Source organism: Pseudonocardia humida (assembly GCF_023898865.1).
Classification (GTDB): domain Bacteria; phylum Actinomycetota; class Actinomycetes; order Mycobacteriales; family Pseudonocardiaceae; genus Pseudonocardia; species Pseudonocardia humida.
Genome location: NZ_JAGSOV010000039.1, coordinates 115,344 through 171,079 on the forward strand (window position 1 = coordinate 115,344; position 55,736 = coordinate 171,079).

The window sequence follows — 55,736 nt, forward strand, 5'->3', positions numbered from 1 at the left end:
CATCCTGACCTGCCGCGCCGCCCCCACCGGGCCGGGGCTCAGAGCTTGAGGGCCTGCTTCAGCGGCGGGACGATCCCCTCCACGGCGTAGGGGGTCGCCAGCGGCGACGGGAACGCCAGGGCGACACCCACGTTGAAGTCCAGCGGGAAGTAGGCGCCCGAGGAGACCGCGCTCAGCCGCTGGAACAGCGGGTTCGCCTCCAGCGCCGCCTGGTCGGCTGGGGTGGCGTAGCTGACCATGACCACGTCGGCGTCCAGGGTCGAGATCTGCTCCTCGCTCACCTGGGCGCGGCCCTTGGTGGTCGACTCGGGCAGCGCGGCGACGGCGGGGGCCAGCTCCATCCCCAGCTGGGTCAGCACGGTCGCGGCCGCGTCGGAGCCCAGGACAGTGTAGACGGTGCCCGAGTAGACGACGCTGAAGCTGAACGTCCTGCCGGCCAGGCCGGGGTTGGCCGCGGCGGCGTCGCGGACCGCGGCCTCGGCATCGGCGATCACCCCGGCGGCCTTGTCCTCGACGCCGAGCGCCGTGGCGATCCGCTGGGTGCTCTCCTGCCAGGTGTCGGTGTTCTGCGCCTCGGCGTAGGAGACCGTGGGGGCGATCTGGGAGAGCTGCTCGAAGTGCTCGGCGAGGGCGTAGTCGTCCACGGCCAGGATCACGTCGGGGTCCAGCGCGGCGATCGACTCCAGCGGCGGCTGGCCGCTGGTCATGTCGACGAGCTCGGGCTGCTCGCCGGCCAGCACCGGCTCCACCCAGGGCGCGACGCCGCTGGGGAACGAGGCGGCCTTGGCCATCCCGACCGGGGTCACGCCGAGGGCGAGGGCGATGTCGGTGTCGCGTTGCAGCCCGACGGTGACGACCCGCTCGGGCTGGGCCGGGATGGTCGCGGTGCCCTCCTTGCCCGCCACGGTGACCGGGAAGGCGCTGGCCGCGGAGGGGGCGGCCGCGGTCTCCGCGGGGGCGGGCGCGCCCTGCCCGCTGTCCTGGCCGCCGCCCTGCCCGCAGCCGGCGAGCAGGGCGGCGGCGGCCGTCACCGCCACCGCCACCGCGACGAGTCCTCGCCGCCGGGGATGCGCGGTCGGAACTGTCGCCGTCGGAACTGCCATGGTCGTCTCCGATGTGAGGTGTCGCGGGAGCGGGTGCCGGTCCGCGGTGGGAGGTACGGGGGTCGGAGGGGGTGCGGCTACCGGGCCGGGGCGGCGGTCGCCGACCACGCGCCCCAGAGCTCGGCGTAGGGGCCGCCCCGGGTGAGCAGGTCGAGGTGCGCGCCGGCCTCGAGCACGCGCCCGCCGTCGAGGACGACGACGTGGTCGGCCGCAGCGGCCTGGTCCAGCCGGTGGGCGATCACCAGTGCGGTGCGGCCGGCGAGCGCGGCGGCCGTCGCCGCGCGCAGGACGCCGGCGGCCGCGCTGCCGGCCTCGGCGGTCGCCTCGTCGAGCACGGCCGCCGGCGGGGCGGCCAGCAGCAGCCGGGCCAGGGCCAGCTGCTGGGCCTGGGCCGCGGTGAGCGCGTGCCCGCCCTCGCCGACGACGGTGGCCGCGGCGTCGGGCAGGGCCGCCACCCACCCGGCGGCGCCCACGGCCTCGATCGCGGCCTCGATCTCGGCGTCGGTGGCCGCCGGCCGGGCCAGCCGCAGGTCGTCGGCCAGCGGGCCGGCGAAGACGTGCACCTCCTGGGTGAGCAGCGCGACGGACTCCCCGGTCCGGGGCGCGTCCGTGCCGACCAGGACGCGCCCGGCGGTGGGGGGCTGCACCCCGGCCACGAGCCGGCCGAGGGTCGTCTTGCCTGCCCCGCTGGCGCCGACGACCGCGACCCTGCCGCCCGGTGGGACGTCCAGGTCGACGTCGACGAGCACGGGGTGGCCGGGCCGGTAGGCGTGGCCGAGCCCGGTCGCGGTGATGCGCGGCGGCCCGTCCGGGCGGTCCCCGCGCGGGTCGGCGGGCCTCGCGGTGGTGTCGTCCCCCGCGTCGGCCTCGGCGTCCCCGCTGCCGACGACGCCGGCGAGCCGGGCGAGGCCGGCCGCCGCGGTCTGGGCCTCGTCGAGCAGCCCCAGCGCCACGTTGACCGGCGCGAACAGCGCGTGGAAGTACAGTGCCGCCGCCGTCGCCGAGCCGATGGTCGCTGTTCCGTCGCGGACGAGCAGGTAGCCCGTCGCCAGCACCGCGGCCAGGCCGACGAACTCCGCGGTGTTCAGCCGCCCGAACAGCCCGTTGACCAGCACGATCCCGCGCACGGTCAGCTCGACCGCGCGCCCGGACCGCCGGTCGACCAGGTCGGTGTGGTGGTCCTGCAGGCCGTGCGCCACGACGGTGCGCGCCCCGCCCACGGTGTCCAGGAGCTGCTGCTGCAGCTCGCCGGTCGCGACCCGTTGGCGCGCGTAGAGCGGCACCGCGCGCCGGACGAACGACCGCGCGGCCAGCAGCTGGATCGGCACCGCCAGCAGCGCGGCCAGGGCGAAGCGCCAGTCCAGCACCAGCAGACCGACGAGGGTCAGCACGATCGTGAGCACCGCGCGCAGGAACGCCGGCAGCGAGCGCCGCACCACCTCCTGGACCATGGCGATGTCGTGCGCGGCGCGCGCCGTGAGGTCGCCGCTGCCGGCGGTCTCCACGCGGGCCAGGGGCAGCCGCAGCGCGGTGGCCACGAACGCCTCCCGCAGCCGGGCCAGCGCGGCCTCGCCGGCCGCGACCAGCTGGGCCTGCCCGAGCGCCGTCGCGGCCCCGTGCAGCAGCGCGACCCCGCCGATCGCCAGCGCGAGCAGGACGACGCCCTCCCGCGGGCCGCCCGCGACGACCGCGTCGACGATCGCGCCCAGCAGGGGGGCGGTCAGCAGGCCCACCGCGGTCGCCGCGACCAGCACCGCGGCTGCCGCGCCGGCGCGCAACCGGTCGCCGCGCAGCACGCGGCGCACCGTCCGCCGCGTCGCGGGCCCGTCGGCGGTGGGCAGCACGCCGGTCACCGGGACACCACCGCGCGGTAGGCGGCGTGCCGCTCCAGCAGCTCGGCGTGCCGTCCGTGCGCGGTCGTGCCGTCGGCCAGGACCAGCACGACGCGGTCGGTGGCCGCGAGCAGCGTCGGGCTCGACGTGACCAGCAGGGTGGTGCGGTCGGCCCGCAGGCCCCGCACGCCTCCCGCGATCCGGGCCTCGGTGACCGAGTCGACGGCCGTGGTCGGCTCGTGCAGCACGAGGACGGGGGCGTCGGCGGCCAGCGCCCGGGCCAGCGCGACGCGCTGGCGCTGCCCGCCGGACAGGGCCTGCCCGCGCTCGCCGACGTCGGAGTCGGCCCCGTCGGGCAGCGCGTCGACCACCTCGTCGGCCGCGGCGGCGGCCATGGCCGGGGCCGTGGGGCGGGCCCGACCGGCGGCGACGTTCTCGCGCACCGGACCCCGGAACAGCACGCCGTCGTGCCGCTCGACGAGGACCTCCCGGCGGAAGTCCGTCACCGGCAGCCGGCCCGCCGGCACGCCGTCGAGCCGCAGTTCGCCGTGCCGGGGGTCCAGCTCGCGGCCCAGGACCGCGACCAGGTCCTGCGCGGCCGACGGCTCGGCGACCAGCCCGACGATCTCGCCCGGCCCGACCGCGAGGTCCAGGGCGGGCAGGTGAGCGGTGGCGACGGCCCGCAGCTCCAGCCGGCGGCCCCGGTGCGCGTCGGGCAGCGGCCCGTCCCCCTCGGGCGTGTCGACCTCGGCGGGCCGGGCGAGCACCGCGGCGATCCGCTCGGCGGAGGCGCGGGCCTGGGCGATGCCGGCGTTGACGAAGGCGACCATCGTCAGCGGGCCGAGCAGGAACTGCGCCAGCCCGACCGCGGCGATCAACCCGCCGATCGACACCGACCCGGACAGCGCCAGCCAGCCGCCGACCCCGGCGACCAGCGCGATGAACAGCCCGGTCGCGGCCTGCACCCCGCCGTCGAGCAGGGCCCCGGCGCGTCCGGCCCGCACCGCCGCGCCGAGCGAGCGGCGGCTGGCCACCGCGTAGCGGGCCACGGCGGCGTCCTCGGCCCCGATCCCGCGCAGCACCCGCAGACCGCGGACCAGGTCGGTGGCCACCGCGGAGGCCAGGGCCGCGTCCTGCTGCTCGGCGGCGCTGCCCGCCTCCAGCGGCCGGGCCATCCGCCGGGTCGCCCACAGCAGCGGGGGAGTGCCCAGCAGCACGAGCGCGCCCAGCACGACCGACGACCACAGCAGCGCGACGGCGCTGACCGCGATCGCGGCGACCGCGGCGACCGCGAGCGGCAGCATCATGTGCAGGGCGCCGACCCGCCTGGCGTCCTGCACGGCGATCGACGACACCTCGCCGGACAGCAGCCCGTTCCGCGCCCCACCACCCGGGTCGAGCACCTTCCGCACGAGCGCACCGCGCAGGTCGTGCGCGACGAGCTCGGCCGTGCGCTGGCCCAGCCGCGAGCCCCACCGGAAGCTGCCCGAGAGCAGGACGAAGTCCGCGGCCAGGACCGCGAGCCAACCGGCCAGCTCGGCAGGGGAGCCGCCGTCGACCGCGCGGTCGACCACGACCCCGATGAGCACCGGCACGAGCGCCTCACCGGTCTGGTGCAGGCAGGCCAGGACCGAGCTGCCGGCGAGCGCCGCGCGGCGTGACCGCAGCGCCGCGCGCAGCACGCCGCGGCCGTCGGCGGTGGGCCGGACGGGGGTGGCGATCTCGCCCACCGCCACCTCCTGTCCGTCGGGGTCGGGCATCGGGGGTCGGGATTAGGTAAGGCTAAGGAGGCTAAGGGATATCACACGGGCGAGTCGGCGAGCGAGCCTCGGGACGGGTGGTTCGCGCCCCGGCCGGATCCCCGCTCGGGACACCGGGCGGCACCCGCACGACCAGGATCGACCGAGCCGCCCCGGCGCCCAGCGCCAGCACCCCGGCCGCCGACGTCGTGCGCACCTCGTGCTCGTCCGCCGCGAGCGCGGCGACCTCGACCGCGCCCCCGGGCACGACCCCGGCGCCCCGCAACCGGACCAGCTGGCGGGGGTCGTCCTGCAGCCGGGTGAACAGCCGGCAGACGACCACCCGCCCGCCCCCGCCGCGGGCGACGTCCTCCAGGCGGGCGAACGGCGCCTCGACCACCGGCCCGCCGGGTCCGGGAGCGCCCAGCGCCGGGTCGAGCTCGTCCAGGCCCGGGACGGGATCGCCGAACGGCGAGATCCGCGGATCGGCCAGCAGCCCCAGCAGCTTGCGCTCCACCCGGTCGCCGAGCACGTGCTGCCACCGGGAGGCCTCCCGGTGGGCCAGCTCCCACTCCAGGCCGACGACGTCGACCAGCAGCCGCTCGGCCAGCCTGTGCTTGCGCACGACGACGGTCGCCGCCGCACGGCCGGCGGGCGTGAGGCGCACGTGGCCGCGCGGGGTCGTGGACACCAGCCCGTCGTGCGCCATCCGGGCGAGGTGCTGGCTCACCGAGCTGCGGCTGAGCCCGAGCCGTCGGGTCAGCGCGCTCTGCCGGGGGGCGAGCCCGGCCTCCTCCTCCAGCTCGTAGATCTCGCGCAGGTACATCTGGGTGGCGTCGAGGAACCCGCCGGAGCGGGCGCGGTGCAGGGGGTCGTGCGCTGTCATCGCTGGTGCGGCCACAAAGGCGTTCCGTTCGCGGGCGAGGCGGCGGTCGGACGATCTTCTAAGGGCAGGCTAACCTTCCATAGCCACTGCCTGGATCCCTAGGATTGGGGGGTGGACACCGCGCGGGCCCCGGACGCCACCGGCCCGCCCGGCCCACCGCTGCCGGTCCTGCTGGTCGACGACCACCGCGTCTTCACCGACGCCCTGCGCATCAGCCTCGATCTGCAGCCGGGCCTGCGCTGCGCGGCCGTGGCCCACTCCGCCCGCGACGGGCTGGCCCGGGCCGGCGCCGTCGACGTCGCCGCCGCCGTGGTCGACCTGGTCCTGCCCGACGCCGACGGCCTCGACGTCGTCGCGGCACTGCGGGCCCGGCGCCCCGCGGTGCGGGTCATCGTGCTGACCGCGCACCCGCGCCCCGAGCTGGCCCAGCGCGCGCTGGCCGCGGGGGCGGTCGGGTTCCTGGGCAAGGACGCCCCGCTCGAGCGCATCCTCGCCGCCCTGCGCGCCGCCGACGCCGAGCACCCCGTGGTGGACGTTCCACCCGCGGCGGAGGCGGCCGTGCGGCTGACCCACCGCGAGCACGAGGTGCTGCGCGGGCTGGGCGCGGGACTGGACGCGACCCGGATCGCCGGGGAGCTCGGTCTGTCCGTGCACACGACGCGCGGCCACATCAAGGCCGTACTGGCGAAGTTGGGCGCGCAGAACCAGCTGGGCGCGGTGGTGACCGCCCAGCGCCTCGGCCTGGTCACCGTCGGCCCGCGCCGCTGAGCGGTGGCGCCGCGACCGGACGGGGGCGGGACGCGCGCGGCGCTGGCCCGGCACCTGGCCCTCACCGTGTTGGTGGTCGCGGTGGTCTGCGGGCTGGTCGCGCTCGGCGTGGTCCGCGCCGCCCGGCAGGAGGCGTACCGGTCGGCCGAACGGGTCGCCCGCCAGGTCGCCGCCGCCGTCGTCGTGCCCCTGTCGCGCTTCGACTTCGGCCGGCCGGTCGACCCGGTGCGCCCGGAGCTGACCCGGGAGCTGGCGCCGTTGCTCGGCAGCGGGATGGTCCGGCGGGTCGAGGTCTGGACGGAGCGCGCCGGCCAGGCGGTGGTGCTGGCGGCGCCCGCCGACGCCGAGCACCGGTTCGAGGCCCCGCCGGCCGCGGCGCTGCTGGAGGTCTGCCTCGGCTTCCGCGACGCCGGCGGGAACCCGGCCCGCCTCGAGGTCCACGTCCCCGTCGACGAGGCCGGGACGGTCTGGCGGACGGCGGCCGAGGTCCTGGTGCCGCTGCTGGGCGGGCTCGTGCTGCTGGCGGTGGGGACGCTGCCGCTGACGGTGCGGCTGGCGCGCCGGGCGCAGCGCGAGCGGGCCGAGCAGCAGGCGGTGCGGCGCTACGGCCTGGCCGCGGCCGAGCACAGCCGCCACGAGCTGGCCCGCCACCTGCACGACGGGGTCATCCCGCAGCTCGCCGGCGCGAGCCTGCTGATCGAGGCCGCGCGGGGGTCCGGGCTCCCGGCCGGGGCACCGTCGTCGGTGGCGCTGCTCGACCACGTCCGCGACGTCCTGGCCGGCGAGCTGCGCCGGCTACGGGCCCTGCTCGACGGTCTGCTCCCGCCGACCCCGCTGGACGGCGACCTGGCGACCGCGCTGACCGGGCTGGCCGCGGAACTGCGGGCGCAGGTGGCGGGGGAGGCCCCGGGGATCACCGTTGACGTATGCCTCGACCACGAGCTGGGCGACGACCTCGCGGTCCTGCTGCACCGGGTCGCGGGCGAGCTGGTGCGCAACGCGCTGCGGCACGCCGCCGCCGAGCAGGTGCGCGTCCGCGTCACCTCGTCCGCCGACGGGACGGCCGAGCTCGTGGTCGCCGACGACGGTCGGGGCATCCCCGCGGACCGGCCCGCCGGCGACGGCCACATCGGCCTGGTGCTCGTCCGCCGGGTCGTCCGGGACCATGGCGGGCGTCTGCACATCCGCAGCGCCCCCGGCGTGGGGACGACGGTCTCGGTGTCGGTCCCCGGCGACGACCGCCCGTGGCAGCGATCCGGGGAACGGACCTGACCCGCTCACCCTGGCCGTGCTTCTGCTCACTCGTCGCTTCCGGGCCCGCGGGTCGGCCGTGCGCCCGCCGCCCGCCCGGCTCGCCGCGTCCGCGCGTCGGCGGTCCCCGCGACAGCGCGCGGAGGCATGATCGGTGGTCTCCGCTGTGGGCGTGCACGACCTCGGTCCGCTGGAGTTGTCGGTCGACGGGTCCCGCTCGCGGATCCGCGGCCGTCAGATGGCGGTGGTCCTGGCGTCGCTGGCCATGAACGCGAACCGCGTGGGGCCGGTCGATGCGCTCATCGACGCGCTGTGGGGCGAGGAGGCCTCGACCGGGGCGTGGAGCACGCTCGACTCGCACGTCTTCCGCCTCCGCGAGCAGCTCGAGCCGGACCGGCCCGCAGGCACGGCCCCGTCGGTGCTGCTCAAGCAGAGCAACGGCCACCAGCTCGTGGACGGCACGCAGCAACGCTGACAAGGACCGTCCTCGGGGCGGAAGCGCACGTCGCCGGCCGTGGGCGCGACGGCTGCGAGGTGTCGGGCGACGCCTCCGGCCTGTAGGACCGCGATGGTGGGCGGTCGCGGTGGACCAGGGGGGTCCAGCGCGATGTTGATGATCAGCTACGACGATGCCCGGCTCGGGGCCCGGTCCGCTGTCCCGTTGATCGCTCTGGTGGCGGGTCAAGGGTTCGCTGAGTCTTCGGCAAGCCGATCGGCATGATCATTCCCGTGTCCACATTGGATGATCTGTGGCACACCTGTGGCACATGAGGACGAAGACGGCGGTTGACCGTGGACGACGCTGGAAGACGTCTCCGCAGTTCAACCGCCGTTTCCGGCGCTGACGGGCAGGTCAGCGAACGCCCAGAATCAGACGTCGAGGACGGCTGCGGCGACCCGCTCGTCGCCGAAGTGCTGCGCGTGGGCGCGGATGATCCCGCCCCCGAGACTGCTGCCGAGGACGGCCGCCTTCGCGCCGTCCGGCACGACGGCGCGCAGCACGGCTTCCAGGTCTTCTGCCTGTGCGGTCATCGAGTGGTCGCCGGACCTCGGGACACGATCAGCGGCCCGCCGGCGCCTCGTCTTCCCCTGCTGCGCCGGCTGGGGGACCATCGGTTCGTGCTGGCGGTCGAGTCCCGGTTCACCGGTGCGTCCGGGCTGGACGCGATGGGCGCCGCGGTCGCCGACGCGCTGGTGCCCCAGCGCCTGCAGACCCCCGATCCGCACCGCTTCACCGCCTCGGTCACCTCGGTCGACCTCGGGTCCGTCCAGCTGGTCCGGGCCTCCGCGCCGCCCATGCGCTCGGTGCGGCCGGTGGGATCGCCCGCCCGTCCGGACGGCGCGGCCTTCCTGCTGCTCGGCCGCGGCGCGCGGGGCGAGATCGCCGGGGGCGGGGTGAGCGCGCCGGTCGACCCCGACCACCTCGTGCTCATCCCCGGTGACGCCGCCTTCGAGGTCACCTACCCCGAGCGGGTGGAGGTCGTGTTCGTGGCGCTGGACGCGCCGGGTGCGCTGCGGCTCGGGCTGGCCGTCTCCGGCCCGCTGCGCGGCCTGGCCCTGCCCGCGGCGGGCCGGGCGCTGCTCGCACCCGCCCTGGACGCGGTGCAGGCCGCCGCGGCGGCGGCCACCCCGGCCGACGTCGCCGACCTCGCCGAGGTCGTGGAGGGGGCGCTGGGGGTGGCCGTCCGGGCGGCGGCCGAGCCCGTGGCGGATCCGCGGGCCGCGGTGCGGGCGGCCGCCCTGCGCCTGGTCGACCGGCACCTGCGCGACCCCGACCTCGGCCCGGGATGGCTGGCCGCGTGCCTGCACCTCTCGCCCAGCACCCTGCACCGGGCGTTCCGCGCCGGCGAGGAGACGGTCGCCGCGATGGTGCGCAGGCGCCGGGTCGAGGCCGTCGCCCGCGACCTGACCGGTCCCGCTCCGGGGCCCGGGGTCTCCGAGCTGGCCGCGCGGTACGGGTTCGCCGGCGGCTCGCACCTGGCCACGGCGTTCCGCGCGCGGTACGCCTTGTCGCCCGCGGAGTACCGGGCCCGCCACGGATCTGCTCACCACCTGCGTCGGAGCTGATCGTCGCTGGCCTGCCGCGGCCCTAGCGTCACCCCGTCGAACGCGGAGGAGACGGTCATGAGGTTCGTCCTGGTGCACGGTTCGTGGCACGACGGCAGCTGCTGGGACGGCGTCGCGGCCCATCTGCGCGATGCCGGGCACGAGGTGCACGCCCCGACGCTGCCGGGCAATGGAGCGGACGCGAAGCGCGACGTGACGCTGGACGAGACGTGCGCCGCGGTCACGGACCTGCTGGTGGCGGCCGACCTGCGCGACGTCGTGCTGGTCGGCCACAGCTTCGGGGGCCTGGTCGTGCAGAAGGTCGCGCTCGCCGTGCCCGACCGGTTGCGCCGGCTCGTCTTCCACAACGCCTACGTCGTCGAGCACGGGCGCTCGCTGTTCGACCACGTGCCGCCGAGCGCCGCCGCCGCCTTCGGCGAGCTCGCCGCGCCCGACGGCACCCTGTCGCTGCCGTTCGCGTTCTTCCGCGACGCGCTGACCAACGACGCCGACCTGGCCACGGCGCTGGCGGCGTTCGCCCGGATGACGCCCGAGCCGCTGGCGCGCGCGGCCGAACCCGTCGACCTCATTGGGTTCGCCGAGCTCGCGGTGCCGCGGTCCTACCTGCACGCCGTCGACGACAACGTGTTCCCCGCGACCGAGTTCAGCTGGCACCCCGGGCAGTCGCAGCGGCTGGGCGCCTTCCGCCTGGTGCAGATGCCCGGGGGGCACGAGGTGCTGTTCACCGACCCGGCGGGGTTGGCGACCAAGCTGGTCGAGGCCGGTCGTGACTGACCCCGCGTCCGGCTCCGCGACCGGCTCGGTCGCCGACGCGCTGCTCGACGGCCCGGTCCCCGCGATCGCGGCGGCGGTCCGGGCGGGTGCGGTCGCGGCGGAGGCGCTGGTGGACGCGGCCCTGCGGCGCATCGCGGAGCGCGATCCGCAGCTCAACGCGGTGGTCCTGCTCGACGCCGACGGCGCGCGGGCCGCGGTCGGGGCGGGGCTGCCCGACGGCCCGCTGCGCGGAGTGCCGTTCCTGGTCAAGGACCTGCACACGGAGGTCGCGGGGTTGGCGCTGGCGCGCGGGAGCCGGCTGTTCGCCGGCTGCCCCTCGCCGGGCACGTCGACGGTGGTGGCGCGCCTGCTGGCGGCCGGGGCGGTGCTGCTGGGCCGCACCAACAGCCCCGAGCTCGGCCTCAACGCCACCACCGAACCGCGGCTGTGGGGCCCGACGCGCAACCCGCACGACCCGACGCGCTCGGCCGGCGGGTCCAGCGGGGGATCGGCGGCCGCGGTCGCCGCGGGGCTCGTGCCGTTCGCGCACGCCACCGACAGCGGGGGCTCGATCCGCATCCCGGCGGCCTGGTGCGGGGTCGTGGGGTTCAAGCCGACGCGCCAGCTGAACCCGACCGGCCCGTTCCGCCACGACGGCTGGGACGGGCTGGGTCACGAGCACGTGATCACCCGGTCGGTGGGGGACTCGGCGGTGCTGCTCGGGGTGACCTCCGGTGCCGCGACCGGCGACGCCCACCCGCGGCCGCCGGTGCGGCTGGACTCGCTGCCGCCGCCCCCGCCGATGCGGATCGGGCTGGTCGACGCGCCGGCCGACGGATCCGCGGTGCACCCGGCCTGCCGGGACGCCGCCCTCGCCGCCGCCGACACCCTGCGCGGGTTGGGGCACCGGGTCGAACCGACCCGGCTGCCCGCCGTCGCGGCCACCCTCGGCCCGGTGATCGGCGCCGTGGTGGCCGGGCACGTGGCCGCGCTGGTCGAGGACCGCGAGCGCGCCCGGGGGCGGCGCGCCGAACCCGGCGAGCTGGAGCCGGCCGTCGCCGACCTGGTCGACCGGGGCCGCGGCACGTCGGCGGCCGACCACGTGCGGGCGGTGGCGGCGCTGCACCGGCTGGGCCGGGACCTCTCGACGGCGCTGGCCGGCTTCGACGTGCTGCTCACCCCGACCACCGCGCACCCCGCGCCGCCGCTGGGGGCGCTGCACACGGACCGTCCCGCGGCCGAGCTGTTCGCCGAGATCTTCCGGTTCGCGCCGTTCACCGGCCTGTTCAACGTCACCGGTGGGCCGGCGATAAGCCTGCCGTGGGGGACCCACGACGGGGTCCCGGTCGGGGTGCAGCTGGCCGCGGCCCAGGGCGCCGACGCGACAGTGCTGCGCCTCGCCCACGCGCTGGAACGGCCCCGACCCGACGCGTCGGACCGCTAGATGTACTGACCGGAGACGTTGGTCGAGGTCGTGTGACGACACGAACTGATTGATCTTGATAGGCGAGGACCTCCCGATGTGGTGTGGAGCTGTCTGACGTCGAGGTAGTGGTCGGCGAAGCGGCGGTGCGCCGCGAGCGTGGCGCGCGCCAGCTCTCCGGCGCGCCACCCGGCCACGGACGAGGCCTCCTGGCCCGCGCCGCTCAGGAATTCGCGCAGGCTGATGTGGTAGATGCCGAACCGATTGGTTCCGTCCGAGCCGGTCGTCTCGGCCAGGACCACGGCCCCCTCCCGGAGACCGTCGACGAGACCATGGCACTCGTCCGTCGCTGCGACCCGTTGCCCTTCTCGTCCCGCTCCCGCGCGCCGGCCCTCACCGCCCGCGCGATGGCGCCCGGTGTGTTCGACGGGCTGCATGCCCGGCTCGACGCCGGCGGGCCTGACGACGACCGCCACATCGGCCTGTTCCTGGCTGTGGCCGCCGCGACCTCGACCGGGCCGCTGTGGCGTTGGTCGATCCGCTGTTGCAGCCCCGGGCGCTGGCGGCGGCGGTCCGGCTGCCGGCGACCGGTGCCGCGCCTGCTACCCGGCACGCTGCGGGCGCTTGCCGCCGTGGACTGGCCCGGCAACGTCCGCGAACTCGAGCGGCTCGGCATCGTGCGCTCCACCCTCTACCGGAAGATGCGTGCCCTCGGACTCGACGAGAACTACCTGCCGACGGCGGCCGCGCCGAGATGGCGGCGGTGTCCGAATGTGGGACACCCCGGGGCGTCGGCCCCGGCCGCATGATGGGTGACGGGACACGAAGAGGTGGACCGTGGGCGACGTCGCCGATCAGCGCTTCCGGCTCGGAGCGGCGCAGCGCCTCCAACGGGGTCCATCCGGACATGTCGCCACGTCGTGGCTGTGTCGACGGGGCGACCGGACGAGGAGAGCCCATGACCGGCGGAAGACAGGAACAGCGGAGCGCACCTGCGAGGTCGGGCGGCGAGTTCGACGCGGTCGTCGTCGGCGCCGGCTTCTCCGGGCTGTACATGCTGCACCGGCTGCGCGACACGCTGGGCCTCTCGGCGCGGGTGTTCGAGGCGGCCGACGACGTCGGCGGCACGTGGTTCTGGAACCGGTACCCGGGGGCCCGGTGCGACTCGGAGAGCTACTTCTACAGCTTCTCCGACCGGCTGTCGGAGGACCTGCTCCAGGAGTGGACGTGGAGCGAGCGCTTCGCCGCCCAGCCGGAGATCCTCAACTACCTGCGCCACGTCGCCGACCGGTACGACCTGCGCAAGGACATCCAGTTCAGCACCAAGGTCGTCGCAGCGGAGTACGACGACGCGACCGGCCGGTGGACGGTCCGCACCGATGACGGCGGGCAGGTCACCGCGACGTACCTGATCACCGCGGTCGGGTGCCTGTCGACGACCAACCTGCCCGACTTCCCGGGCCGGGACAGCTTCCGCGGCGAGTCGTACCACACCGGCGTCTGGCCGCACGAGGGTGTGGACTTCACCGGCAAGCGGGTCATCGTCATCGGCACCGGGGCGACGGCCGTGCAGGCCATCCCCGAGATCGCCGAGCAGGCAGCGCACGTCTACGTGCTGCAGCGCACCGCGAACTACGACATCGCCGGCGGGAACCGGCCGATGGACGCCGAGGACGGTCGCAAGATCAAGGACAACTACCGGGAGATCTGGAAGACCACGCGGGAGACGGGCTTCGGGTTCCCGTACCACACCGCGAACCGCACCGCGTTGTCGGTCTCGGACCAGGAGCGGCAGCGGATCTTCGAAGAGGCCTGGGAGCGCGGCGGGTTCCGGCTCGGGACGACGTTCAACGACCTGCTCCTCGACGAGGAGGCGAACGAGACGGCCGCGGAGTTCCTCCGGGCCCGCATCCGGGAGCGGGTGACCGACCCGGAGATCGCCGAGCTGCTCTCGCCGCGCGACCACCCGTTCTTCACCAAGCGCCCGCCGCTGGAGAACGGTTACTACGAGACGTTCAACCGGTCCAACGTGACCCTGGTGGACCTGAAGAAGGCGCCGATCCAGGAGATCACCCCCGCCGGGGTCCGCACGGCGGACGCGGAGTACGAGGCGGACATCATCGTCTACGCCACCGGCTTCGACGCGATGACCGGAACGCTGTTCAAGCTCGGCATCCGCGGTCGCAACGGGCTCGGCCTGCAGGAGAAGTGGGAGCACGGGCCGCACAGCTACCTGGGCATCGCCACCCACGGGTTCCCGAACCTGTTCATGATCACCGGCCCGCAGAGCCCCTCGGTGCTGAGCAACATGCCGGTGTCCATCGAGCAGCACGTGGACTGGATCACCGACTGCCTGCGCCACCTGCGGGAGAGGGGCTTCGACACGATCGAGCCGATGCCCGAGGCGGAGGACGACTGGGTGGCCCACCACAACGAGGTCACCCAGATGACGCTGCTGCCGAGGGCCGACTCCTGGTGGGTCGGCGCGAACATCCCGGGCAAGCCGCGCAACCTCTACCCGTACGTCGGCGGCGTCGGCACCTACCGGCAGATCTGCGACGAGGTCGCCGCGCGCGACTACGACGGGTTCGCGATGGGCTCGGGCGGCGAGGCCACCGCCGGCGGGTTCACCGGGGTCGCGCGAGCGAAGTTCCTCGACGTCGTCTCGGCGGCGGCGTCCTGACCGGTTGACCGCTGCGCCCCGGCACGGCCGATGCCCGGCTCCTCTCACGATCGGAGAAGACGATGCCCCTCCACCCCGAAGCACAGCAGTTGCTCGCCGCGCTCGATGCGGCCGGGCTGCCGCCGTTCGAGCACATGACCGTCCCGCAGGCGCGGGAAGCCGCCAAGGGTTTCATCGACCTGCAGGGCGAGCCCGAGGAGATCGCCACCGAGGACCGGACGATCCCCGGTCCCGCCGGGGACCTCCCGGTCCGCGTCTACACGCCCGCGGGCGACGGGCCGAAGCCGGTCATCGTGTACTTCCACGGCGGCGGCTGGGTGATCGGCGACCTCGACGTCTGCGACAACCCGGTCCGCCGGATCGCCAACCGGACCGGTGCGGTCGTCGTCTCGGTCGACTACCGGCTCGCGCCCGAGCACGTCTACCCCGCCGCCTTCGACGACAGCTTCGCCGCGACTGCCTGGGTCGCCGAGCACGCCGCCGAGCTGGGCGGCGACCCCGAGCGCGTCGCGACCTGCGGTGACAGCGCCGGTGCGAACCTGGCCGCGGCCGTGGCGATCGCCGCCCGCGACCGCCAGGGTCCCCGCCTCGCCGCGCAGCTGCTGATGTACCCGGTCACCGACTTCAACTTCACGACCGGGTCCTACGAGCAGAACGGCGAGGGGTACCTGCTCACCAAGGGGTCCATGCAGTGGTTCTGGGCGCACTACCTGGGCGCCCAGGAACTCGGCAAGGACGCGTTCGCCTGCCCGGCCCGCGCCGACAACCTCGTCGGCCTGCCCCCGGCCTTCGTGGCCACCGCCGAGTTCGACCCGCTGCGCGACGAGGGCGAGGCCTACGCCGCGAACCTGCGCACCGCGAGCGTCGACGTCACCGCGAAGCGCTACGACGGCATGCTGCACGGATTCGCGTGGACCCTCGGCGCCACGCCCAGCGGCGCCGTCATGATCGACGACCTCGCCGCCGCCTTCCGCCGCGCGCTGGACGGTGGGTGACGGTCCGGGGGCGCGGACCGCCCGAACCCGGCCGTCACCAGTTCTGGCACGTGACCTTCTCGGCGGCGACCGTCCCGGCGTAGCGGTCCTCGTCGGCGAGGCACACCTCTGTGCAGAGCCGGGTTGGCAGATCACGGTCCACGCCGGTGTCGAACAGCTCCTGCGACTGCCTGGTGCGGTGCCGCTTGCCGAACACGATGACGAACATGTAGTCCTTGCCCGCCGCGTGCGGGGAGAAGAACCCGACCACCTCGTCGTCGAACGCCGCCGAGCCCGCCGCTCCCAGCCCCAGAGCGTGCGTGCCGAGATGCAGCTTGCTGGCGGGCAGGGCCGTCGAGCTGCGCGAGGCGGTAGCCGCGGTTGTCGTACCGTTCCAGGATCGACGGCAGGTGCGCGAGGTGGTAGAGGTTCACGTGCGCATCGCCCGCGTACTGCTGGGCCGTTGCGATGCGGGTGGCCTCCGCGCGGAACGTGCCCGCGCGGATGAGCTCGACCGCACCCCGCTCCGGATGATGCAGCATCGGCCAGTCCTCGCTCTGCGGGTCGGGCTCGCCCGACTCCGGTGGCTCGTTGCCCGGGCGGTAGCGAAGGTCCAGCGGCCGCCGGTAGGAACTCGGAGAGCGCGTGGGCGTCTGTGGCGTCGAACCTCTCCGAACCGGAGGGGCAACCCCGACTGTGGGCACCTCAGCCTTCGCTGACCTCGCGATCAGGTGGATCCGGCCGAAGTGCGGTGCCGCGTCACCGCCAGAGCGACCAGCAGCCACACCACCGCTACCAGGTAGCCCAGGGCAGCGGCGTGGCCGACCGCCAACAGGGCCTTCTCCGTCTCGGCGGCGAACTCGGTCCCGGGCGAGAACAGCTCGACCACCGGCACGTACAGGCCGTTGGGAGCCTCGTCGATGACCGGGCGCAGTTGCTTGCGGTAGACGGTCTCGGTGACCGCGGAGCCGCCGGCGTGGCCGATGAGGCGGGCGATCTGCTCGACCGCAGCCGCGCCGGCGGAGGGAGCGGCGCGTCGGTGTGCGGGCTGCCGGTGAGGGTCGATGTGGCTCCAGGTCAGGGCGCGGAGTGCTTCGGTGCGGGCGCCGGTGAGCAGCGACAGCAGGACGTAAGCGCCCATGGACGATGACGTGATTCGTCGCCGGGGCTCCGGCGGGACTCGGCGCATCGACCACGACATGGTCACGCGCGGAGCCACGTGACGGCCACGTGGCTTCACCGTGGGTAGGACGTTGTCCGCAGCCCGGCGGGCCAGGGACGCCGCGGGTGACAAGGACGTCATGGTGCTGGGTGCGCACGTCGCCGGGGAGCTGATCCCGGTCGGGACACCCGTCGCCGGGACGGTGACCCACCTCCGTTACCGCGTCCCGAAGCCCTGAGGTCGCAGCCGTCGCTTGCCGGCCGCACGGAGCGTGAACAGGCCACCGAGAGGTTCGCGTGCTCGCATCGGTCCGACGCGGAGAACGGGAGCCGGCGTTCCCACAGGGCGGAAACCGCCGACTCCCGGTGGTCGCCCGGAGAGGGCACCCACAACATGGACGAACTCGACAGTGCCACCGGCCCGACGCCGAGGAGCAGCTGTTCGATCCGGCGAGGTCGGCGGATCTCGGCGAGGAGGGCTCATGGCGACCGGGAGCTTCGAGGGTGACACCGCACGTGACGGACAGCTGATCGACGCAGGGCGGCAGGGCGCTCCGGTGGCGCCGTACCGCGCGCTGTGGGCGGTGCTGCTGCTGGGGTGGGTGGTCAGCTACGCCGACCGCACCCTGACCGGCCCGGTGATCGCCTGGATGATCCAGAACAAGGCCGGCTTCATCGGCGACGCGGCCAACCCGGCGGCGCTGGGCGGGCTGGTCGGGTCGATGTTCTTCCTGGGCTACATGCTCACCCAGTACCCGGGCGGCCGGCTGGGCGACCGGTTCGGGCACCGGGAGATGATCATCGTCTCGCTGCTGTGGGCCGCGGTGATGACCGCGGTGTCGGGCATCGTGGCCGGGCTGGTGGTGTTCGTCGCCGCCCGCGTGCTGACCGGCCTGGGCGAGGGCGTCTTCTACTCCAACGACCGCACACTGATCATGAACCACACCCCGGTGGCCAAGCGCACCCTCGGACTCGGGGTCGTCATCGCCGGGCTCTCGATCGGTCTGACCGTCGGCATCATCCTGACCCCGATCCTGATCAACTGGGGCACCTCGCTCGGGATGGGCGGCGAGGCGTGGCGGCTGCCGTTCTTCGCCTTCGCCGCGTTCACCCTCGTCGTGGTCGCGCTCGCCTTCACGTTCTTCCGGGCCAAGCTCGGCGGGGCGATGCGGCTGGTGCCGCCGTTCCTGCGGCTGGTCGCGTTCTCCGCGCCCACGTTCGTGGTGATCGTGGCGCTGTTCCTGCTCGCCGAGACGCTGCGCTGGCCGGAGTGGCAGACCGCGATCGTGGCCGGGGTGATCGCGCTGGTCTACATCGCGATCATCGTGCGTAGCGTGCAGCGGACCGGCCGCGGCGGAGTGCTGCTCAACCGCAACATCTGGCTGGTCTACATCGCCTACATCGCGATCCTGTGGAACCTGTGGTTCTTCAGCTTCTGGTCGGTGCAGATCGTCAGGGAGGCGGCGGACAGCAGCCTGGTCGCCGCCGCGCTGACCGCGGCGTTCAATGCCGGAGCCGGCATCCTCGGCTTTCCGGCCGGTGGTTGGCTCGCCGACTGGGCGGTCCGCACCGGACGCAGCCGCAAGGCACTGGCGCTGATCTGCACGGCCGTCTACTCGGTGCTGGTGCTGATCTTCGGCTGGAGCATCTCCGGTGGCGAGACGCCGTCGCTGGGCCTGCTCGGGCTGCTGCTGTTCAGCTCGGGGCTGTTCTTCAACGCCCTGCAGCCGATCGTGCAGGGCATGACCGGCGACATGGTCCCGGCGAGCGAGCGGGGGTCGGCCTTCGGGATGCTCAACCTGGTCTCCGAGATCGGCGCGGTGGCCAGCCCGGTGGTCAGCGGCGTGCTGCGCGACGCCACCGGCAGCTGGGCACCCGGGGTCTACGTCGCCGCCGGAATCATGATCCTTTCCTTCTTCCTCTACCTCATGGTCCGGGAGGCCCCGGCCCAGCACGAGGACCCGGTACCGGGCTGACCCCGCGACGCTCGACCGCAGGACGCACGACGAGGAGACCCGCATGACGCGACCCGAGCAGTCCACCGCGCACGCCTCGTTCCGGCACTTCCCGCTGAACGCCTGGTATGCCGCGGCGTGGGACCACGAGGTGGGCCGCAACCTGGTGTCCAAGACCGTCGCCAACCGGCCGATCGTCTTCTACCGCACCACCGCCGGGCGCGCGGTCGCACTGGCCGATGCCTGCTGGCACCGGCTGGCGCCGCTGTCGATGGGCAAGCTGCGCGGCGACGACGAGATCATGTGCGGCTACCACGGCATCTGCTACGACGCCGACGGCCGGGCCACCTTCATGCCGGCCCAGGACACCATCAACCCCAGCGCGACCGTGCACTCCTACCCGGTGGTCGAGCGCCATCGCTACGTGTGGGTGTGGCCGGGCGACCCCGCGCTCGCCGATCCGGGCCTGGTGCCCGACCTGTACTGGAACGATCACCCGGACTGGGCGGGGGACGGCAGGACCATCCACGTCAACTGCGGCTACCAGCTGATCGTGGACAACCTGATGGACCTGACCCACGAGCAGTTCGTGCACGGGTCGAGCATCGGGCACGATTCGCTGTCGGAGTCCGACTTCGAGGTCACCCACTCCGACCGGACGGTGACCGTCACCAAGTGGATGATCGGCATCGACCCGCCGCCGTTCTGGAAGCGCAACCTGCAGGACCGCTTCCCCGACTACGAGGGCCCGGTCGACCGCTGGCAGATCATCCGCTACACGGCCCCGGCCACGATCGCCATCGACGTGGGCGTGGCCAAGGCCGGCACCGGCGCCCCGGACGGTGACCGCAGGCAGGGCGTCACCGGCACCGTGATCAACACGATGACCCCGGAGACCGACCGCACCTGCTTCTACCTGTGGGCGTTCGCCCGGGACTGGTGCCTGGACAAGCAGGTGATCACCACCCGGCTGCGCGAGGGCGTGTCGGGGGTGTTCTTCGAGGACGAGGTGATGCTGGAGGCCCAGCAGCGCGGCATCGAGGCCAACCCCGGCTACGACTTCTACAACCTCAACATCGACGCCGGCAGCATGTGGACCCGGCGCATCGTGCAACGGATGATCTCCGCTGAGACCGGGGCGGACGCGTCGGCCCCCACCCACGCGGCCGCCGACGCCGCGGTCGCCATGGGCGCGGTGACCAACGCGGCCAACGAGCCCCGCTCGGACAACGGCGGCGGTCAGGGGGCCGAGGTGGCCGGCGGGGTCGCCCGGCACCGCGCGGAACCGGCCGCCGGCCTCATGGGCCGCGGGCTCTGAACAGCGGGGACCGGGGATGGGAGCGACGAGCCACAAGCGCTGGGGCAAGGCCCGGGTGCTGGACGTCTGCGAGGTCGCCCGGCACGTCCGGCAGGTCGTGCTCGAGCCCGAGCAGCTGGAGGCGCCCGCGCCGCCGGGCAGCCACATCGACATCGGTGTCTACGTCAACGGCCGGGCCGACGTGCGGTCCTACTCCGTCGTCGGCATGGGGGCCTACGGCAGCGAGCTGATCCTGGGCGTGCAGCTGGCCAGGCAGAGCCGCGGCGGCTCGGCGTACATGCACGCGCTGCGCCGGGGCCAGGAGGTGTCGATCACCCAGCCGCTGCAGAACTTCCCGCTCACCTACGGCCGGCCCGGCTACGTGCTGGCCGCCGGCGGCATCGGGATCACCGCGCTGGTCGCGATGGGCAAGGCGCTCAAGGCCAGGAAGGCGGACTACCGGTTCGTCTACGGCGCCCGCTCGCGGGACCTGATGGCGTTCGTCGACGAGCTGGCCGTCGAGCACGGCGACCGGATGGAGCTGCGCATCGACGACGAGGGCAGCTCGCTGGACGTCGCCGAGCTGGTGGAGGCGGTGCCCGCCGGTGGCGAGCTCTACGTCTGCGGCCCCACCCCGATGCTCGACGCGGTCAAGGCGGGCTGGGCCAAGGCCGGTCGGCGCCCCGCCGAGCTGCGGTTCGAGACCTTCGGCAGCAGCGGCCGGTTCGCCCCGGAGGCGTTCCGGGTGCGGATCCCCCGGCTGGGCCTGGAGACCACGGTGCCGCACGACGTGTCCATGCTGGAGGCCCTACAAGCGTGCGGCGCGGACATGATGTACGACTGCCGTCGCGGCGAGTGCGGGCTGTGCCAGGTGAAGGTCGTCGAGGTGCAGGGCGTGATCGACCACCGCGACGTGTTCCTCAGCGACGCCCAGCACGAGGCCGGCGACCGGCTGCAGAGCTGCGTGTCGAGGGTGGTGAGCCCGCGCACCGGCGGGCTGCCGGGCGCGGACGGTCAGCAGGCCGCGGTGAGCATCGACGTGCCCTGACCGGGACGGGCCGCCCTGCAGGCGTTCTGGAAGCGACACCCGACTGTCCCCCCAACAATCGACAGGAGCCGTCGCTGACCTGCGGCCATGGACGGGGAACCGGCGACATGACCAGGCCCGTTCCCACCCACCGGGCAGGCCTGCTGGAGCTGTTGCTCGAGATGGTCCGGATGGAGTTCCGGGTCGAGGTGTTCCGCCCGGATCCCGACGACCCGGTGTTCACCGCGGGTCGGTGTCGGGTGTCGGTTCGCCGCCGCCGACTGGACTATGGCCGCGTCGGGCTCTGTCCGATCCATCAGATGGCATGGAAGGGGGCGGGCAAGCCCGATCTGGAGCAGTGGATGCCCTCGCAGGGACACGGGACAACGCAACACCGTTGGCTTCCCGCCCTGCCTGGTCGAGGGTTGCAACCGGGCTTGTGGTCTCGTCGGGCTCTGCGCCCGCCACCGCGGCTTCTGGGCCAAGGCGGGCCGACCGGACGCTGCCGGGTGGGCGGCCGGGGTGACCTACGTTCCGTCCCAGCGCGGGGAGGCTCCCTGCGGTTTTTCGTCGGCTGCGAACGCAACGCCGACGTCAAGGCAGGCTTCTGCTCGGGTCACCACGCCCGCTGGAAGCAGGCGGGCATGCCCGAGGACTGGTTCTCCGGCACGGTCGTCGGGCTGTCGACACCGGGTGCGCAGCGCACGTTGGACCCGGCCGATGCCTTCATCGCGGCGATCGAGCGGCTCGCGCCCGCTGGCTGAGCGAACCTCCCGGAACGGGGACGGCCCGCTGACGCGCACGGTGCCGGTTCACCGCGGGGCCAGCACCCGCTTCGGGTTCTCGATCAGCATCCGGTCGATCTGCTGCTGGGTGACCCCGCGCTCGCGTAGCGCCGGCAGCACGTCGTCGTGCAGGTGGGTGTAGACCCATCGGGGCAGCAGCTCGCGCTTCTTGGCGACGTCGAAGTTGTGGGTGAAGCAGGACGCGTCGTGGGAGAGCACCATCCGCTCGGCGTAGCCCTCGGCGCACAGCGCGGCCACCGTGGCCACCCGGTCCTCGAACGGCAGCATCAGGTCCAGCCCGAACCGGTCCATCCCGATGTAGGACCCGGCCTCCATCAGCTCGCGCAGGTAGGCCAGGTCGGTGCTGTCGCCGCAGTGCCCGATCACCACCCGCTCCAGGTCGACGCCCTCCTCCCGGAACACGGCCCGCTGCTCGAGCCCGCGCCGGGTGCCCGCGTCGGTGTGGGTGCTGATCGGGGCCCCGGTCTCGCGGTGGGCGTGCGCGACCGCGCGCAGCACCCGCTCCACGCCGGGGGTCATCCCGGACCGGTCGGTGGCGCACTTGAGGATCGCCGCGCGCACCCCGGTGTCGGCGATGCCCTCGGTGAGGTCGCGGACAAAGAACTCGGTCAGCAGCTCGGGCCCGTCGATGAGCTTGCCGGGACCTCGGAACCTGAAGAACATCGGCACGTCGTCGTAGGTGTAGAGGCCGGTGGCCACCAGGATCTGTACGTCCACCCGCTTGGCCACCTCCAGCACCCGCGGCACGTAGCGGCCCAGCCCGAGCACGGTCAGATCGACGATCGTGCGCACCCCGCGGGCGGCCACGTCCTCGAGTTTGGTCACCGCGTCCTCGATGCGTTCCTGCTCGTCCCAGCGGCCGGGGTAGTTCGTCTCGACCTCGTGGTCGAGTACGAAGACGTGCTCGTGCATGAGGGTGACGCCGAGCTCGTCGGCCCGCACCGGTCCGCGGATGGTCTGCACCTGCGCCGCGCTCACGCGAACTGCCCGATCATGCGATCGCCGAAGTCCGCGAGGTCGGCGGCGAGCCGGTCGTCGTCCTGTCGATCGTCGCCGGGTCGATCGTCGGACCGGTCGAACGCGGCGGCCGGGACCATGACCCGATCGACGCCGATCTCGGCCAGCTCGTGCAGGGCGGCGGTGTCGGTCAGCCCGGCGGGGTCCTTGGTCCAGCGGGCGGTGATCTCCAGCGCGTCCGGGTCGCGTCCGGCGCCGGCCGCCTCCTGCCGAGCCCTGGTGATCAGTGCGTGCAGCCGCGCGCGGTCGCCGTAGCCGCCGGGGAAGAACCCGTCGCCGTGCCGGCCGGCCCGCACGGCCGCCGGCACGCTGTAGCCGCCGACGTGGATCGGGACCGTGCCGCGGATCGGCGCCGGGCTGCACACGACGTCGGCGAACGCGGTGGTCGTGCCCTGGTAGCCGGCGGCCCGGCCGGTCCACAGCGCGCGCATGGCCTGGATGGACTCGGTGAGCCGGGTGCCGCGGCCGGCGTAGTCGGCGCCGAGGGCGGCGAACTCCTCGCGCAGCCACCCGGCGCCGACGCCGAGCAGCACCCGGCCACCGGTCAGCACGTCCAACGTGGCCACCTCCTTGGCGGTGACCAGCGGATTGCGCTGGGGGAGCACGAGCACGGCGGTGCCCAGCAGGATGCGTTCGGTGACCGCGCCGGCGTGGGTCATCCAGATCAGCGGGTCCGCGATCTCCCGGGTGACCTCGAACGGGAACCGGCCGTCCGGGGTCTCCGGGTAGTTCGGCTCGTAGACGGTCGGCAGGACGACGTGCTCGACAGTCCAGAGCGACTCGAAGCCGGCCGCCTCGGCAGCGCGGGCCAGCCCGGCTGCGGCGGCCGGCCGGACGAACCGTCCGGTGTTGGCGTGGGTGAGGCCGAACTTCACGGTGCTGACTCCTCGGCGAGACATCCGGGAAACTATTGACACTGGCGCCAGGTTCAGGCTGTCATGTGCGGCGTGCCACAGCAAGGGCCCGCGACAACGGCCGGCGGGGCACTGCACATCCGAACCGAGCCAGGGGAGACCGGCGTGACCGAATCGGCGACGCGGACGGCGGGCACCGCTCTGGAGGCGCTGTTCCGCCCGCGCGCCGTGGCGATCCTGGGCGCGTCGGGCCGACCCGGTAATCCGTTCGCCCGGCCCCTGCAGTACTTGCAGGAGCTGGGTTTCACCGGCGGCATCCATCCGGTCAACCCGAACTACGTAACCCTGCGCGGCATCCCGTGCCACCCCGGCCTCGACGTCCTTCCCGAGCCGGTCGACCTGGTCCTGATGCTGGTCGCCGCGGGCGAGGTGGCCCGTCAGCTGCCGGCGGTCGCCGCGGCCGGGGCGAAGGCGGCGGTGGTGTTCGCCTCCGGGTTCGCCGAGGTCGGCCCGGACGGGCTGGCCCTGCAGCGGCAGATGGTGGCCACGGCCCGCGATCACGGCGTGCGCCTGCTCGGCCCGAACTGCCAGGGCGTCCTGTCGGTGCACGACCGGATGGCGGCCACCTTCACCGCCGCGCTGGAGACCGGCCTGCCGCGCCCGGGCGATGTCGCCTACATCGGGCAGAGCGGCGCGGTCGGCGGGTCGGTGCTGAGCCTGGCCCGGGAGCGCGGGCTGGGCATCGGGGCCTGGACCAGCACCGGCAACCAGGCCGACCTGTCGGCCCTGGAGATCGGCACCTACCTGGTGGAGGACCCGCGCATCGAGGTGCTCACGCTCTACCTGGAGAGCCCGGTGGACGGCGTCGAGTACGCCCGACTGGTCGGGCGGGCCCGCGAGCTCGGCAAGGCGGTGCTGGTGCTGCGCTCGGCCCGGTCCGGGGCGGGGGCCAGGGCTGCCGCCTCGCACACCGGGGCGATCATCGGGCCGGACGCGGCGTTCCGGGCGATGTCCGCCGAGTACGGCGTGATCGAGGCCGACGACGTCGAGGACTTCGTGGCCACCGCCCAGGCCCTGAGCTCGCTGCCCCGCGCGGCCGGTCGCAGGCTGGCCGTGGTCACCACCTCCGGCGGCGCCGGCAGCCTGGCCGCCGACCAGGCCGAGGACGTCGGGCTGGTGGTCGAGCCGCTGACGGCCGACACCCAGCAGCGGCTGGTCGAGGTGGTGCCGGCGTTCGGTGCGGTGACCAATCCGGTCGACGTCACCGCGCAGATGTTCCGCAACGACGAGGTCACCGAGTTCGTCCAGGTCTGCCGGACCGTGCTGGCCGACCCCGGGGTGGACGCCGTGCTGGTCGCGCTGACCATGGTCACCGGCCAGCTCGCCACCCGGATGGCGGCCGGGCTGGCCGAGGTCTGGGACGGCGCGGACAAGCCGATGGAAGTGGTCTGGCTGGCCGGCCGTGAGCAGACCGCCGAGGCCAGGGCGATGCTGCGCGACCAGGGCCGGCCGGTGCTGGACTCGCCGCGGCTGGCCACCAGGGTGCTGCGCGCGCTGGTGCGCGCCGACCCGCCCCGGTCCGCCCACCCGCTCCCGGTACCGGCGGCGGCGCCCGCTGCGCTGCCGGCCGCCGGCGGGGTGCTGACCGAGGCCACCGGCGCGGTGCTGCTGGACGCGCTCGGCGTCGCACGCCCCGCCGGACGGCTGGTGCGCACCGGCGCGCAGGCCGCCGAGGTCGCCGCCGAGCTGGGTGGGCCGCTGGTGCTGAAGATCCAGTCGCCCGGGATCCTGCACAAGACCGAACGCGGCGGCGTGCGGGTCGGGGTCGCGGTGGACGCCGCGGCCACCGCCGTCGACGAGCTCCTCGCCGCGTTCGCCGGCGAGGACGTGGACGGCGTGCTGGTGCAGGCCATGGCCGGCTCCGGCCCGGAGCTGGTGGTCGGTCTGACCAACGACGAGCCGGGGTTCCCGCCGCTGCTCACCGTGGGCATCGGGGGCACCGCCACCGAGCTCTACCGCGACACCGTCAGCCGGCTCGCCCCGGTCGACCCGGCGCAGGCCGAGGCGATGGTCCGGGCGCTGCGGGCGGCCCCGTTGCTCACCGGCCACCGCGGCGCGCCCGGCCACGACCTGGCCGCGGCCGCCCGGGCGATCGCCCTGCTCAGCTCGCTGGCCGTGGAGCTGGGTGACCGGCTGGCCGAGTTGGAGATCAACCCGCTGCGGCTGGGCGACGGCGGCGCCACCGCGGTCGCCCTGGACTTCCTGATGCGGCTGCACCCGACCCCCGAACCCGGAGGACCCCGCCTGTGACTGCCCCCTCGAGCGCCTCGGTCTCGCTGGACCGCGATGGTGCCGTCGCCGTGCTGACGATCAGCAACCCCGGGGTGCACAACGCGCTCACCATGACCATGGCCGAGCAGCTGGGTGACGCCTGCGCGGAGATCGAGCGCGACGACACGGTCGGCGGGGTGGTCGTGCGCGGTGCGGACGGCACGTTCTGCTCCGGCGCGGACACCCGGGCCTGGGCCGAGCTGTACGCCGACCCGCTGGCCGACGAGGCCTACCGCGACACCGACGCGATGTACGCCACGTTCATGCGGGTCGGCGCCCTGCCGGTACCGACGGTGGCCGCGGTCCGCGGTGTCGCAGTCGGCGCCGGGCTCAACCTGGCGCTGGCCACCGACCTGCGGATCGTGGCCCGCGACGCCCGGATCAAGGCCGGGTTCCTGCAGGCCGGCATCCACCCCGGGGGCGGGTTCTTCACCATCGCCGCGCGGGTCGCCGGCCGGGAGGCCGCCGCGGCCACCGGGCTGTTCAGCCGGGAGCTGTCCGGGGTGCGGGCGGTCGAGGTCGGGCTGGCCTGGGAGGCGGTGCCCGACGAGCAGGTGGAGGCGGTCGCGATCGAGACCGTCGGCACCGTGGCCGCCGACCCGTTGCTGGCCCGCCGGGTGGTGCACTCGTTCCGGCTGGAGACCGCCGCGTCCTCGATGTCCTGGGCGGCGGCGCTGGAGGTCGAGCGCGGCGTGCAGATCTGGACCCAGGCCCGCAGGCTGCGCAAGCTGACCGACGAGCGCAACGGGTCGCAGACGTGAGCACCCGGTTCCGGCCCACCACGCTCACCGGGCACGAGCTGGAGCTGCGCGAGCAGGTCCGCCGGTTCGTCGCCGAGGAGTTCCCGGCCGGGGAGTACCTGCCGGGGCTGGGCATCAACGCCGAGGCGTCCCCGGAGTTCAGCCGCAAGCTGGCCCGGCAGGGCTGGCTCGGGATGGTGGTGCCGGCGGAGTACGGAGGGCCCGGCCGCACGGCGGTCGAGCGGTTCGTCGTCGTGGAGGAACTGCTGGTGGCCGGAGCGCCGATCAGCGCGCACTGGGTCGGTGACCGGCAGACGGCCCCGGCGCTGCTGAAGTTCGGCAGCGAGGAGCAGAAGCGCCGGTTCCTGCCGGCGATCATCGGCGGCGAGGCGTGGTTCTGCCTGGGGATGAGCGAGCCGGGCAGCGGCTCGGACCTGGCCTCGGTGCGGACCTCGGCGGTGCGCACCGACGGCGGGTGGGTGCTCAACGGGCAGAAGATCTGGACCTCCGGCGCGCACTACGCCGACTTCGTTGTCACCCTGTGCCGCACCGCCCCGCTGGACGGGGTGAAGCACGCCGGGCTGAGCCAGCTGATCGTCGACCTGCGCTCGCCGGGCATCGAGGTCCGGCCGATCATGATGTTGAACGGCTTCCACCACTTCAACGAGGTGTTCTTCACCGACGTCTTCGTGCCCGACGAGATGGTGCTCGGCGCGGTCGGCGACGGCTGGCACCAGGTGACCTCCGAGCTGGCCTACGAGCGCTCCGGCCCGGACCGGTTCCTCACCAGCTTCCCGCTGCTGCGGATCTTCCTGGCGCTGCGCGCCCGGCGCGCGGTCGGCGCCGAGGCCGAGCACCGGATCGGCCGGCTGGTCGCCCGGTACTGGGTGCTGCGCCAGATGTCGCTGTCGGTGGCCCGCTCGCTGGACGCCGGCGAGGTGCCGGCCGTGGAGGCGGCGCTGGTCAAGGACATGGGTACGACGTTCGAGCAGCAGGTCGTGGACGTCGTGCGGGAGCTGGCCGACGCCGAGCAGCGCCCCGGTGGCGACCTGTTCGACCGGCTGCTCGCCGAGGCCACCATCACCACGCCCACCTTCACCCTGCGCGGCGGCACCAACGAGGTGCTCCGCCAGGTGGCGGCGAAGAGCCTGCTGCGCGGCGCCGGGAGGGCGGCATGAGCGAGGAGATCGAGCTGCTCGAACAGACCCTGGACGCGCTGTTCGCCCGGCACTGCGGGCCGGCCGAGCGCACGGCCGCGGCGCAGGGCCTGCTGCCCGAGCGGTTGTGGGCGCGACTGGTCGAGACCGGGCTGACCGACCTCGGCGCCCCGGACAGCGGTGCCGGCCTGCCCGAGCTGGTCGCGGTGGCCATGGCGGTCGGCCGGGCCGCCGCCCCGGTCCCGCTGGCCGAGGCGTCCGGGCTGGCCAGCTGGCTGCTCGGCGCGACCGGGCTGGACCCGGCCGACGGCCTGCTCGGCTGCGCGACCACGCACCCCGACGACGACCTGCGGCTGGTCGGCGGGGAGCCGGCGGCACCGGTGGTGCGCGGCGTGCTGACCCGGGTGCCATGGGGCGCCGCTGCCGGACACGTGGTGGCGCTCGCCCGTTCCGACCGCGGGCCGGTGGTCGTGCTGCTGCCCGCGGCCACTCAGGTCGAACGCGGCGCGAACCTCGCCGACGAGCCGCGCGACACCCTGCGCTACGCCGACGTCACGGCGGTCGCCGCCGCCCCGGCTCCGGTGGACGCGGCCGCGGTGCTGCGCCGCGGCGCGCTGCTGCGGGCCGCGGCCACGGCCGGCGCGGCGGGCCGGGTGCTCGAGCTGGCGCTGGCCTACGCCGGCGCCCGCGAGCAGTTCGGCCGGCCCATCGCGACGTTCCAGGCCGTGCAGCACCACCTGGTGGTGATGGCCGAGGAGGTGGCCGCGGTCGACCTCGCGGTGCGGGTGGCCGCGCTGGCCGGGCCGGACACCGAGGCGCTGGCGGTGGCCGCGGCCAAGGTCGCGGCCGGCACCGCGGCCGCCGAGGTGACCCGGCGCGGGCACCAGGTCTTCGGGGCCATCGGGGCCACCATCGAGCACCCGCTGCACCACTACTCCAAGCGGCTGTGGTCCTGGCAGGACGAGTTCGGCACCGACCGGCAGTGGTCGGGCGTGATCGGCCGGGCGGCGGTCGGCGCCGGCGCGGACGCGCTGTGGCCGACGGTCAGCGCGCCCCTGGACCCGGCACCCGAGGCGGCGCTGCGATGACCCGGCCGACCGAGCACCCCACCGACCAGTTGCGCTGCGAGCTCGACGGCGGCATCGCCACGGTCACCCTGGACCGGCCCGACCGGCTCAACGCGCTGAGCGCCGAGCTGATGCGCGGGCTGGTCGAGACCTTCGCCGCGCTGGACCGCGACCCGCAGGTGCGGGTGGTGCTGCTGGCCGCAGCCGGCGCCCGGGCGTTCAGCGCCGGCGTCGACCTCACCGAGCAGGCCACCGACCCGGTGGTGCCGATGACCGGCCCGCTGCGCAACGTCTACGAGACGGTGCTGGAGTGCCGCAAGCCGACGATCGCGCTGCTGCACGGCTGGGTGGTGGGCGGCGGCATGGAGCTGGCGATGGCCTGCGACCTGCGGATCGCCGCGCACGGCACCCGACTGATGCTGCCCGAGTCCAAGGTCGGCATGGGCGCCAACTTCGGCAGCCAGATGCTGCCCCGGCTGGTCCCGGCCGGGGTCGCCTACCAGGTGCTCTACCTCGGCGAGCCGATGGACGCCGTCGACGCGCACCGGTTCGGCCTGGTGAACTGGCTGGTCCCGGCGGACGAGCTGGTCGCGACGGCGACCGAGGTGGCCACCACCATCGCCAGCCGGGCCCCGCTCACGCTGAGCCGCTACAAGCCGATGGTTCAGCTCGGCGCCAGCCTGCCGATCGCGGCCGCGCTGCGGATGGACCCGTGGCCGAGCCCGTACCACAGCGAGGACCGCCACGAAGGCGCGGCAGCCTTCCGCGAACGCAGACCCCCGCGCTGGCAGGGCCGCTGACCGACGGCCGGACCAGCGCGGCGCAGACCCCGATCGATCCCCCGACACCCCACATCCCGGCACTCACCGGCGAGAAGCGAGGCACTGATGGCGGCACGAGGACTCGGCGCAGGCGTGAGCCTGAACCGGCGACGGTTCCTGATGGGGGCGGGCGCGGTGGCGGCCGGCGGCCTGCTCAGCGCGTGCGGTTCCGGCGACTCCGGCGGCTCCGGCTCGGGGGGTGGCGGCGGCGGTGAGCCGATCAAGATCGGCTACGTGGCCGCGCTGACCGGCCCGGTCGCCGCGTACGGCACCCAGACCCTCAACGCGCTGCAGCTCGCCGCCCGCGACCTGAACGGGCTGGGCGGGATCATGGGCCGGCCGGTCGAGATCGAGGCGGTGGACAACGGGTCCAAGCCCGACGCCGTCCCGGCCCTGATGCGCCAGCTCGCCACCGACGGCTGCGCGGTGCTGTTCGGCGCCTCGGCCAGCCCGCCCACGATCGTCGCGGCGCAGACCGCCGACCAGCTGCGGGTGCCGCTGGTCGTCCCGATGGAGGCGGCCGACGCGATCATCGGTGAGGGCCGCCAGTACGTGTTCAAGGTGGCCCCGTCGGTGCTGGCGGAGAACGGCTGGGCCGCGCAGTCGGTCCGGGCCGCGATGGGAGCCGCGCAGGCCGCCGGCCAGCAGCCGGCCACCGCGATGATCCTGCACGCCAGCACCGGGGCCTACCCGGAGGCCCGCGACGCCTGGGTGCGCACCTTCGCCGAGGAGTTCCCCGGGGTCCAGGTCCTCCAGGTGCTCTCCTTCGACGAGGCCGCGACCAGCGACTACGCCCCGCTGGTGAGCCAGGCGCAGGCGGCGAACCCGGACCTGCTGGTGTTCGGCGGCAACCCGCAGAGCGCGTTCCAGTTCTACCCGGCGCTGGCCCGCTCGGGCTGGAACCCGAAGGCCACCATCAGCTGCCTGGGCGGCAACACCAACACGCAGTTCATCGAGAGCGTCGGCGCCGCCGCGGCGGAGAACGACATCGCCGGCAACTACTGGACCCCCAAGCTGGCTGCCAAGCCGGGCGCGCAGTTCTCCCCGCAGAAGTTCTACGACGACTACGTGGCCGCCTACGGCGGGCAGAAGCCCGACGGCGTGGGCGCCTACTACTACGCCTCGCTCGGCCTGGTCGCCGACGCGCTGACCCAGGCCGGCAGCACCGACAACCCGCAGACGATCATGGAGGCGCTGCGGGCCACCGAGTTCGACGGCCTGTCCGGGGACAGCAACGGCATGTTCATCGTCGGGCACGGGGTCAAGTTCGACGCCCGCGGCCAGAACACCGCCGCCGACGGCGTGGTCACCCAGATCCAGAACGGCGACTACGTGCCGGTCTACCCGGAGGCCGTGGCCACCGCGCAGGTCGTCTACCCGCGCGTCGCCGTGGCCGGGTGACCTCGATGGGACCGGCGCTCGAGGTGGCGGGGCTGACCGTCCGACGCGGCCGGTCGGAGGTCGTGCGGGAGGTGGACCTCGTGGTCGGCGAGGGCGAGTGCGTCTGTCTCGTCGGATCGAACGGGGCCGGCAAGACCTCGCTGATCGACGGCCTGCTCGGGGTGCTGCCGACCCGCGCCGAGCGGCTGGAGTTCCACGGCGAGGACATCGCCGGGACCCCGCCGTGGGAACGCGTGCGACGCGGACTGGTCGTCGTGCCGCAGGAGCGAGAGCTGTTCCCCGGGCTCAGCGTGCTGGACAACCTCGAGCTCGGCGGGGTTGCGCTGAGCAGGGGCAAGGCCAGGGCGGGCACGCTCGACGACGTCCTGGCGCTGTTCCCGCGGCTGGCCGAGCGCCGCGCCCAGCCGGCCGGGACGCTCAGCGGCGGCGAGCGCAGCATGCTCGCGGTGGGCCGCGGGCTGATGGCCCAGCCCCGGATGCTGGTGCTCGACGAGCCCTCGCTCGGGCTCGCCCCGATGGTCGTCACCACGATCATGGCGGCGATCGCCGAGGTGAACGCGGCCGGCACGACCGTGCTGCTGGTCGAGCAGAACGTGCACCAGGCCTTCGCCCTGGCTGACCGGGCCTACGTGCTCGAACACGGCGCCGTCGTCGGCTCCGGGCCGACCGCCGAGCTGGCCGGCTCCGACCTGATGCAGCACGGGTTCCTGGGCAGCGCGGCACACGGGACGGTGGTGGACACATGAGTTCGACGTTGGTCCAACTGGTGCTGACCGGGCTCCTGCAGGGGCTGCTCTACTCGCTGATCGGCCTCGGGCTGTACCTGGTGTTCAGCGTCATGCGGGTGGTCAACTTCGCGCACGGCTACCTGGTGCTGATCGGCATGTACGGGGTGCTGGTGCTGGACCCGCAGAACCTGCTCGACTACGCCGTCGCGCTGGTGATCGTGGCGGTGCTGGCCGCCGGGGTCGGGTACGCCGTCGAGCGGTTCCTGATCGAGCCCGGCCTGGACAAGGGCGGGCACAGCCAGCTGGTGATCACACTGAGCCTGGGGATCGTGTTCCAGTACACGTTCCAGGTGCTGTTCCCCGACCCGTTCCAGACCATCGCCAACCCGTGGCCGTGGGACGCGGTGACCAGTGGCGGGGTCACGATCAGCGTGCCCAGGATCGCCGCCGGGGTGATCAGTCTGGTGCTCGGCCTTGCGGTGTCCTGGCTGGTCTACCGGACCAGGGCCGGCAAGATCATGCGAGCTTGCTCGGAGAGCCTGTCCGGGGCGCTGCACGTCGGGGTGCACGTCCCGCGCACCTACCGCACGACGTTCGTGCTGGGTGCCGCGCTGGCCGCGGTGGCAGGCGGGCTGCTGCTGCCGATCCAACCGGTGTCTCCGCTGCTCGGCCTGGAGCTGACCGTCAAGGCGTTCATCGTGGTGGTGATCGGCGGCAGCGGCGCGCTGTGGGGGACCGTGGTCGCCGGGGTGCTGCTCGGCCTGGCCGAGGCCGTCGGCAGCCTCTACGCCCCCGGTTCGCTGGCCACCTCGCTGGTCTACGCGCTGTTCTTCCTGGTCATCCTGCTCCGCCCGCAGGGCATCGTCTCGAGTGTGAGGACGGCATGACGACCCGTGGCTGGTTCGACACCCCACTGCGCCGGGCCAACACGATCGTGGTCGTGCTGGCCCTGGCGGTGGCGGTGGTCTTCCCGCTGTTCGCCGACGCGGCGCTGACCGGGGTCGGCTTCGTGGCGCTGATCTACGCCATCCGCAACTTCACCTGGAACATCGCCGGGGGCTTCGTCGGGCTGCTGTCGCTGGCGCACGCCTCGGCGTTCGGCGTCGGGGCGTTCGCGGTGGCCGTGCTGGCCTGGGGGCACGGCTGGAACCCGTGGCTGGCGATGTTGGTCGGGGCGCTGGCCGCGGCGGTGCTCGGGCTGGTCACCAGCCTGGTGATGAGCCGGTTCGGGGTGAACGCGTTCTTCTACGCGCTCGGCACGATGGCCATCACGCTGGCGCTGCAGGGCGTCGCGGCGTCCTGGGACCTGCTGGGCGCGGCCACCGGGCTGCAGAACCTGGGCGCCGAGCAGGGTTTCGCGGCGCTGCAGTGGTTCCTGGACCCGACCCCGTTCTACTTCATCGCGCTCACGTTCCTGGTGCTGGTCACCGTGGGCACCGCGCTGATGATGCGGCGCACCCGGTTCGGCCGGTCGCTGCCGTTCATCCGGGAGGACCCGGTGATGGCGGCCAGCATGGGTGTGCCGGTGGTGCGCAACCAGGCGCTGGCCATGGCGATCAGCATGGGCCTGACCGCGGTGCCGGGCACGCTGATGGCGCAGTACGTGCAGTTCGTCAGCTACGACTCGGTGCTCACCCTGGAGATCGGGGTGGCCATGCTGGTCGGCACGATCATCGGCGGGGCCGGCACGCTGGCCGGTCCGATCGTGGCCGGCATCGGCATCGCCGCGGTGGAGGAGCTGCTGCGCGGGCTGGAGGTGTCCAGCGCCAACGTCAGCAGCTACACCCAGATCGTCTACGCGGTGCTGGTGATCGCGGTGCTGCGGTTCGGGGCGCACGGCATCGTGCCGATGTGGGAGTCGGCGATCCAGCGGCTGTCCGCCCCGCGGCGCCGCCCGCCGTCGGGCGACGACCCGCCGCTGGTGAGCAACCCGCCACCGGTGTCGCTGTCCACGGGAGGGGGCTGAGATGCTGCGGGTGGAGCACCTGGCCAAGAGCTTCGGCGGGCTGCACGTGCTGCAGGACGTCGACTTCGACGCCGCCGCCGGCGCGGTGACCGCGCTGATCGGCCCGAACGGGGCCGGCAAGTCGACCCTGGTGAACCTGATCGGCGGGGTGCTGCGCCCGGACGCCGGTCGGGTCCTGCTGGACGGGACCGACGTCACCGGGCTGCCGTCGGCGCGGATGTTCGACCTGGGCGTGGCGCGCACCTTCCAGGTGTCGGGCAACGTCGCGCAGCTCAACGTGTTCGAGTCGGTGGCGGTCGCGGCCTACCGGCAGGCCCGCGGGTACCGGGCGGCGAATGCGATGGCCCGCCGCGAGCTGGAGCGCTTCGACCTGTGGCGCTACCGCGACGAGCGGCTGGGCAGCGTGCCCAGCGCGACGCTGCGGCTGGTCGACTTCGCCAGGGGCATGGTGTCGCGGCCAAAGGTGCTGCTGCTCGACGAGCTGATGGCCGGGCTGACCCCGCACGAGGTGGACGTGGTCGTCGAGCAGGTCAGGGCGTGCCGCGACGAGGGGGTGGCCATCGTCATGATCGAGCACGTGATGCAGGCGGTGCAGGCACTCGCTGACCACGTCGTGGTGCTCAACCAGGGCAGGATGATCGCATCCGGGCCACTGTCCGAGGTCAGTCGTGACCCTGAGGTCATCTCCGCCTACCTTGGTGCACCGTTGGGTGACGGGACACCGGACGCGGGTCCGGCGCCGCACCCGGTGGCGAAGGGAACCTGATCGCATGAGCTCGACCCCGGATGCCGCGGTGCTCGCCGACGCGCTGAGCACGCCACGCCCGGCCCGGTCGGCGGAGGTCGGCCAGGCGCCGCGCACCGACCGCGGTCGCCGCACCCGGCGGCGGTTGCTCGACGCGGCGGCCGTGGTGTTCGCCAGGGACGGGTTCCTGGACACCAAGATCACCGACATCGCGGCCGAGGCCAAGGTGTCCAGCGGCACGTTCTACAACTACTTCGAGACCAAGGAAGCCATCTTTACCGCGGTCATCCAGCAGACCATCGAGCGGCTGTTCCTGGCCGCGTCGGTGCCGCCGGAGACCGACCGGTCCCCGCTGGTCCGGATCGAGACCGCGACCCGCAACTACCTGCTGGCCTACCGCGAGCACGCCGGGCTACTGGCGATCCTGGAACAGGTCGCCACCTTCAACGCCGACTTCCGGGAGATGCGCCGGGAGATCCGGCAGACCTTCCGCAACCGCACCAGCCGGGGCATCGCCCGCATGCAGCAGCAGGGCATCGTCGACGCCTCGCTGCCGGCCCAGTGCACGGCGGAGGCGCTGACCTCCATGGTCAGCAACTTCTGCTACGTGTCGCTGGTCCTGGGCGAGGACTACGACCACGAGGAAGCGGTCCGCACCCTGACCACGCTGTGGGCCCGGGGCATCGGCCTGGACCTCGCCGGCGGGCGCTGACCCCTCCCACCACCACGGGGGGCCGGCCCGCGCACGGCCATTCAACTGACAGTGACGCCACCTTCACCATCGGCAGGAGAACGGGATGACGGTCCTCGACGAGCAGCGCACCAGCACCGACCGGAACGTGGCGAAGGAGTGGCTGGCCGCGTTCGAGCGGGCGACCACCGCCCGCGACCCGCAGGCCGCGGCGGCGCTGTTCCTCCCCGACGGGCACTGGCGCGACATCCTCGCGTTCACCTGGCACCTGCGCACCTTCTCCGGCACCGACCAGCTGGTCGCCGCGTTCGCCGAGACCGTCGAGGACGTCGCGCCCAGCGGCTTCACGCTGCGCGAGTTCCCGGCACCGCGGCCGGTGCGCCGCTCGGGCATCGACTCGATCGAGGCCCTGTTCGACTTCCGCACCGCCGTCGGCTCGGGCAGCGGAGTGCTGCGGGTGGCGCCCGATGAGCACGGCGACCCGAAGGCGGTCACCCTGCTCACCGCGCTGCAGGAGCTGACCGGGCACGAGGAGATCTCCGGCGAGCGCCGCCCGCGCGGCGAGGCCTACTCGCGCAACTTCGGCGGCCGCAACTGGCTCGACCAGCGCCTCGCCGCCCGGGAGTACACCGACCGTGAACCCGCCGTGCTCGTCGTCGGCGGCGGCCAGGCCGGGCTGGGCATCGCCGCTCGGCTGCGCCACCTCGGCGTCGACGCGCTGGTCGTGGACCGGATGGAGCGGATCGGCGACAACTGGCGCAAGCGCTACCACTCGCTCGCCCTGCACAACGAGATCTGGGTCAACCACCTGCCCTACCTGCCGTTCCCGGACTCCTGGCCGGTCTTCGTGCCCAAGGACAAGCTGGCCAACTGGTTCGAGGCCTACGTGGAGGCCATGGAGATCGATTTCTGGACCTCCACCGAGTTCGTCGGCGCCGACTACGACGCCGAGCAGGGCACCTGGACCGCGACCGTGCGCCGCGAGGGCGTCGAGCGGGTGCTGCGGCCGCGGCACATCGTGATGGCCACCGGGGTCAGCGGCATCCCGAGCATCCCGCAGATCCCCGGCATCGAGGACTTCGCCGGCGACGTGCTGCACTCCAGCGGCTACCGCGAGGGCTCCGATTACGCCGGGCGCACCGCGCTGGTCATCGGCACCGGCAACAGCGGCCATGACGTCGCCCAGGACCTGCACAGCTACGGCGCCTCGGTGACCATGGTGCAGCGCAGCTCGACCACCGTGTGCGCGGTGGAGCCCACCGCGCAGCGGGTCTACTCCCTGTACTCGGAGGGCCTGCCCACCGCCGAGTGCGACCTCATCCTGGCCTCCACGCCCTACCCGCTGATGGTGCGCACCTACCAGCTGCTCGCCGCGGAGGCCCGGCGCGACGACGCCGAGCTGATCGCCGGGCTCAACGCCGTCGGGTTCCGCACCGACTACGGCCACGACGACACCGGGTTCCAAATGAAGTACCAGCGCCGCGGCGGCGGCTACTACCTCAACGTCGGCTGCTCCGAGCTGATCATCGAGAGCCGGATCGGGCTGATCCAGTACGCCGACATCGACCGGCTGGTGCCCGAGGGCGCCCGGATGCGCGACGGCTCGGTGGTGCCCGCCGACCTGATCGTGCTGGCCACCGGCTACCGCAGCCAGCAGGAGCTGGTCCGAGCGCGGTTCGGCGACGCGGTGGCCGACACCATCGGCCCGATCTGGGACTACGATCGCTACGGCGAGCTGCAGAACGTCTGGAAGCGCACCGCCCAGCCGGGCCTGTGGTTCCACGCCGGCAGCCTTGCGCAGAACCGGATCTTCTCGAAGTTCCTGGCCCTGCAGATCAAGGCCTGCGAAGTGGGCCTGATCGAGCCGGTCGCCCCGCCGGTGCCGCAGGCGCTGGTCGACGCCCCGTCGGTGGTGTGACGTCGGGGGTGGAAAGGGCAACGGCCTGACCCGGACGGGATGAAGCGCATCGCCCCAGTCCAGGACCCGACGCTGCAGGTCGGTCGCGCGAGCGATGCGGGCGGCTGCGGGGAGCTCGTGGCGGCGCGGTCTCGCCTTGAAGGTGGTGGACGCGTTGGCGTCGCGGTGGGGCATCGATCTCCACGAGGACGGCAAGCCCGTATGGGCCCGGCTACCGCGCTGAGTCACACATCGCGTGATCGACATGGTGCGGCTGTCCGACGCGCGGATGAGCGGGACCGCGTTCGGCATCGTCGTGCTGCACGTGGCACCGGAGGCCAGCGACGGTCCGCTGCGGCTCGTCTGTGGTGGCGACGGGCAGATAGCAGTGAGCGTGCGCGACCCGACGCTCAACCTCGACGTCCCCGATGCGGACTCGACCCGCCGCGCGGACGCTCCGTTCTCGCCGATCCGGACACCCGCGCCGGCAGCCGCGTTATGAGCAGACCACGCTCGCGGGTCAGATCTCCATCAGCGGTCGTTGGCGCCCTTGACCACGGTGACAACACCCCAGGTCATCACCGACAGAGGCGACAAGTCATGCCGTGGCCCCGCAACCCCTCGCCGGGCTTGATCAAGAAAGGTGACGGGGTGGCCATTCGCCCGGCCCGCCCGCAGTGCGCCTCGATGGGGCGCGGGCTGGTGCCGAACCAGCTCCGGGCCGCGCCGACGCACTGCTCGCGCCGGGTCAGCCGCGAGTGAAGACGCGCCGTCCGGCGAACCAGGTCTGCAGGGTAGTGGTGGCCCCGAGTTCCTCGGTCGGCACCGCGAAGGGGTCCCGGTCCAGGACGACGAAGTCGGCGGACAGTCCGGGAGTCAGGCTGCCGGTAACGCCGGACAGGCCCATCGCCCGGGCCGCGCCGGTCGTGTAGGCCGCGATCGCCTCGGTGACCCCGATCGCCTGTTCGGGCCACAGCTCGCCCGCGAACTGCCCGGTAGGGTCCCGCCGGGTGACCAGCCCGGCGATGCCGGTCCACGGATCGGGCGAGGGGGCCACCGGCCAATCCGACCCCCCGGCGACCAGCGCCCCGCTGTCGAGCAGGCTGCGAACCGGCTGCATCCGGCTGGCCCGCGGCTCGGGCAGCACCGCGCGAAGGGCATCGACGATGACCCCGGGGAACCACAGGGCCGGGGACATGTCGTTGACGACGCCCAGCTCGCCGAACCGGGGCACGTCGTCCGGGTGCAGGAACTGCCCGTGCGCGATCTGCACCGTCGGCACCTGGAGGCCCTCGGCCCTGGCCTCGGCCACCACGTCGAGCACCATCCGCGCGGAGGCGTCCCCGGTGCAGTGCACCTTGAGCCCGACGCCCAGCTCGCCGGCCCGGCGCAGCCATCCCGCCAGCTCCCCGACCGACATGGTCGTCTGCCCTCGGTGGCACGCGCCGTGAGTCTCGTCGGGCAGGTACGGATCGAGGAACGCACCGGTCAGCGTGGTCGGGACGCCGTCAAGGAAGATCTTGGCGAAGTCCGGGCGGTGGTGGCGGGTCCGGAACCGCTCGCCCTGGGCCAGCAACTCCTCGCCCACGACGTCCATCCCCAGGATGATGTCGTTGATCAGCATGGACGAGACGACCCAGGCGTTCAGCCGGCCCTGCTCGTCGAGCCGCTGCAGGGCTGCCAGCAGCTCCAGGGACACCCCGGCGTCTTGGAACGCGGTGACGCCGAACGAATGCAGTATCTCCACCGCGCGCTCGCTGTTGCGAGCGTGCCACTCGACGTCAGGATCGAGGCTGTCCACCCGCGCCTTCTCCACCATCGCCCCGGCCGCCTCGAACAGCAGGCCGGTGGGCGCTCCGTCCTGTCCGCGGACGATGTGCCCGCCCGCCGGGTCACCGGCGAGGCCGAGGACACCGGCGAGGCGCATCGCCGCGGTATTGGCCCACCTGTTGTGGTGGCTGTCGTCGGTGAGCAGAACCGGACGGCCGAAGGACGCCTTGTCCAGGGCATCGAGGGAGGCGGGGTCGGCGAGCCGGTCGAGCAGGGTCGACCCCCAGGTCCCCCCGACAACCCATGCCTCGTCGGGCCGGGCGCGCACGCGATCCCGCACGGAAGCCAGGATCTCCTCCACTGACGCGGTCGGCGGGAACTGCAGCCGGTGCAGGTCCGCCTCGCCCGCAGCGGCATGGTGGTTATGGACATCCATGAGGCCGGGAAGGACGACGGCACCGTCGAGGTCGACGACCGCGGTCCCGGGGCCGCTGAGGTTGGCCAGCTCAGCGGCCGACCCGACCGCGATGATCTCCCCTCCGCGGACGCCGAAGGCCTCGGCACGGGGCCGGGCGGGGTTGAGGGTGTGCACCACGGCTCCGCTTACCAGTAGATCCGCTGGTTTCCCTGTCGGCATGGTCGTTCCCTTCAGACGGAACAGATCGTCGTCGGATGGGCTCGTCCCCGGGAAACGTGATCAGTAGGCCGAGGGTGTCGGTGACGATGAACCGCTTCCGGCCGTTGATCTTCTTCCCGGCGTCGTGCCGCGGCTGTCGGCGCCGACGGTGTCGGCGCCCTTGACCGTCTGGGAGTCCACCAACCCGGCGCTGGGCTCGGGGTCGCGGCCTCGGCGACCCGGAGCTGTTCGCGGACCGCGGCCAGGATCTCCTCGGTGACCTTGACGTCCTCCCACCGGGAGAAGTACCAGTACACCGTCTCCCAGGGCGGAAAGTCCTTCGGCAGTTGGCGCCAGGAGCAGCCGGTGCGCACCACGTAGAGGATCGCGTCCCCACTCGCCGTGCTGGCTCATGGTTTATCAGCCAACCGGTCGTCTCGCGACCGACGGCCGGGTTGAGCCTCGAGTCGGTGCCCGCTCGCGCATCACCGCTTCAGGACGAGGTCGAAGGTCTGACGGTGCAGTTGTCTTCAGCGAAGGCCGGTCGCGGTGCCATGATCGATCAGAAGTCTACTTCGGACGTTCTGGTACACCCCTGGTACACGAGAGCACGGAAAACGGCGGTTGACGCTGGAAGACGTTGGAAGACGTCTCCGCAGGTCAACCGCCGTTTCGGGTGGCCCTCAGCAGGTCACGAAACGCCCAGGATCAGACGTCGTAGTACAGCGCGAACTCGTACGGGTGCGGGCGCAGGCGCAGCGGGTCGATCTCGTTGGTGCGCTTGAGCTCGATCCAGGTCTCGATCAGGTCTGGCGTGAACACCCCGCCCTCGAGCAGGTAGTCGTGGTCGGACTCGAGCCGGTCGATGACCGCGGGCAGGCTGCTGGGCACCTGGGCGATGTCCTTGGCCTCCTCGGGCGGGAGCTCGTAGAGGTCCTTGTCGACCGGGGCCGGCGGCTCGATCTTGTTCTTGATGCCGTCCATGCCGGCCATCATCATCGCCGCGAACGCCAGGTACGGGTTGCCCGAGGAGTCGGGGCAGCGGAACTCCAGGCGCTTGGCCTTGGGGTTGTTGCCCGACAGCGGGATCCGGATGCAGGCCGAGCGGTTGCGCGCGGAGTAGACCAGGTTCACCGGGGCCTCGAAGCCCGGCACCAGGCGGTGGTAGGAGTTCACCGTCGGGTTGGTGAAGGCCAGCAGGCTCGGCGCGTGGTGCAGCAGGCCGCCGATGTAGTAGCGCGCCAGGTCCGACAGGCCGCCGTAGCCGGCCTCGTCGTGGAACAGCGGCGCGCCGTCCTTCCACAGCGACTGGTGGGCGTGCATGCCCGAGCCGTTGTCGCCGAAGAGGGGCTTCGGCATGAAGGTGACGGTCTTGCCGGCGTGCCAGGCGGTGTTCTTGACGATGTACTTGAACAGCTGGATGTCGTCGGCCGCGTGCAGCAGCGTGTTGAACTTGTAGTTGATCTCGGCCTGGCCCGCGGTGCCCACCTCGTGGTGGCCGCGCTCGATCTGGAAGCCGGCGTTGGTCAGGTTGGAGACCATGTCGTCGCGCAGGTCGGCGTAGTGGTCGACCGGCGGCACCGGGAAGTAGCCGCCCTTGTAGGCGACCTTGTAGCCGAGGTTGCCGCCCGGCTCGTCGCGGCCGGTGTTCCACCAGCCCTCGACGGAGTCGATGTGGCTGAACTGCTCGTGCGGCTCCGAGCCGAAGCGCACCGAGTCGAAGATGTAGAACTCGGCCTCGGCACCGAAGTAGCAGGTGTCGGCGACGCCGGAGGCGGCGAGGTACTCCTCGGCCTTGCGCGCGACGTTGCGCGGGTCGCGGCTGTAGGGCTCGCCGGTGATCGGGTCGTGCACGAAGAAGTTGATGTTGAGCGTCTTGTGCTTGCGGAACGGGTCCAGGCGAGCCGTGGCGGCATCCGGGAACAGCGCCATGTCCGACTCGTTGATGGCCTGGAAGCCGCGGACGGACGACCCGTCGAAGGCGACGCCGTCCTCGAGGATGTCGGCCGCGGTGGTGGCGGGGACGGTGAGGTGCTGCATCGTGCCCGGAAGGTCGCAGAACCGGACATCGACGTACTCGACCTTCTCGTCCGAGATGTACTTCAGGATCTCTTCGGAGTTGCTGAACACCCTCACTGGCTCCTTCGATCGACGCGTAGCTTGGCGCGACGCTAGGACCGGCGTGTTGCCCGTCGGTCTCCCACCGGTTTCACAGACGTTAACTGCCTCGTCAGCGGGGAGTGACGGCCCACACGGCCTACCCTGGGGAGCATGAGCCGTCCGGAGGAGCGCTGAATGCCCGGGTCTGCCCGCGATGCCGCGAACGACTACCCCGGACGCCGGTTCGGGTTGCCCGAGAACGGGGTCAGCTCGGTGGCCGGGTTCGGCAGGCGCCTGGCCGCGCTCGCCATCGACTGGGCGCTCGCGATGCTGGTCGCGGCGCTGTTCGTGGGCTCCGACGCGCTGACCGCCCCGGGGTTCAACTGGTGGGTGCTCGGGGTGTGGTTCGTGCTCACCGCGGTGCCCGTGGCGGTGTTCGGGTCGAGCGCGGGCATGACGGCGGTCGGCATCCGGGTCGCCTCGATCGACTCGGCGGTGGTCATCGGGGTGCCGCGCGCGGCGCTGCGCACCGCGCTGATCGCGGTCGTGGTGCCGCCGCTGCTGCGCGACGAGGACGGCCGCGGCTGGCAGGACAAGGCGGCCCGGACGATCGTCGTGCGCACCCGCGACTGACCGGGCCGGCCGACCCGTCCGGGCGCCGGGGTCAGCGGCGGCGGACGGTCCGCTGCACGCTGCGCATCTTCGCCCCGGCGGGCATCGGGCCCTTGGGCAACGCCGCGGCCCGCGAGCCGAGCGCGCTCAGCCGGGCCTCGATGGTGTCCATCTCCTTGGGGGAGATGTTGCGCGGCAGCTTCATCAGGTGGCGCTGCAGCTTGCGCAGCGGGACCTGGCCCTCGTCGTTGCCGACGATCACGTCGTAGATCGGCATGCTGCCCGCGACGCGCGCGGTGCGCTTCTTCTCCTGGGCCAGCAGGCTCTTCACCCGGTGCGGGGCGCCCTCGGCGACCAGGATGATGCCCGGGCGGCCGATCACGCGGTGCACGGCGTCGAGGTGGGTGGTGCCGGCGACGCCCGCGGTCACCCGCCAGCGCCCGCGCATGTTGTCCAGGGCCCAGCCCGCGGCCCCCGGCTGGCCGTCGGCCTTGCTGTAGACCGAGGTCTGCACCCGCCTGCCGAACACGCTGATCGCGGCCAGGACGCCGACGGCGATGCCGATGGGCAGCAGGAACCACTCGATGCCCAGCAGCCAGCCGATGCCGAAGACGACCAGCACCGAGGCCAGGAAGACGCCGACCATCCAGGGGATGAGCGCCTTGTCCTCGCGGCGCTGCATCTTGAAGGCTTCCCAGATCTGGCGTCGCCGGGCCTTCGACTCGGCGCGCTTGGCCTTGCGGGCCTCCTTCTGCACAGCCTTGCTCTCGGCGACCTTGGCCGCCGTCTTGTCCTTCGCCGCTTTGTCCGGCTTCCCACCCGCCACGCGGCCAGGATACTTCTCCGGCCTGGTGGAGCGCGTCCCGCGGTCAGCGGGTGAGCAGGGCGCTCGCCTCCTGGGCCGCGGTGCCCTCGGCGGCGAGGTGCTCCAGGCCCTCGGGCAGCTCCTCGCCGCGGCGCAGGACGGTCTGGGCGTAGAGGCGCCCGGCCCGGTAGGAGGACCGCACGAGCGGGCCGGCCATCACGCCGGCGAAGCCCATCGCGGTCGCGGCGTCGGCGTGCTCGACGAACTCCTCGGGCTTGACCCAGCGCTCCACGGGGTGGTGGCGCTTGGACGGGCGCAGGTACTGGGTGATCGTGATGATCTCGCAGCCGGCCCCGTGCAGGTCGCGCAGCGCGGCGGTGACCTCGTCGGGGGTCTCGCCCATGCCCAGGATCAGGTTGGACTTGGTCACCAGCCCGGCCGCACGGGCCTTGGTGATGACCTCCAGCGAGCGCTCGTAGCGGAACGCGGGGCGGATGCGGCGGAAGATCCGCGGCACGGTCTCCAGGTTGTGCGCGAGCACCTCTGGCCGGGAGCCGAAGACCTCGGCGAGCTGGTCGTCGCGGGAGTTGAAGTCCGGGATCAGCAGCTCGACGCCGGTGCCGGGGTTGAGCGCGTGGATCTGGCGGACGGTCTCGGCGTAGAGCCAGGCGCCGCCGTCGGGCAGGTCGTCGCGGGCGACGCCGGTGACGGTGGAGTAGCGCAGGCCCATCTGCTGCACCGACTCGGCGACCCGGCGGGGCTCGTCGCGGTCGAGATCGGCGGGCTTGCCGGTGTCGATCTGGCAGAAGTCGCAGCGGCGGGTGCACTGCTCGCCGCCGATGAGGAAGGTGGCCTCGCGGTCCTCCCAGCACTCGTAGATGTTGGGGCAGCCGGCCTCTTCGCAGACGGTGTGCAGGCCGCCGGAGCGCACCAGCGACTTCAGCTCGGTGTACTGCGGGCCGGTGCGGGCCGTGGTGCGGATCCACGGGGGCTTGCGCTCGATCGGGGTCTCGCTGTTGCGGACCTCGAGGCGCAGCAGCTTGCGACCTTCGGGTGCGATCGTCACGACGGCAAGGCTACGCCGCGGGCCCGTCCGGGGCCTCAGGCCGGATCCGGCGCGACGCCGGTGGCCGCCGCCGTCGCGTCCCGCAGCCGGACGGCCAGCGCGACGTCCAGGGGCTGCGGCGATCGGCGCGCCGGGCCCGGGTGGCCGCGGGTCTCGCCGAACGCGCCCGGCCCGACGTGGTCACCGCCCCTGACCTGCGGTGCGGTCGCCGCGTACAGCTGGGGCAGCACCCCGACCCGCAGCGGCTGGGAGATCAGCAGGCTGACCGCGCCGGCCAGCGGCGCGAGCCGGGTGCTGCGCCGGCGCACGGAGTTGCCGAGCAGTTCGGTGTCGGTCAGGCCGGGGTGCGCCGCGACGGAGATCACGTCCGCGCCCGCGGCGCGCAGCCTGCGGTCGAGCTCGGTGGCGAACAGCGGGTCGGCCGGCTTCGACCACGTGGGCGCCGCCCGCGGCGGTGGCCACACGGCGTGATGGCCTACGGTCGAGCGGTGGACCTGCGGATCTTCACCGAGCCCCAGCAGGGGGCCAGCTACGACGACCTGCTCAAGGTCGCCCGGACGGCCGAGGCGGCCGGCTACGACGCCTTCTTCCGGTCCGACCACTACCTGGTGATGGGCAGCGCCTCCGGCGAGCCCGGCCCCACCGACGCCTGGATCACGCTGGCCGGGCTCGCCCGCGACACCGAGCGCATCCGGCTGGGCACCCTGGTCAACTCGGCCACCTTCCGGCTGCCCGGGCCGCTGGCGATCGCGGTGGCGCAGGTCGACCAGATGTCGCGGGGTCGGGTCGAGCTCGGCCTGGGCGCCGGGTGGTACGAGCGCGAGCACGCCGCCTACGGCATCCCGTTCCCGGAGCTCAGGGAGCGCTTCGACCGGCTGGCCGAGCAGCTCGAGGTCGTCACCGGGCTGTGGGGCACGCTGCCCGGCGAGCGGTACGGGTTCTCCGGCGCGCACTACACCGTCGAGGATTCGCCCGCCCTGCCCAAGCCCGTGCAGCGGCCGCGGCCGCCGGTGATCGTCGGCGGGCACGGCAAGCGCCGCACCCCGGAGCTGGCCGCCCGGTTCGCCGACGAGTTCAACTGCGCCTTCTCCCCGCCCGACGCGGTCGCCGAGCAGTTCGACCGGGTCGACGCGGCCTGCAAGGCCATCGGCCGCGACCCCGGCGAGCTGGTCCACTCGTTCGCCCAGGTGATCTGCGTCGGCCGCGACGACGCCGAGGTCGCCCGGCGCGCGGTGACCATCGGGCGCGAGGCTTCCGAGGTGCGGGAGCAGGGCCTGGCCGGAACCCCCGCCGAGGTCGTCGACCGGCTCGGGCAGTGGCGGGAGCGCACCGGCGCCACCCGCGTCTACCTCCAGCTGCTCGACCTCGCCGACCTCGACCAGGTCGAGCTGATCGCCGCCGAGGTGGCGCCCCAGCTGGGCTGAGGGGCCGCCGCTCAGCGCAGCTGGCCCGCGACGTCGGCGGCCGCGACGAGCAGCACCAGCGTCGGCACCACGGCCCGTCCGGCGATCCGGTAGGAACCCCGGGCGTCCTGCTCGACCAGGCCGCTGTGGGTGAGCGAGCGCAGGTGGTGGTAGAGCTGGCCGGTCGAGGCCAGCCCCGCGGCCTCCTGCAGCGGCCCGGTGCCACTGGGCCCGCCGGACAGCAGCGCGCGCACGATCCGGACCCGGGCGGGGTGGCCGAGCGCGGCCAGCACCGCCAGCCGCGGCTCGTCGTCGAGGTCCAGCGCGCCGGCGGCGCCGTAGTCGATGGACCAGGTGACATCGCCGTGCAGGTGCACCTCGCCGGAGTAGTGCACGACGCCGGCCGCGGTCGCCGGCTCGGCGGCCTCGACCGGCGCCGACCGGGCGCCTTCCAGCGCGTCGACGCGGCGCTCCAGCGCGGTCAGCCGATCGAGCACAGCGGGGTCGTCGGTCACCGGTGCAGCATGCCCGGCGCGTCAGGACCCGCCCACGGCGGCGCGGAGCCGGTCGCGCAGGCCCGCGTCCAGCAGCACCTGCTGGCTGAGCACCAGCGGGGCGACCGACGCCGCGGCCTCCTGGTAGGGCTGCCAGTCCATCCCGGACAGGCTGAGCACCGACACCCCCAGCGTGCCGTCGGCGCGTCGGAAGGTGACCGCGTTGGTGCTGAGGCCGGCGTAGTCGCCGCCCTTCTGCCCGGCGCCGACCACCCCGTCGGGCAGGAGGCCGGCCAGTCCTCGCTCCAGGTGCCGCCGCACGGTGCTCGACACCTCCGGGCCCAGAGCGTCGGTGGCGGCGGCCCGGTGCACCCCGGCCAACTGCCGCACGGTGGCCACGGGGGAGCCGTCCCACCAGCGCAGGACGTTGCGCTGGGTGGCCTCGTCGAGACCGGCGGTCGGGTCGGCGGACGGGACCGCGGCCGCGGCCTCCCGCAGGGTCGCGGCGAAGGCGGCGCGCCGGGCGGGGTCGGCGGCGTAGGCGCGGCCGGCCTCCAGCGCCGCGACCCGCCGGTCGGCGCCCGGTGGCACGGCGTCGAACACCAGCTGCTCGCCGGCGAAGCAGGGCAGCTCGACCGGGCTCCACCCGGTCGCGGCGGCCGCGGCGACAAGGGCGTCGTCGCCGAGCTCGGCGCGCAGCAGGTCGGCGGCGGCGTTGTCGCTCAGGTCGATCATCACCGCGGCGATCCCGTCCCAGGTCACCGTGCCCTGCGGGGTGGCGCCGAGGGCCTGCAGGGCGGCGGGGTGGGTGTCGGTCCCCAGCGCCGGCACGTACCAGGAGTCCCATGCCGCGACCGGCACCGGCCCGTCCGGGTCCAGCCGGCCGGAGGCGACCGCCTGCGCGTAGGCGACCAGGTGCACGACCTTGTTCGCGGAGGCGACCGGGCGCGGACGGTCCGCGAGGTGCTCGATGACCGTGCCGCGGCCGTCGTCGACCAGGAGGGAGGCCCGGTCCGGCTGCGCGGCGATCCAGTCGACCAGCGCGTCCGGTCCGTCCAGCGGAGGCGGTGGGCCGGCGCTCGGGGGCGTGGCCGCCGGTGCGGCGGGGGCGCAGGCCGCGGTGAGCCCGAGGGCGGCGGACAGACCGAGCAGCCGGCGGCGGGAGAGCGGCATGTCGAACCTCCGTAATATCGGAATTACGGAAAACTATAGCCGATGGCGCGCGTCGGGGCGGGGCGTAGCGTGAGCACCATGAGCACGGGTGAGCACCGGTCCTGCCGCCGCGGTCCCGACCCCGTCCGGGTCGACCGGCTCGGCACCGTCGACTACCTCGCCGCCTGGGACGCCCAACGCGCCCACGCCGCCGCCCGCCGCGACGGCACCGGCCCGGACGTGCTGATGCTGCTGGAGCACCCGTCGGTCTACACCGCGGGCAAGCGCACCCAGCCCGAGGACCGCCCCACCGACGGCACCCCCGTCGTCGACGTCGACCGCGGCGGCCGGATCACCTGGCACGGCCCCGGTCAGCTGGTCGGCTACCCGATCGTGGCCCTGGCCGCGCCGCTCGACGTGGTCGACTTCGTGCGCCGGCTGGAGGAGGCCCTGATCGCGGTCGTGGCCGGGCTCGGCGTCACCGCGGCCGGCCGGGTCGAGGGGCGCAGCGGGGTGTGGCTGCCCGCCGACGCCACCCGCCCCGAGCGCAAGGTCGCCGCGATCGGGGTGCGTGTGCAGGGCGGGGTGACGCTGCACGGCTTCGCCCTCAACTGCGAGCCCGACCTGGCCGCCTTCGACCGGATCGTGCCGTGCGGGATCACCGACGCCGGGGTCACCTCGCTGTCGGCCGAGCTGGGCCGCCCGGTGCCGGTGGCCGAGGTCCTCGACGCCACGTCCACCGCGGTCCTCGACGCCCTCGACGGCCGCCTCGCCGTGAGCGAGCACCCGGTGGCCACGCCGGCCACGCCGGCCGGCCTCGACCTGCGCCTGCACCCCGCCCTGAGCTGACCGTCCCCCTCTCGACGGGATCCCGGGGGAGCTAGCGGGCGGCGAGCACGGCTTCGGCGGCCCGCCGGCCGCTGACCAGCGCGCCCTGCGTGGACGGGGTGTCGCGGTGGTCGCCCGCGACGAACAGGCCGTCGCCGAGGGCGACCGGGCCGCGCACCGGCCGCCCGGCCGGGAACGCGGGCAGGGCGGGGGGGGACGGCCGCGGTGTGCAGGTGCCGCCAGCCGTCGGTGGGGACGCCGTAGAGGCGGGCCAGCTCCCGGCGCACGACGGGCTCGGGCACCGCGTCGGCGTCGCCGAGCACCGTCGAGGACACCAGCGCCCGGCCGTCGGGGGAGTAGCCGGGCGCGGCCGCGGTCAGCACCACCGTGTTGGCCACCGGGCGCCGGTGGCGTCCAGCACCACGTCCAGCCCGCGCCGGCACAGCAGCGCCGCCGCCCGCAGGCCGGCCAGCCCCGCCCCGACGACGATCGCGTCGTGGGCGCTCACGCTGCCACCTCGCTGACGCACGGCGGCCGCGCGAGCAGGGCTGCTGTGTCGAACGGTTCGCTCGCGAGCTCGCTCACGAGCCGACGGCGGCCGAGAGCGCCTCGTCGATGCCGTTGTGGCGGAACTGGAAGCCGCCGTCGAGCAGCACGCCCGGCCGGGCCCGGGGCCCGGTGAGGATCATCTCCTCGGCCATCTGCCCGAGCACGGCGCGCAGCGCGAAGGCGGGCACCACGAACGGCGCGGGCCGGCCGACGGCGGCGGACAGCGCCCGGGTGAACCGGGCGTTGGTGGCCTGCTCGGGGCCCACCAGGTTGACCGGCCCGGCGAACCGGTCCTCCTCCAGCAGGAAGCCGATGGCGCCGATCTCGTCGTCCAGGGAGATCCACGGGAAGTACTGCTCGCCGCTGCCGATCCGTCCGCCCAGCATCACCGTGAACAGCGGCCGCAGCCGACTCAGGATGCCGCCCGACGGGGAGAGCACCGGCCCGCTGCGCAGCAGCACGACCCGGGCGCCCCCGGCGACGGCGGGCTTGGTCGCGGCCTCCCAGTCCTGGCAGACCTCGGCCAGGAAACCGGTCCCCGCCGGGGCCGACTCGTCGACCTCCCGGTCGCCGGTGTCGCCGTAGTAGTTGATGCCCGAGGCCGACAGCAGGGCGGGCACCCCGTGCTCGGCCACCGCGGTGGCCAGCACCTCGGTGGGGACGTTGCGGCTGTCGCGGATCTGCTGCTTGCGCGCGCCGCTCCACGGGCGGTCGCCGATGCCGACGCCGTTGAGGTTGACCACCGCGTCGACGCCGTCGAACGTGCCGGCGTCGAACCGCCCGGCCGGCGGGTCCCAGCCGCGCTCGTCCGGCGCGGCGGGCGCCCGCCGCACCAGCCGCAGCACCTCGTGCCCCGCCTGCCGCAGGTGGGCGACGAGGGCTGTTCCGATCAGACCGGACGACCCGGCCACGACTACGCGCACAGCGTGATCCTCCCCAACCGCGCGGGTGGTCGCGACTCGGGCCGACGATGCTCACACGGACGCGCCCGCCGCACGGGCGGGCGCGTCCGCACGAGGCTACAGCCCGAGCTCGCCCTCGAAGGCGCCTTCCTCGAGCCGCGCCTTGATCGCCGAGACGAAGCGGCCCGCGTCGGCGCCGTCGACGATGCGGTGGTCGTAGGTCAGCGGCAGGAAGCACAGGGACCGGATCGCGATGACGTCCTCGCCGTCCGGCCCGGAGATCACCGCGGGCTGCTTGGTGATCGACCCGGTGCCCAGGATGGCGACCTGGGGCTGGTTGATGATCGGGGTGTCGAACAGGGCGCCGGCACTGCCGATGTTGGTGATCGTGAACGTGCCGCCGGACAGCTCGTCGGGCCCGATCTTGTTGGCCCGGGTGCGGGCCGCGACGTCGGCGATCCGCTTGGCCAGGCCCACGATGCTCAGGTCCTCGGCGTTCTTGATCACCGGGACGAGCAGGCCGCGGGGGGTGTCCACGGCGATCGCCAGGTGCACGTTGCCGTGGTAGGTGACCTGCTTGCCGTCCTCGTGGATGGACGAGTTGACCTGCGGGAAGGCCTTGAGCGCCTCCACCGTGGCCTTGGCGAAGAACGGCAGGTAGGTGAGCTTGACGCCCTCGCGGCGCTCGAACTCGGCCTTCGCCCTGGCCCGCAGCTTGGCGACGCGGGTGAGGTCGACCTCCTGGACGGTGGTCAGCTGGGCGGAGACGCGCAGCGACTCGGTCATCCGCTGGGCGATCACCTGGCGCAACCGCGGCATCTTGACCGTGGTGCCCGGCTGCGGGCCGTCCGGGTTGGGCTTGGCCACCGCGGCGGGGGCCTTGGGCGCCGAGGACGGCGCCGACGGCGCGGAGGCCGCGGCCGGGGCGCTGGGCTCCGGCTCGGGCTCCGGCTCGCGGGCGGACTCGGCCGCGGCGAGCACGTCCTGCTTGCGGATGCGCCCGCCGACCCCGGTCCCGGTGATCGCGGACAGGTCGACGCCGTGCTCGGAGGCGAGCTTGCGCACCAGCGGCGTCACGTAGGGGGCTCCGCCGGAGCGCTCCTCGCCCTCGCCCGCCGACTCGCCCCCCGCCGACGTGCCCGCCGACTGGCCCGCGGCCTCGGCGGTGGCCTCGTCGGCCTGGCCGTTCGTGCTCTGCGCCGGCGCCTTCTCGGCGGGCTTCTCGGGGGCCTTCTGCGGCGCCTTGTCCTCGGCGGGGGCCGACTTCGCCTCCGGCTCGGGCTCCGGCTCGGGCTCCGACTCGGGCTGGGCGTCGGCGTCGGCGTCGCCGATGACCGCCAGCCGACCGCCGACGTCGACGGTGTCGTCCTCGTCGGCCACGATCTCGAGCAGAGTGCCCGCGACCGGCGAGGGGATCTCGGTGTCGACCTTGTCGGTGGAGACCTCCAGCAGCGGCTCGTCGACCTCGACGCTGTCGCCGACCTGCTTGAGCCAGCGGGTGACGGTGCCCTCGGTGACGCTCTCGCCCAGCTCGGGCATCGTCACCGCGGTGCCCGAACCGGTCGGCTTGGTGGCCGCCCGGGGAGCCTCGTCGGGCTCGTCGGACGCGGGCTCGTCGGCCCGGTTGGGGTGCTCGGGCGCGTCCTCGCCCGGGTCCTCCTCCTCGGCGGGCGCGTCGGCCTCCTCGGTGGCGGACTCGGTGGTCGACTCGTCGGACCCCCCGTCGTCGGAGGCGCTCGCGTCGCCGTCGCCGATGACGGCGAGGTCGCCGCCGACCTCGACCGTCTCGTCCTCGGCCGCGACGATCCGCTGCAGCACGCCCGCCGCGGGGGAGGGGATCTCGGTGTCGACCTTGTCGGTCGAGACCTCCAGCAGGGGCTCGTCGACCTCGACCTGGTCGCCCTCCTGCTTGAGCCAGCGGGTGACGGTGCCCTCGGTGACGCTCTCACCGAGCGCCGGCATCTGGACGGTGAAGGCCATGGCTGGTCGGAGCTCCTCTGTCGTGCGGTCGCGGGGTCTGCTGGGTTCCGTGCTTGGATTTCCGTGCTGCCAGCGGACCTGTCAGCTGTGGCTGTGCAGCGGCTTGCCGGCCAGGGCCAGGTGGGCCTCGCCGAACGCCTCGTTCTGGGTGGGGTGGGCGTGCACCAGCGCGGCCACGTCCTCGGCCTGGGCGTCCCAGTTGTAGACCAGCTGGGCCTCCCCGATCAGCTCGCCGACGCGCGCGCCGACCATGTGGATTCCCACGACCGGCCCCGGGGTGCCCTCGGCGCCGGACTTGACCAGCTTGATCGCGCCCTGGGTCTGCAGGATCTGGGACTTGCCGTTGCCGGCCAGGTCGTAGGTCAGGGTCTGGACCTCGCCGTAGCGCTCCTTGGCCTGCGCCTCGGTGAGCCCGACCGAGGCCACCTCGGGCTCGCAGTAGGTGACCCGGGGGATGCCCGCCTCGTCGATCACCGGCGGGTTCAGCCCGGCGATCTCCTCGGCGACGAAGATGCCCTGCGCGAAGCCGCGGTGGGCCAGCTGCAGACCGGGCACGATGTCGCCGACGGCGTAGACATCGGGCAGGTTGGTGCGCAGCCGCTCGTCGGTGCGCACGAAGCCGCGCTCGATCTCGACACCGGCCTCCTCGTAGCCCAGGCCCGCGGTGTTCGGCCCGCGGCCGACGGCCACCAGCAGGAGGTCGGCCTCCAGCTCCTCGCCGGACTCCAGCGACACCGTCACCGCGTCGTCGCTCTGGCGTGCCCCGGTGAACTTCACCCCGGTCTTGAAGGCGATCCGGCGCCGGCGGAAGGCGCGCTCGAGCAGCTTGGAGGCGAACTCGTCCTCGGCGGGCACCAGCCGCGGCAGCGCCTCGACGATGGTGACCTGCGAGCCGAAGCTGGCGAACACGCTGGCGAACTCCACGCCGATCACCCCGCCGCCCAGGACGACGATCCGGTCGGGGACGTGGTCGAGGCGGATGGCCTCGTTGCTGGTGATGATCCGCCCGCCGATGTCCAGGCCGGGCAGGGTGCGCGAGTAGCTGCCGGTGGCCAGCACGACCTTGCCGCCGACGTAGCGGTCGGTGCCGTCCTCGCCGTCGACGACCACGGTCGTCGGGCCCTCGAACCGCCCGGAGCCCTGCACGAGCTCGATCTTGCGGGACTTCACCAGCCCCTGCAGCCCCTTGTAGAGCTTGGAGACCACGCCGTCCTTGTAGGCGTTGACGCCGGCCATGTCGATCCCGGCCAGCGAGCTCTTCACGCCGATCTTGTCGCCGTCGCGGGCGGCGTCGGCGACCTCGGCGGCGTGCAGCATGGCCTTGGTCGGGATGCAGCCCGAGTGCAGGCAGGTGCCCCCGAGCTTGTCGCGTTCCACCAGCACCACGGACATCCCCAGCTCCGCGGCGCGCAGGGCGCAGGCGTACCCGCCCGACCCCCCACCGAGGATCACCAGGTCCGCGTTGTGCTCGGGCACGTGTGTACTCCCTCACCGATCGCTGTCGCCTGCGGCGCGGTCGGGGCTGGGCTGTCCGGCTGCGGAGCAGGTGCGGCAGGTGACGCCGCCTGCGGTCATCTTGTCACCTGCCGGGCGCGGGCGCGGGGGCTGGTCCGTTCGGGGAGAAAATCCGGGGCCGGACGCGTTGTGCGGGCAGGGAGGTGGCGGTCATGGGGCTGCTGGACAGGTTGCGCCGCGGGCGCCCGGGAACGCTGCGCGCGAGCGGGCGCGACGACGAGGCCCACCTGCGGGCGTGGGTCGCCGCGCACGAGGGCGTCGAGGCGTTCGTCGAGCCGCGCACCGCGGTGACCGAGACGACGATGCTGCTGGTCGACAAGGACGGCGACCACACCCGGCGGCGGATCGGCGGTCCCGACGCCGCGCGCAAGCTGGCGCGGTCGCTGGCGATCCCGGTCTACGACGTGCAGCTCGTGGGGTACCCGCAGCGGATGCGCGACCACGACGCGCGGGAGAAGGTCCTGCGCGAGCGGGAGCGGCGGCGGGCGCTGGGGGAGGGCTGAGCCTCCCCGGGATCACCCGAGCGCGACATGAACCCGATGGGGCCCATCGGCCGTCCCGAGCCCCATAGGGTTCATGTTCGCGCCCACCTTTCCGGCGCTCCGGACCGCGCCGGGCGTCAGCCGTTCTCGGCGACGTCCTCCAGCACCGCGAGCAGCGTGCGCACCGGCACGCCGGTGCCGCCCTTGACCGTGTACCCGTACGGCCCGCCGGCGTGGAACGCCGGCCCGGCGATGTCGATGTGCGCCCACGGCAGCCCGTCGGGCACGAACTCGCGCAGGAACGCCCCGGCCACGAGCATCCCGCCCCACCGCGCCCCGGTCACGTTCGCGATGTCGGCGACGCGGGAGTCGAGCTCGGCGCGCATGTGGCCGGGCAGCGGCATCGCCCAGCCGTCCTCGCCGGTGGCGCGGGCGAGGGCGGCGACCCGGTCGCGGAACTCGTCGCTGCCCATCACCCCGGCGGTGCGCATTCCCAGGGCGACCTGCTGGGCGCCGGTGAGGGTGGAGGTCTCGACGAGGTAGTCGGGGGAGTCCTCGGCGGCGCGGACGATGGCGTCGGCCAGGATCAGCCTGCCCTCGGCGTCGGTGTTGAGTACCTCGACGGTCTTGCCGCCGTACATCCGCAGCACGTCGCCGGGGCGGTAGGCGGTGGCGCTGGGCATGTTCTCGGCCATCGGCACGGTCGCGGTGACCGCGACGGGCAGGTCGAGCTCGGCGGCCAGCACGGTGGTGGCGACGACCGCGGCGGCGCCGCTCATGTCCGAGGTCATGTGGTCCATGCCGGCGGCCGGCTTGATCGAGATACCGCCGGTGTCGAAGGTGATGCCCTTGCCGACCAGCGCGACCTTCTTGCGCGGGGCGTCGCCGCCGGACCAGGTGAGCCGGACCAGGCGCGGCTTGCGCGAGGACCCCTGGCCGACCCCGAGCACGCCGCCGAAGCCGCCCTCGGCCAGGGCGGCGTCGTCGAGCACCTCGACCTGCACGCCCGCGGCCTCGGCGAGGGCGGCGGCGCGGGCGGCGAAGCTCTCCGGGAACAGGTCGTTGGGCGGGGTGTTGACCAGGTCGCGGGCGCGGCCCACGGCCCGGCCCACGGCGGCCGCCCGGCGCAGCTGCCGCTCCTGCAGGTCGTCCACGACGTCGAAGAGGAACTCGACCCGGCCCACGGGCGGGCGGGCGCCGCCGTTGGTGCGGTACTCGCGGAACGCGTAGGCCCCCAGCAGGGTGCCCTCGGCCGCCGCGCCCAGGTCGATCCGGCCGAGCGCGCTGGCGGCGTGGCCGGTGCCGGTCAGGGCGCGGGCGGCGGCACCGGAGGCCCGCCGCACCTGCTCGGCCGTGGGGACGTCGCCGTCCTCCGGCTTGCCGAGGCCCACCGCGACCAGCAGCGGGGCGCTCAGCGTGCCCCGGGTGGGGATCTTCGTCACCTCGTCGGCCTTGCCGGTGGCGCCGGCCAGGGCCAGCAGGGCGGGCAGCTCGCCGTCGAAGGCCGCAGCGACCTCGTCGGCGCCCGGGGCGAGCGCGGGCGGCTCGCCGGTGCCTGCCGGGAGCAGCCCGACGACGACCGCGTCGGCGGTCGCGGTGGCGGGCGATCCGGTGCCGAGCAGCACCTCGGTGGACGCGGTCTGGGACTCAGGGGCGGACACGGCGGCCATCTCACAATCGGTCGGGTGGGTGGGGCTGGCGCGGTCGGGAGCACCGCGAGATCGCTTTGAAATGCTAATGACACCCCGGTGCGGCCGGATCGAGCAGGTTCGCCTGCCACCCTGGTCCGATGACGTCCGGAGCGCCGCTGCGCCGCCTGGGCACGGCGGACGCCGTGGTGCTGGGGCTGGCCGCCATGCTGGGCACCGGCGTGTTCGCGGTCTGGACGCCCGCCGCGGCAGCGGCCGGGCCGTGGCTGCTGCTCTCGGTGCTGCTGGCGGCCGTCGTCGCCACCTGCAACGCGGCCTCCACGGCCGACCTCGCGGTCGCCCACCCGGAGAGCGGGGGCGGCTACGTCTACGGCCACGAGCGCCTGTCCCCTGGCGCGGGACGGCTGGCCGGGGTCGCGTTCGTGGTCGGCAAGCTCTCCTCGGCCGCCGCGGCGGCCGGGGTGTTCGGCGGGTACGTGCTGCCCTCCCAGCCGCTGACCGCGGCCATCCCGGCCGTCGTGGTGGTCAGCGTGCTGAACAGCGCCGGCGTGCGCTGGACGGCCCGCGGGGCCTACACGCTGGTCGGCGGCACGCTGGTGGTGCTGCTGGCGGTGGTCGTGGTCGGGCTGTTCGGGCCGGGGCCCGACGCGTCGGTCGCCCCGGCGGTCGAACC

55 protein-coding genes and 1 pseudogene (2 of these 56 cut by a window edge) are annotated in these 55,736 nt (G+C 73.9%); 33 read left to right on the forward strand and 23 right to left on the reverse strand.

The window, feature by feature from the left end:
- A protein-coding gene (locus KDL28_RS18630) for a methyltransferase (protein ID WP_252440362.1) crosses the window boundary here: on the forward strand, positions 1-49 show its 3' end. 1,034 nt of this gene lie to the left of the window's left edge; only the last 49 of its 1,083 coding nucleotides appear in the window; the start codon falls outside the window, past its left edge; the stop codon is at positions 47-49.
- Here KDL28_RS18630 and KDL28_RS18635 read toward each other — a convergent pair.
- The 4 genes from KDL28_RS18635 to KDL28_RS18650 form a co-directional block, all read right to left on the reverse strand.
- On the reverse strand, positions 39-1,043 hold the full coding sequence (locus KDL28_RS18635; RefSeq protein WP_252440364.1) for an iron-siderophore ABC transporter substrate-binding protein: 1,005 nt from the start codon (positions 1,041-1,043) through the stop codon (positions 39-41). The two genes, KDL28_RS18630 and KDL28_RS18635, sit on opposite strands and share 11 nt — an antisense overlap.
- A gap of 137 nt (positions 1,044-1,180) precedes the next feature.
- Positions 1,181-2,956, reverse strand: coding sequence for an ABC transporter transmembrane domain-containing protein (locus tag KDL28_RS18640; protein WP_252440366.1), 1,776 nt, complete (start codon positions 2,954-2,956; stop codon positions 1,181-1,183).
- The gene (locus tag KDL28_RS18645) at positions 2,953-4,695 is read right to left on the reverse strand and encodes an ABC transporter transmembrane domain-containing protein (protein ID WP_252440368.1); all 1,743 of its coding nucleotides are present in this window, start codon (positions 4,693-4,695) and stop codon (positions 2,953-2,955) included. Before KDL28_RS18645 ends, KDL28_RS18640 begins: the two co-directional genes overlap by 4 nt.
- Before the next feature lie 31 nt (positions 4,696-4,726).
- Positions 4,727-5,560, reverse strand: coding sequence for a metal-dependent transcriptional regulator (locus KDL28_RS18650; RefSeq protein ID WP_252440370.1), 834 nt, complete (start codon positions 5,558-5,560; stop codon positions 4,727-4,729).
- Positions 5,561-5,671: 111 nt separating this feature from the next.
- Between KDL28_RS18650 and KDL28_RS18655 the strand changes: the two genes are divergently transcribed.
- From KDL28_RS18655 to KDL28_RS18665, 3 genes are all read left to right on the forward strand, one after another.
- Positions 5,672-6,328, forward strand: a complete 657-nt coding sequence (locus KDL28_RS18655; protein WP_252440372.1) for a response regulator transcription factor — start codon at positions 5,672-5,674, stop codon at positions 6,326-6,328.
- A gap of 3 nt (positions 6,329-6,331) precedes the next feature.
- On the forward strand, positions 6,332-7,600 hold the full coding sequence (locus KDL28_RS18660) for a sensor histidine kinase (protein WP_252440374.1): 1,269 nt from the start codon (positions 6,332-6,334) through the stop codon (positions 7,598-7,600).
- Positions 7,601-7,733: 133 nt separating this feature from the next.
- Entirely contained in the window at positions 7,734-8,054 is a 321-nt protein-coding gene (locus tag KDL28_RS18665) for an AfsR/SARP family transcriptional regulator (RefSeq protein ID WP_252440376.1), read from the forward strand.
- A 395-nt stretch (positions 8,055-8,449) separates the two neighbouring features.
- On the opposite strand, the gene KDL28_RS18670 is transcribed toward KDL28_RS18665, so the two are convergent.
- Positions 8,450-8,611: an alpha/beta hydrolase gene (locus KDL28_RS18670; protein ID WP_252440378.1), complete on the reverse strand. Its 162-nt coding sequence runs from the start codon at positions 8,609-8,611 to the stop codon at positions 8,450-8,452.
- A gap of 87 nt (positions 8,612-8,698) precedes the next feature.
- On the opposite strand from KDL28_RS18670, the gene KDL28_RS18675 reads away from it, so the two are divergent.
- The 6 genes from KDL28_RS18675 to lipP1 all read left to right on the forward strand — a co-directional run bounded on the left by KDL28_RS18675 (position 8,699) and on the right by lipP1 (position 15,500).
- Positions 8,699-9,646, forward strand: a complete 948-nt coding sequence (locus KDL28_RS18675) for a helix-turn-helix domain-containing protein (RefSeq protein ID WP_252440380.1) — start codon at positions 8,699-8,701, stop codon at positions 9,644-9,646.
- 57 nt (positions 9,647-9,703) lie between these two features.
- Positions 9,704-10,420 (forward strand): alpha/beta fold hydrolase, encoded by a 717-nt coding sequence (locus KDL28_RS18680; protein WP_252440382.1) that lies wholly within the window; start codon positions 9,704-9,706, stop codon positions 10,418-10,420.
- Positions 10,413-11,843 (forward strand): amidase, encoded by a 1,431-nt coding sequence (locus KDL28_RS18685; RefSeq protein WP_252440384.1) that lies wholly within the window; start codon positions 10,413-10,415, stop codon positions 11,841-11,843. Before KDL28_RS18680 ends, KDL28_RS18685 begins: the two co-directional genes overlap by 8 nt.
- A gap of 83 nt (positions 11,844-11,926) precedes the next feature.
- On the forward strand, positions 11,927-12,631 hold the full coding sequence (locus tag KDL28_RS18690; RefSeq protein WP_252440386.1) for a hypothetical protein: 705 nt from the start codon (positions 11,927-11,929) through the stop codon (positions 12,629-12,631).
- A gap of 149 nt (positions 12,632-12,780) precedes the next feature.
- A complete protein-coding gene (locus KDL28_RS18695; RefSeq protein ID WP_252440388.1) occupies positions 12,781-14,505 on the forward strand; it encodes a flavin-containing monooxygenase in 1,725 nt (574 codons plus the stop codon).
- A gap of 62 nt (positions 14,506-14,567) precedes the next feature.
- A complete protein-coding gene (gene lipP1, locus KDL28_RS18700) occupies positions 14,568-15,500 on the forward strand; it encodes a LipP1 family hormone-sensitive lipase (RefSeq protein ID WP_252440390.1) in 933 nt (310 codons plus the stop codon).
- A 34-nt stretch (positions 15,501-15,534) separates the two neighbouring features.
- Here the strand turns inward: lipP1 and KDL28_RS18705 are convergent, their stop codons facing one another.
- Both KDL28_RS18705 and KDL28_RS18710 read right to left on the reverse strand, forming a co-directional pair.
- Positions 15,535-15,750 carry a hypothetical protein gene (locus KDL28_RS18705; protein ID WP_252440392.1) on the reverse strand — a complete coding sequence of 72 codons (216 nt, stop codon included), beginning with the start codon at positions 15,748-15,750 and terminating at the stop codon, positions 15,535-15,537.
- A gap of 456 nt (positions 15,751-16,206) precedes the next feature.
- Positions 16,207-16,686, reverse strand: coding sequence for a site-specific integrase (locus KDL28_RS18710; RefSeq protein ID WP_252440394.1), 480 nt, complete (start codon positions 16,684-16,686; stop codon positions 16,207-16,209).
- A 46-nt stretch (positions 16,687-16,732) separates the two neighbouring features.
- Here KDL28_RS18710 and KDL28_RS18715 point away from each other — a divergent pair, with 46 nt between their 5' ends.
- From KDL28_RS18715 to KDL28_RS18735, 5 genes are all read left to right on the forward strand, one after another.
- Positions 16,733-16,879 (forward strand): hypothetical protein, encoded by a 147-nt coding sequence (locus KDL28_RS18715; protein ID WP_252440396.1) that lies wholly within the window; start codon positions 16,733-16,735, stop codon positions 16,877-16,879.
- A gap of 243 nt (positions 16,880-17,122) precedes the next feature.
- Entirely contained in the window at positions 17,123-18,616 is a 1,494-nt protein-coding gene (locus KDL28_RS18720; RefSeq protein ID WP_252440398.1) for an MFS transporter, read from the forward strand.
- Between the two features lie 43 nt (positions 18,617-18,659).
- A complete protein-coding gene (locus KDL28_RS18725; RefSeq protein WP_252440400.1) occupies positions 18,660-19,913 on the forward strand; it encodes an aromatic ring-hydroxylating dioxygenase subunit alpha in 1,254 nt (417 codons plus the stop codon).
- Between the two features lie 16 nt (positions 19,914-19,929).
- Positions 19,930-20,940 carry a PDR/VanB family oxidoreductase gene (locus KDL28_RS18730; protein WP_252440402.1) on the forward strand — a complete coding sequence of 337 codons (1,011 nt, stop codon included), beginning with the start codon at positions 19,930-19,932 and terminating at the stop codon, positions 20,938-20,940.
- 107 nt (positions 20,941-21,047) lie between these two features.
- Entirely contained in the window at positions 21,048-21,683 is a 636-nt protein-coding gene (locus tag KDL28_RS18735) for a hypothetical protein (RefSeq protein ID WP_252440404.1), read from the forward strand.
- Positions 21,684-21,731: 48 nt separating this feature from the next.
- Here KDL28_RS18735 and KDL28_RS18740 read toward each other — a convergent pair whose 3' ends face one another.
- Positions 21,732-22,703, reverse strand: coding sequence for a phosphotriesterase family protein (locus tag KDL28_RS18740; protein WP_308216027.1), 972 nt, complete (start codon positions 22,701-22,703; stop codon positions 21,732-21,734).
- Positions 22,700-23,617 carry an LLM class F420-dependent oxidoreductase gene (locus tag KDL28_RS18745; RefSeq protein ID WP_252440406.1) on the reverse strand — a complete coding sequence of 306 codons (918 nt, stop codon included), beginning with the start codon at positions 23,615-23,617 and terminating at the stop codon, positions 22,700-22,702. The genes KDL28_RS18740 and KDL28_RS18745 overlap by 4 nt, the downstream gene beginning before the upstream one ends.
- A 144-nt stretch (positions 23,618-23,761) precedes the next feature.
- On the opposite strand from KDL28_RS18745, the gene KDL28_RS18750 reads away from it, so the two are divergent.
- The 13 genes from KDL28_RS18750 (at position 23,762) to KDL28_RS18810 (ending at position 37,642) form a co-directional block, all read left to right on the forward strand.
- Positions 23,762-25,906: an acetate--CoA ligase family protein gene (locus KDL28_RS18750; RefSeq protein WP_252440408.1), complete on the forward strand. Its 2,145-nt coding sequence runs from the start codon at positions 23,762-23,764 to the stop codon at positions 25,904-25,906.
- On the forward strand, positions 25,903-26,688 hold the full coding sequence (locus KDL28_RS18755) for an enoyl-CoA hydratase/isomerase family protein (RefSeq protein WP_252440410.1): 786 nt from the start codon (positions 25,903-25,905) through the stop codon (positions 26,686-26,688). The genes KDL28_RS18750 and KDL28_RS18755 overlap by 4 nt, the downstream gene beginning before the upstream one ends.
- A complete protein-coding gene (locus KDL28_RS18760; protein ID WP_252440412.1) occupies positions 26,685-27,845 on the forward strand; it encodes an acyl-CoA dehydrogenase family protein in 1,161 nt (386 codons plus the stop codon). The genes KDL28_RS18755 and KDL28_RS18760 overlap by 4 nt, the downstream gene beginning before the upstream one ends.
- A complete protein-coding gene (locus KDL28_RS18765) occupies positions 27,842-28,912 on the forward strand; it encodes an acyl-CoA dehydrogenase family protein (RefSeq protein WP_252440414.1) in 1,071 nt (356 codons plus the stop codon). Before KDL28_RS18760 ends, KDL28_RS18765 begins: the two co-directional genes overlap by 4 nt.
- Positions 28,909-29,691, forward strand: a complete 783-nt coding sequence (locus KDL28_RS18770; RefSeq protein WP_252440416.1) for an enoyl-CoA hydratase/isomerase family protein — start codon at positions 28,909-28,911, stop codon at positions 29,689-29,691. Before KDL28_RS18765 ends, KDL28_RS18770 begins: the two co-directional genes overlap by 4 nt.
- 114 nt (positions 29,692-29,805) lie before the next feature.
- The gene (locus tag KDL28_RS18775) at positions 29,806-31,113 is read left to right on the forward strand and encodes an ABC transporter substrate-binding protein (protein ID WP_252440418.1); all 1,308 of its coding nucleotides are present in this window, start codon (positions 29,806-29,808) and stop codon (positions 31,111-31,113) included.
- A 5-nt stretch (positions 31,114-31,118) separates the two neighbouring features.
- Positions 31,119-31,859 (forward strand): ABC transporter ATP-binding protein, encoded by a 741-nt coding sequence (locus KDL28_RS18780; protein ID WP_252440420.1) that lies wholly within the window; start codon positions 31,119-31,121, stop codon positions 31,857-31,859.
- On the forward strand, positions 31,856-32,728 hold the full coding sequence (locus KDL28_RS18785) for a branched-chain amino acid ABC transporter permease (protein ID WP_252440422.1): 873 nt from the start codon (positions 31,856-31,858) through the stop codon (positions 32,726-32,728). The genes KDL28_RS18780 and KDL28_RS18785 overlap by 4 nt, the downstream gene beginning before the upstream one ends.
- The gene (locus KDL28_RS18790; RefSeq protein ID WP_252440424.1) at positions 32,725-33,807 is read left to right on the forward strand and encodes a branched-chain amino acid ABC transporter permease; all 1,083 of its coding nucleotides are present in this window, start codon (positions 32,725-32,727) and stop codon (positions 33,805-33,807) included. The genes KDL28_RS18785 and KDL28_RS18790 overlap by 4 nt, the downstream gene beginning before the upstream one ends.
- Position 33,808: 1 nt before the next feature.
- Complete coding sequence (locus KDL28_RS18795) at positions 33,809-34,573, forward strand: ABC transporter ATP-binding protein (RefSeq protein ID WP_252440426.1); 765 nt, start codon at positions 33,809-33,811, stop codon at positions 34,571-34,573.
- A gap of 4 nt (positions 34,574-34,577) precedes the next feature.
- Entirely contained in the window at positions 34,578-35,264 is a 687-nt protein-coding gene (locus tag KDL28_RS18800) for a TetR/AcrR family transcriptional regulator (protein ID WP_252440428.1), read from the forward strand.
- Between the two features lie 85 nt (positions 35,265-35,349).
- The gene (locus KDL28_RS18805) at positions 35,350-37,161 is read left to right on the forward strand and encodes an NAD(P)/FAD-dependent oxidoreductase (protein WP_252440430.1); all 1,812 of its coding nucleotides are present in this window, start codon (positions 35,350-35,352) and stop codon (positions 37,159-37,161) included.
- A 244-nt stretch (positions 37,162-37,405) separates the two neighbouring features.
- Positions 37,406-37,642, forward strand: a complete 237-nt coding sequence (locus KDL28_RS18810; RefSeq protein ID WP_252440496.1) for a dihydroxy-acid dehydratase domain-containing protein — start codon at positions 37,406-37,408, stop codon at positions 37,640-37,642.
- Between the two features lie 246 nt (positions 37,643-37,888).
- On the opposite strand, the gene KDL28_RS18815 is transcribed toward KDL28_RS18810, so the two are convergent.
- From KDL28_RS18815 to glnA, 3 genes and pseudogenes are all read right to left on the reverse strand, one after another.
- On the reverse strand, positions 37,889-39,502 hold the full coding sequence (locus KDL28_RS18815) for an amidohydrolase (RefSeq protein WP_252440432.1): 1,614 nt from the start codon (positions 39,500-39,502) through the stop codon (positions 37,889-37,891).
- A gap of 100 nt (positions 39,503-39,602) precedes the next feature.
- Positions 39,603-39,918: pseudogene (locus tag KDL28_RS18820) on the reverse strand (transposase); the annotation flags it as partial.
- Between the two features lie 316 nt (positions 39,919-40,234).
- Positions 40,235-41,656: a type I glutamate--ammonia ligase gene (gene glnA, locus KDL28_RS18825; RefSeq protein WP_252440434.1), complete on the reverse strand. Its 1,422-nt coding sequence runs from the start codon at positions 41,654-41,656 to the stop codon at positions 40,235-40,237.
- Positions 41,657-41,821: 165 nt separating this feature from the next.
- On the opposite strand from glnA, the gene KDL28_RS18830 reads away from it, so the two are divergent.
- Positions 41,822-42,259 (forward strand): RDD family protein, encoded by a 438-nt coding sequence (locus tag KDL28_RS18830; protein WP_252440436.1) that lies wholly within the window; start codon positions 41,822-41,824, stop codon positions 42,257-42,259.
- 31 nt (positions 42,260-42,290) lie between these two features.
- Here the strand turns inward: KDL28_RS18830 and KDL28_RS18835 are convergent, their stop codons facing one another.
- The 3 genes from KDL28_RS18835 to KDL28_RS18845 all read right to left on the reverse strand — a co-directional run bounded on the left by KDL28_RS18835 (position 42,291) and on the right by KDL28_RS18845 (position 44,573).
- Positions 42,291-42,995 carry a DUF4191 domain-containing protein gene (locus tag KDL28_RS18835; protein ID WP_252440498.1) on the reverse strand — a complete coding sequence of 235 codons (705 nt, stop codon included), beginning with the start codon at positions 42,993-42,995 and terminating at the stop codon, positions 42,291-42,293.
- A gap of 112 nt (positions 42,996-43,107) precedes the next feature.
- Positions 43,108-44,109, reverse strand: coding sequence for a lipoyl synthase (gene lipA / locus KDL28_RS18840; protein ID WP_252440438.1), 1,002 nt, complete (start codon positions 44,107-44,109; stop codon positions 43,108-43,110).
- Between the two features lie 35 nt (positions 44,110-44,144).
- The gene (locus KDL28_RS18845; RefSeq protein WP_252440440.1) at positions 44,145-44,573 is read right to left on the reverse strand and encodes an SDR family NAD(P)-dependent oxidoreductase; all 429 of its coding nucleotides are present in this window, start codon (positions 44,571-44,573) and stop codon (positions 44,145-44,147) included.
- Positions 44,574-44,597: 24 nt separating this feature from the next.
- Between KDL28_RS18845 and KDL28_RS18850 the strand changes: the two genes are divergently transcribed.
- Entirely contained in the window at positions 44,598-45,533 is a 936-nt protein-coding gene (locus KDL28_RS18850) for an LLM class F420-dependent oxidoreductase (RefSeq protein WP_252440442.1), read from the forward strand.
- Between the two features lie 11 nt (positions 45,534-45,544).
- Here the strand turns inward: KDL28_RS18850 and KDL28_RS18855 are convergent, their stop codons facing one another.
- Positions 45,545-46,027, reverse strand: coding sequence for an ArsR/SmtB family transcription factor (locus KDL28_RS18855; RefSeq protein ID WP_252440444.1), 483 nt, complete (start codon positions 46,025-46,027; stop codon positions 45,545-45,547).
- Between the two features lie 21 nt (positions 46,028-46,048).
- Positions 46,049-47,179 carry a serine hydrolase gene (locus KDL28_RS18860; protein ID WP_252440446.1) on the reverse strand — a complete coding sequence of 377 codons (1,131 nt, stop codon included), beginning with the start codon at positions 47,177-47,179 and terminating at the stop codon, positions 46,049-46,051.
- 78 nt (positions 47,180-47,257) lie between these two features.
- On the opposite strand from KDL28_RS18860, the gene lipB reads away from it, so the two are divergent.
- A complete protein-coding gene (gene lipB / locus KDL28_RS18865; protein WP_252440448.1) occupies positions 47,258-48,007 on the forward strand; it encodes a lipoyl(octanoyl) transferase LipB in 750 nt (249 codons plus the stop codon).
- Between the two features lie 31 nt (positions 48,008-48,038).
- On the opposite strand, the gene KDL28_RS18870 is transcribed toward lipB, so the two are convergent.
- The 5 genes from KDL28_RS18870 to lpdA all read right to left on the reverse strand — a co-directional run bounded on the left by KDL28_RS18870 (position 48,039) and on the right by lpdA (position 52,893).
- The gene (locus KDL28_RS18870) at positions 48,039-48,164 is read right to left on the reverse strand and encodes an FAD-dependent oxidoreductase (RefSeq protein WP_252440450.1); all 126 of its coding nucleotides are present in this window, start codon (positions 48,162-48,164) and stop codon (positions 48,039-48,041) included.
- Positions 48,165-48,362: 198 nt separating this feature from the next.
- Positions 48,363-48,494, reverse strand: coding sequence for an FAD-binding protein (locus KDL28_RS18875; protein WP_252440452.1), 132 nt, complete (start codon positions 48,492-48,494; stop codon positions 48,363-48,365).
- 73 nt (positions 48,495-48,567) lie between these two features.
- A complete protein-coding gene (locus KDL28_RS18880) occupies positions 48,568-49,458 on the reverse strand; it encodes a TIGR01777 family oxidoreductase (protein WP_252440454.1) in 891 nt (296 codons plus the stop codon).
- Between the two features lie 96 nt (positions 49,459-49,554).
- A complete protein-coding gene (sucB, locus tag KDL28_RS18885) occupies positions 49,555-51,417 on the reverse strand; it encodes a 2-oxoglutarate dehydrogenase, E2 component, dihydrolipoamide succinyltransferase (RefSeq protein WP_252440456.1) in 1,863 nt (620 codons plus the stop codon).
- Between the two features lie 81 nt (positions 51,418-51,498).
- Positions 51,499-52,893, reverse strand: coding sequence for a dihydrolipoyl dehydrogenase (gene lpdA, locus KDL28_RS18890; protein WP_252440458.1), 1,395 nt, complete (start codon positions 52,891-52,893; stop codon positions 51,499-51,501).
- A 191-nt stretch (positions 52,894-53,084) separates the two neighbouring features.
- On the opposite strand from lpdA, the gene KDL28_RS18895 reads away from it, so the two are divergent.
- Positions 53,085-53,435 (forward strand): oxidoreductase, encoded by a 351-nt coding sequence (locus KDL28_RS18895; RefSeq protein WP_252440460.1) that lies wholly within the window; start codon positions 53,085-53,087, stop codon positions 53,433-53,435.
- A 116-nt stretch (positions 53,436-53,551) separates the two neighbouring features.
- On the opposite strand, the gene KDL28_RS18900 is transcribed toward KDL28_RS18895, so the two are convergent.
- Positions 53,552-55,075: a leucyl aminopeptidase gene (locus KDL28_RS18900; protein WP_372497010.1), complete on the reverse strand. Its 1,524-nt coding sequence runs from the start codon at positions 55,073-55,075 to the stop codon at positions 53,552-53,554.
- Positions 55,076-55,203: 128 nt separating this feature from the next.
- On the opposite strand from KDL28_RS18900, the gene KDL28_RS18905 reads away from it, so the two are divergent.
- A protein-coding gene (locus KDL28_RS18905) for an APC family permease (RefSeq protein ID WP_252440462.1) crosses the window boundary here: on the forward strand, positions 55,204-55,736 show its start. 730 nt of this gene lie beyond the right edge of the window; 533 of the gene's 1,263 nt are visible here — the first part of the coding sequence; the start codon lies at positions 55,204-55,206; its stop codon lies beyond the right edge, outside the window.

Bases quoted from the DNA above. Each gene is read 5' to 3' on its own strand.
- KDL28_RS18795 (WP_252440426.1), top strand. From the start codon at position 33,809: ATGCTGCGGGTGGAGCACCTGGCCAAGAGCTTCGGCGGGCTGCACGTG.
- KDL28_RS18810 (WP_252440496.1), top strand. From the start codon at position 37,406: ATGGTGCGGCTGTCCGACGCGCGGATGAGCGGGACCGCGTTCGGCATC.
- KDL28_RS18730 (WP_252440402.1), top strand. From the start codon at position 19,930: ATGGGAGCGACGAGCCACAAGCGCTGGGGCAAGGCCCGGGTGCTGGAC.
- KDL28_RS18695 (WP_252440388.1), top strand. From the start codon at position 12,781: ATGACCGGCGGAAGACAGGAACAGCGGAGCGCACCTGCGAGGTCGGGC.
- KDL28_RS18680 (WP_252440382.1), top strand. From the start codon at position 9,704: ATGAGGTTCGTCCTGGTGCACGGTTCGTGGCACGACGGCAGCTGCTGG.
- KDL28_RS18805 (WP_252440430.1), top strand. From the start codon at position 35,350: ATGACGGTCCTCGACGAGCAGCGCACCAGCACCGACCGGAACGTGGCG.
- KDL28_RS18895 (WP_252440460.1), top strand. From the start codon at position 53,085: ATGGGGCTGCTGGACAGGTTGCGCCGCGGGCGCCCGGGAACGCTGCGC.
- KDL28_RS18670 (WP_252440378.1), bottom strand. From the start codon at position 8,611: ATGACCGCACAGGCAGAAGACCTGGAAGCCGTGCTGCGCGCCGTCGTG.
- lipP1 (WP_252440390.1), top strand. From the start codon at position 14,568: ATGCCCCTCCACCCCGAAGCACAGCAGTTGCTCGCCGCGCTCGATGCG.
- KDL28_RS18770 (WP_252440416.1), top strand. From the start codon at position 28,909: ATGACCCGGCCGACCGAGCACCCCACCGACCAGTTGCGCTGCGAGCTC.
- KDL28_RS18780 (WP_252440420.1), top strand. From the start codon at position 31,119: ATGGGACCGGCGCTCGAGGTGGCGGGGCTGACCGTCCGACGCGGCCGG.
- lipB (WP_252440448.1), top strand. From the start codon at position 47,258: ATGAGCACGGGTGAGCACCGGTCCTGCCGCCGCGGTCCCGACCCCGTC.
- KDL28_RS18860 (WP_252440446.1), bottom strand. From the start codon at position 47,179: ATGCCGCTCTCCCGCCGCCGGCTGCTCGGTCTGTCCGCCGCCCTCGGG.
- KDL28_RS18645 (WP_252440368.1), bottom strand. From the start codon at position 4,695: ATGCCCGACCCCGACGGACAGGAGGTGGCGGTGGGCGAGATCGCCACC.
- KDL28_RS18790 (WP_252440424.1), top strand. From the start codon at position 32,725: ATGACGACCCGTGGCTGGTTCGACACCCCACTGCGCCGGGCCAACACG.
- KDL28_RS18725 (WP_252440400.1), top strand. From the start codon at position 18,660: ATGACGCGACCCGAGCAGTCCACCGCGCACGCCTCGTTCCGGCACTTC.
- KDL28_RS18765 (WP_252440414.1), top strand. From the start codon at position 27,842: ATGAGCGAGGAGATCGAGCTGCTCGAACAGACCCTGGACGCGCTGTTC.
- KDL28_RS18830 (WP_252440436.1), top strand. From the start codon at position 41,822: ATGCCCGGGTCTGCCCGCGATGCCGCGAACGACTACCCCGGACGCCGG.
- KDL28_RS18735 (WP_252440404.1), top strand. From the start codon at position 21,048: ATGACCAGGCCCGTTCCCACCCACCGGGCAGGCCTGCTGGAGCTGTTG.
- sucB (WP_252440456.1), bottom strand. From the start codon at position 51,417: ATGGCCTTCACCGTCCAGATGCCGGCGCTCGGTGAGAGCGTCACCGAG.
- KDL28_RS18800 (WP_252440428.1), top strand. From the start codon at position 34,578: ATGAGCTCGACCCCGGATGCCGCGGTGCTCGCCGACGCGCTGAGCACG.
- KDL28_RS18650 (WP_252440370.1), bottom strand. From the start codon at position 5,560: ATGACAGCGCACGACCCCCTGCACCGCGCCCGCTCCGGCGGGTTCCTC.
- KDL28_RS18785 (WP_252440422.1), top strand. From the start codon at position 31,856: ATGAGTTCGACGTTGGTCCAACTGGTGCTGACCGGGCTCCTGCAGGGG.
- KDL28_RS18720 (WP_252440398.1), top strand. From the start codon at position 17,123: ATGGCGACCGGGAGCTTCGAGGGTGACACCGCACGTGACGGACAGCTG.